General features: G+C 65.8%; 67 protein-coding genes and 3 tRNA genes (1 of these 70 cut by a window edge). 32 read left to right on the forward strand and 38 right to left on the reverse strand.

Annotation, left to right across the window (positions count from 1 at the left end; translation table 11 throughout):
* Window positions 1-167: 167 nt before the first annotated feature.
* From ACFO5X_RS06270 to ACFO5X_RS06325, 12 genes are all read right to left on the reverse strand, one after another.
* The gene (locus ACFO5X_RS06270; RefSeq protein ID WP_380716422.1) at window positions 168-1076 is read right to left on the reverse strand and encodes a hypothetical protein; all 909 of its coding nucleotides are present in this window, start codon (window positions 1074-1076) and stop codon (window positions 168-170) included.
* A gap of 13 nt (window positions 1077-1089) precedes the next feature.
* Complete coding sequence (locus tag ACFO5X_RS06275) at window positions 1090-1734, reverse strand: hypothetical protein (protein WP_380716423.1); 645 nt, start codon at window positions 1732-1734, stop codon at window positions 1090-1092.
* A gap of 320 nt (window positions 1735-2054) precedes the next feature.
* A tRNA-Met gene (locus ACFO5X_RS06280) sits at window positions 2055-2130 on the reverse strand.
* A 200-nt stretch (window positions 2131-2330) separates the two neighbouring features.
* Window positions 2331-2972: a transcription termination/antitermination protein NusG gene (gene nusG, locus ACFO5X_RS06285; protein ID WP_380716424.1), complete on the reverse strand. Its 642-nt coding sequence runs from the start codon at window positions 2970-2972 to the stop codon at window positions 2331-2333.
* On the reverse strand, window positions 2969-3544 hold the full coding sequence (locus tag ACFO5X_RS06290; RefSeq protein WP_380716425.1) for a hypothetical protein: 576 nt from the start codon (window positions 3542-3544) through the stop codon (window positions 2969-2971). Before ACFO5X_RS06290 ends, nusG begins: the two co-directional genes overlap by 4 nt.
* A gap of 12 nt (window positions 3545-3556) precedes the next feature.
* On the reverse strand, window positions 3557-4264 hold the full coding sequence (locus ACFO5X_RS06295; RefSeq protein WP_380716426.1) for a helix-turn-helix domain-containing protein: 708 nt from the start codon (window positions 4262-4264) through the stop codon (window positions 3557-3559).
* Between the two features lie 110 nt (window positions 4265-4374).
* Window positions 4375-4614 carry a hypothetical protein gene (locus ACFO5X_RS06300; protein WP_380716427.1) on the reverse strand — a complete coding sequence of 80 codons (240 nt, stop codon included), beginning with the start codon at window positions 4612-4614 and terminating at the stop codon, window positions 4375-4377.
* Window positions 4615-4766: 152 nt separating this feature from the next.
* Complete coding sequence (locus ACFO5X_RS06305; RefSeq protein ID WP_380716428.1) at window positions 4767-5174, reverse strand: hypothetical protein; 408 nt, start codon at window positions 5172-5174, stop codon at window positions 4767-4769.
* Window positions 5174-5932 carry a hypothetical protein gene (locus tag ACFO5X_RS06310; RefSeq protein ID WP_380716429.1) on the reverse strand — a complete coding sequence of 253 codons (759 nt, stop codon included), beginning with the start codon at window positions 5930-5932 and terminating at the stop codon, window positions 5174-5176. Before ACFO5X_RS06310 ends, ACFO5X_RS06305 begins: the two co-directional genes overlap by 1 nt.
* Window positions 5932-6210: a hypothetical protein gene (locus ACFO5X_RS06315; RefSeq protein WP_380716430.1), complete on the reverse strand. Its 279-nt coding sequence runs from the start codon at window positions 6208-6210 to the stop codon at window positions 5932-5934. The genes ACFO5X_RS06310 and ACFO5X_RS06315 overlap by 1 nt, the downstream gene beginning before the upstream one ends.
* Window positions 6210-6491 (reverse strand): hypothetical protein, encoded by a 282-nt coding sequence (locus tag ACFO5X_RS06320; protein WP_380716431.1) that lies wholly within the window; start codon window positions 6489-6491, stop codon window positions 6210-6212. The genes ACFO5X_RS06315 and ACFO5X_RS06320 overlap by 1 nt, the downstream gene beginning before the upstream one ends.
* Before the next feature lie 394 nt (window positions 6492-6885).
* Window positions 6886-7347 carry a hypothetical protein gene (locus tag ACFO5X_RS06325; protein ID WP_380716432.1) on the reverse strand — a complete coding sequence of 154 codons (462 nt, stop codon included), beginning with the start codon at window positions 7345-7347 and terminating at the stop codon, window positions 6886-6888.
* Window positions 7348-7625: 278 nt separating this feature from the next.
* On the opposite strand from ACFO5X_RS06325, the gene ACFO5X_RS06330 reads away from it, so the two are divergent.
* Window positions 7626-8465: a WYL domain-containing protein gene (locus ACFO5X_RS06330; protein ID WP_380716433.1), complete on the forward strand. Its 840-nt coding sequence runs from the start codon at window positions 7626-7628 to the stop codon at window positions 8463-8465.
* Between the two features lie 11 nt (window positions 8466-8476).
* Here the strand turns inward: ACFO5X_RS06330 and ACFO5X_RS06335 are convergent, their stop codons facing one another.
* Window positions 8477-8707: a helix-turn-helix transcriptional regulator gene (locus ACFO5X_RS06335; RefSeq protein WP_380716434.1), complete on the reverse strand. Its 231-nt coding sequence runs from the start codon at window positions 8705-8707 to the stop codon at window positions 8477-8479.
* A 104-nt stretch (window positions 8708-8811) separates the two neighbouring features.
* Between ACFO5X_RS06335 and ACFO5X_RS06340 the strand changes: the two genes are divergently transcribed.
* From ACFO5X_RS06340 to ACFO5X_RS06395, 12 genes are all read left to right on the forward strand, one after another.
* The gene (locus tag ACFO5X_RS06340; RefSeq protein WP_380716435.1) at window positions 8812-9090 is read left to right on the forward strand and encodes a helix-turn-helix transcriptional regulator; all 279 of its coding nucleotides are present in this window, start codon (window positions 8812-8814) and stop codon (window positions 9088-9090) included.
* 218 nt (window positions 9091-9308) lie between these two features.
* Window positions 9309-9563: a hypothetical protein gene (locus ACFO5X_RS06345; RefSeq protein ID WP_380716436.1), complete on the forward strand. Its 255-nt coding sequence runs from the start codon at window positions 9309-9311 to the stop codon at window positions 9561-9563.
* On the forward strand, window positions 9560-9919 hold the full coding sequence (locus tag ACFO5X_RS06350; protein WP_380716437.1) for a hypothetical protein: 360 nt from the start codon (window positions 9560-9562) through the stop codon (window positions 9917-9919). Before ACFO5X_RS06345 ends, ACFO5X_RS06350 begins: the two co-directional genes overlap by 4 nt.
* Window positions 9916-10179, forward strand: a complete 264-nt coding sequence (locus ACFO5X_RS06355; RefSeq protein WP_380716438.1) for a hypothetical protein — start codon at window positions 9916-9918, stop codon at window positions 10177-10179. The genes ACFO5X_RS06350 and ACFO5X_RS06355 overlap by 4 nt, the downstream gene beginning before the upstream one ends.
* On the forward strand, window positions 10176-10466 hold the full coding sequence (locus ACFO5X_RS06360) for a hypothetical protein (protein ID WP_380716439.1): 291 nt from the start codon (window positions 10176-10178) through the stop codon (window positions 10464-10466). Before ACFO5X_RS06355 ends, ACFO5X_RS06360 begins: the two co-directional genes overlap by 4 nt.
* Entirely contained in the window at window positions 10463-10675 is a 213-nt protein-coding gene (locus ACFO5X_RS06365; RefSeq protein WP_380716440.1) for a hypothetical protein, read from the forward strand. The genes ACFO5X_RS06360 and ACFO5X_RS06365 overlap by 4 nt, the downstream gene beginning before the upstream one ends.
* A gap of 129 nt (window positions 10676-10804) precedes the next feature.
* Window positions 10805-11176: a hypothetical protein gene (locus ACFO5X_RS06370; RefSeq protein ID WP_380716441.1), complete on the forward strand. Its 372-nt coding sequence runs from the start codon at window positions 10805-10807 to the stop codon at window positions 11174-11176.
* A gap of 32 nt (window positions 11177-11208) precedes the next feature.
* Complete coding sequence (locus ACFO5X_RS06375; protein ID WP_380716442.1) at window positions 11209-12204, forward strand: DUF2303 family protein; 996 nt, start codon at window positions 11209-11211, stop codon at window positions 12202-12204.
* Window positions 12205-12307: 103 nt separating this feature from the next.
* Window positions 12308-12628 carry a hypothetical protein gene (locus ACFO5X_RS06380; protein WP_380716443.1) on the forward strand — a complete coding sequence of 107 codons (321 nt, stop codon included), beginning with the start codon at window positions 12308-12310 and terminating at the stop codon, window positions 12626-12628.
* Window positions 12625-12885, forward strand: coding sequence for a hypothetical protein (locus ACFO5X_RS06385; protein ID WP_380716444.1), 261 nt, complete (start codon window positions 12625-12627; stop codon window positions 12883-12885). Before ACFO5X_RS06380 ends, ACFO5X_RS06385 begins: the two co-directional genes overlap by 4 nt.
* A complete protein-coding gene (locus ACFO5X_RS06390; protein WP_380716445.1) occupies window positions 12882-13124 on the forward strand; it encodes a hypothetical protein in 243 nt (80 codons plus the stop codon). Before ACFO5X_RS06385 ends, ACFO5X_RS06390 begins: the two co-directional genes overlap by 4 nt.
* Window positions 13121-15163, forward strand: coding sequence for a DNA cytosine methyltransferase (locus tag ACFO5X_RS06395; RefSeq protein WP_380716446.1), 2043 nt, complete (start codon window positions 13121-13123; stop codon window positions 15161-15163). Before ACFO5X_RS06390 ends, ACFO5X_RS06395 begins: the two co-directional genes overlap by 4 nt.
* 16 nt (window positions 15164-15179) lie before the next feature.
* Here the strand turns inward: ACFO5X_RS06395 and ACFO5X_RS06400 are convergent, their stop codons facing one another.
* Window positions 15180-15413, reverse strand: a complete 234-nt coding sequence (locus ACFO5X_RS06400) for a hypothetical protein (protein ID WP_380716447.1) — start codon at window positions 15411-15413, stop codon at window positions 15180-15182.
* A gap of 202 nt (window positions 15414-15615) precedes the next feature.
* On the opposite strand from ACFO5X_RS06400, the gene ACFO5X_RS06405 reads away from it, so the two are divergent.
* From ACFO5X_RS06405 to ACFO5X_RS06425, 4 genes are all read left to right on the forward strand, one after another.
* Window positions 15616-16080, forward strand: coding sequence for a hypothetical protein (locus ACFO5X_RS06405; RefSeq protein WP_380716448.1), 465 nt, complete (start codon window positions 15616-15618; stop codon window positions 16078-16080).
* Window positions 16077-16340, forward strand: coding sequence for a DUF4031 domain-containing protein (locus ACFO5X_RS06410; protein WP_380716449.1), 264 nt, complete (start codon window positions 16077-16079; stop codon window positions 16338-16340). Before ACFO5X_RS06405 ends, ACFO5X_RS06410 begins: the two co-directional genes overlap by 4 nt.
* Window positions 16337-16771, forward strand: a complete 435-nt coding sequence (locus tag ACFO5X_RS06415) for an HNH endonuclease (protein ID WP_380716450.1) — start codon at window positions 16337-16339, stop codon at window positions 16769-16771. The genes ACFO5X_RS06410 and ACFO5X_RS06415 overlap by 4 nt, the downstream gene beginning before the upstream one ends.
* 139 nt (window positions 16772-16910) lie before the next feature.
* Entirely contained in the window at window positions 16911-17912 is a 1002-nt protein-coding gene (locus tag ACFO5X_RS06425; protein WP_465269462.1) for a tyrosine-type recombinase/integrase, read from the forward strand.
* Window positions 17913-18007: 95 nt separating this feature from the next.
* Here the strand turns inward: ACFO5X_RS06425 and ACFO5X_RS06430 are convergent.
* The 3 genes from ACFO5X_RS06430 to ACFO5X_RS06440 all read right to left on the reverse strand — a co-directional run bounded on the left by ACFO5X_RS06430 (window position 18008) and on the right by ACFO5X_RS06440 (window position 19551).
* A tRNA-Val gene (locus ACFO5X_RS06430) sits at window positions 18008-18083 on the reverse strand.
* A 50-nt stretch (window positions 18084-18133) separates the two neighbouring features.
* Window positions 18134-18745, reverse strand: coding sequence for a histidine phosphatase family protein (locus ACFO5X_RS06435; RefSeq protein WP_380716452.1), 612 nt, complete (start codon window positions 18743-18745; stop codon window positions 18134-18136).
* Entirely contained in the window at window positions 18742-19551 is an 810-nt protein-coding gene (locus ACFO5X_RS06440; protein ID WP_380716453.1) for a LysR family transcriptional regulator, read from the reverse strand. Before ACFO5X_RS06440 ends, ACFO5X_RS06435 begins: the two co-directional genes overlap by 4 nt.
* A gap of 94 nt (window positions 19552-19645) precedes the next feature.
* Here ACFO5X_RS06440 and ACFO5X_RS06445 point away from each other — a divergent pair, with 94 nt between their 5' ends.
* Window positions 19646-19939: a YciI family protein gene (locus ACFO5X_RS06445; RefSeq protein WP_380716454.1), complete on the forward strand. Its 294-nt coding sequence runs from the start codon at window positions 19646-19648 to the stop codon at window positions 19937-19939.
* Here the strand turns inward: ACFO5X_RS06445 and ACFO5X_RS06450 are convergent.
* The 4 genes from ACFO5X_RS06450 to lon form a co-directional block, all read right to left on the reverse strand.
* A tRNA-Val gene (locus tag ACFO5X_RS06450) sits at window positions 19930-20004 on the reverse strand. The two genes, ACFO5X_RS06445 and ACFO5X_RS06450, sit on opposite strands and share 10 nt — an antisense overlap.
* A 19-nt stretch (window positions 20005-20023) precedes the next feature.
* A complete protein-coding gene (locus ACFO5X_RS06455) occupies window positions 20024-20386 on the reverse strand; it encodes an HU family DNA-binding protein (protein WP_380716455.1) in 363 nt (120 codons plus the stop codon).
* Between the two features lie 69 nt (window positions 20387-20455).
* Window positions 20456-21091 carry a type B chloramphenicol O-acetyltransferase gene (catB, locus tag ACFO5X_RS06460; RefSeq protein WP_380716456.1) on the reverse strand — a complete coding sequence of 212 codons (636 nt, stop codon included), beginning with the start codon at window positions 21089-21091 and terminating at the stop codon, window positions 20456-20458.
* A 238-nt stretch (window positions 21092-21329) separates the two neighbouring features.
* Complete coding sequence (gene lon / locus ACFO5X_RS06465) at window positions 21330-23738, reverse strand: endopeptidase La (RefSeq protein WP_380716457.1); 2409 nt, start codon at window positions 23736-23738, stop codon at window positions 21330-21332.
* A gap of 380 nt (window positions 23739-24118) precedes the next feature.
* On the opposite strand from lon, the gene ACFO5X_RS06470 reads away from it, so the two are divergent.
* Both ACFO5X_RS06470 and ACFO5X_RS06475 read left to right on the forward strand, forming a co-directional pair.
* Window positions 24119-25507, forward strand: coding sequence for a VPLPA-CTERM sorting domain-containing protein (locus tag ACFO5X_RS06470; protein WP_380716458.1), 1389 nt, complete (start codon window positions 24119-24121; stop codon window positions 25505-25507).
* 106 nt (window positions 25508-25613) lie between these two features.
* Window positions 25614-25778 carry a hypothetical protein gene (locus ACFO5X_RS06475; RefSeq protein WP_380716459.1) on the forward strand — a complete coding sequence of 55 codons (165 nt, stop codon included), beginning with the start codon at window positions 25614-25616 and terminating at the stop codon, window positions 25776-25778.
* An 11-nt stretch (window positions 25779-25789) separates the two neighbouring features.
* On the opposite strand, the gene ACFO5X_RS06480 is transcribed toward ACFO5X_RS06475, so the two are convergent.
* The 3 genes from ACFO5X_RS06480 to ACFO5X_RS06490 all read right to left on the reverse strand — a co-directional run bounded on the left by ACFO5X_RS06480 (window position 25790) and on the right by ACFO5X_RS06490 (window position 28264).
* Complete coding sequence (locus tag ACFO5X_RS06480; protein ID WP_380716460.1) at window positions 25790-26506, reverse strand: DUF1444 domain-containing protein; 717 nt, start codon at window positions 26504-26506, stop codon at window positions 25790-25792.
* A gap of 101 nt (window positions 26507-26607) precedes the next feature.
* Window positions 26608-27738, reverse strand: coding sequence for a tRNA guanosine(34) transglycosylase Tgt (tgt, locus tag ACFO5X_RS06485; RefSeq protein WP_380716461.1), 1131 nt, complete (start codon window positions 27736-27738; stop codon window positions 26608-26610).
* A gap of 43 nt (window positions 27739-27781) precedes the next feature.
* Entirely contained in the window at window positions 27782-28264 is a 483-nt protein-coding gene (locus tag ACFO5X_RS06490; RefSeq protein ID WP_380716462.1) for a YciE/YciF ferroxidase family protein, read from the reverse strand.
* A gap of 212 nt (window positions 28265-28476) precedes the next feature.
* Here ACFO5X_RS06490 and ACFO5X_RS06495 point away from each other — a divergent pair, with 212 nt between their 5' ends.
* Complete coding sequence (locus tag ACFO5X_RS06495) at window positions 28477-29367, forward strand: SPFH domain-containing protein (protein WP_380716463.1); 891 nt, start codon at window positions 28477-28479, stop codon at window positions 29365-29367.
* Complete coding sequence (locus ACFO5X_RS06500; protein WP_380716464.1) at window positions 29367-29633, forward strand: NfeD family protein; 267 nt, start codon at window positions 29367-29369, stop codon at window positions 29631-29633. Before ACFO5X_RS06495 ends, ACFO5X_RS06500 begins: the two co-directional genes overlap by 1 nt.
* 59 nt (window positions 29634-29692) lie before the next feature.
* Here ACFO5X_RS06500 and ACFO5X_RS06505 read toward each other — a convergent pair whose 3' ends face one another.
* On the reverse strand, window positions 29693-30160 hold the full coding sequence (locus ACFO5X_RS06505; RefSeq protein WP_380716465.1) for a hypothetical protein: 468 nt from the start codon (window positions 30158-30160) through the stop codon (window positions 29693-29695).
* Between the two features lie 307 nt (window positions 30161-30467).
* On the opposite strand from ACFO5X_RS06505, the gene ACFO5X_RS06510 reads away from it, so the two are divergent.
* Window positions 30468-30830, forward strand: a complete 363-nt coding sequence (locus ACFO5X_RS06510; RefSeq protein ID WP_380716466.1) for an SUF system Fe-S cluster assembly protein — start codon at window positions 30468-30470, stop codon at window positions 30828-30830.
* 76 nt (window positions 30831-30906) lie between these two features.
* Complete coding sequence (locus ACFO5X_RS06515) at window positions 30907-31263, forward strand: HesB/IscA family protein (protein WP_380716467.1); 357 nt, start codon at window positions 30907-30909, stop codon at window positions 31261-31263.
* Here ACFO5X_RS06515 and ACFO5X_RS06520 read toward each other — a convergent pair.
* On the reverse strand, window positions 31260-31751 hold the full coding sequence (locus ACFO5X_RS06520) for a MarR family winged helix-turn-helix transcriptional regulator (protein WP_380716468.1): 492 nt from the start codon (window positions 31749-31751) through the stop codon (window positions 31260-31262). The genes ACFO5X_RS06515 and ACFO5X_RS06520 overlap by 4 nt on opposite strands.
* 111 nt (window positions 31752-31862) lie before the next feature.
* Here ACFO5X_RS06520 and ACFO5X_RS06525 point away from each other — a divergent pair, with 111 nt between their 5' ends.
* Window positions 31863-33017, forward strand: coding sequence for a cytochrome P450 (locus tag ACFO5X_RS06525; RefSeq protein WP_380716469.1), 1155 nt, complete (start codon window positions 31863-31865; stop codon window positions 33015-33017).
* A gap of 39 nt (window positions 33018-33056) precedes the next feature.
* Window positions 33057-33749 carry a M48 family metalloprotease gene (locus tag ACFO5X_RS06530; protein ID WP_380716470.1) on the forward strand — a complete coding sequence of 231 codons (693 nt, stop codon included), beginning with the start codon at window positions 33057-33059 and terminating at the stop codon, window positions 33747-33749.
* Here the strand turns inward: ACFO5X_RS06530 and ACFO5X_RS06535 are convergent.
* The 4 genes from ACFO5X_RS06535 to ACFO5X_RS06550 are packed head-to-tail and all read right to left on the reverse strand — an operon-like array spanning window position 33746 to window position 38607.
* Complete coding sequence (locus ACFO5X_RS06535; RefSeq protein WP_380716472.1) at window positions 33746-34285, reverse strand: RSP_2648 family PIN domain-containing protein; 540 nt, start codon at window positions 34283-34285, stop codon at window positions 33746-33748. The genes ACFO5X_RS06530 and ACFO5X_RS06535 overlap by 4 nt on opposite strands.
* On the reverse strand, window positions 34282-35490 hold the full coding sequence (locus ACFO5X_RS06540) for an RSP_2647 family RNA methyltransferase (RefSeq protein ID WP_380716473.1): 1209 nt from the start codon (window positions 35488-35490) through the stop codon (window positions 34282-34284). The genes ACFO5X_RS06535 and ACFO5X_RS06540 overlap by 4 nt, the downstream gene beginning before the upstream one ends.
* A 55-nt stretch (window positions 35491-35545) precedes the next feature.
* Window positions 35546-35827, reverse strand: coding sequence for a hypothetical protein (locus tag ACFO5X_RS06545; RefSeq protein ID WP_380716474.1), 282 nt, complete (start codon window positions 35825-35827; stop codon window positions 35546-35548).
* Window positions 35824-38607, reverse strand: a complete 2784-nt coding sequence (locus ACFO5X_RS06550) for a [protein-PII] uridylyltransferase family protein (protein WP_380716475.1) — start codon at window positions 38605-38607, stop codon at window positions 35824-35826. The genes ACFO5X_RS06545 and ACFO5X_RS06550 overlap by 4 nt, the downstream gene beginning before the upstream one ends.
* A gap of 82 nt (window positions 38608-38689) precedes the next feature.
* Here ACFO5X_RS06550 and ACFO5X_RS06555 point away from each other — a divergent pair, with 82 nt between their 5' ends.
* Window positions 38690-39157 carry a YbaK/EbsC family protein gene (locus tag ACFO5X_RS06555; protein WP_380716476.1) on the forward strand — a complete coding sequence of 156 codons (468 nt, stop codon included), beginning with the start codon at window positions 38690-38692 and terminating at the stop codon, window positions 39155-39157.
* A gap of 14 nt (window positions 39158-39171) precedes the next feature.
* On the opposite strand, the gene hutU is transcribed toward ACFO5X_RS06555, so the two are convergent.
* Genes hutU through hutI form a run of 4 tightly spaced genes read right to left on the reverse strand, consistent with a single transcriptional unit; the run spans window position 39172 to window position 44370 of the window.
* The gene (hutU, locus tag ACFO5X_RS06560; RefSeq protein WP_380716477.1) at window positions 39172-40857 is read right to left on the reverse strand and encodes a urocanate hydratase; all 1686 of its coding nucleotides are present in this window, start codon (window positions 40855-40857) and stop codon (window positions 39172-39174) included.
* Window positions 40854-41654, reverse strand: a complete 801-nt coding sequence (gene hutG / locus ACFO5X_RS06565; protein ID WP_380716478.1) for an N-formylglutamate deformylase — start codon at window positions 41652-41654, stop codon at window positions 40854-40856. Before hutG ends, hutU begins: the two co-directional genes overlap by 4 nt.
* Entirely contained in the window at window positions 41651-43183 is a 1533-nt protein-coding gene (gene hutH, locus ACFO5X_RS06570; RefSeq protein ID WP_380716479.1) for a histidine ammonia-lyase, read from the reverse strand. Before hutH ends, hutG begins: the two co-directional genes overlap by 4 nt.
* Window positions 43180-44370: an imidazolonepropionase gene (hutI, locus tag ACFO5X_RS06575; RefSeq protein ID WP_380716480.1), complete on the reverse strand. Its 1191-nt coding sequence runs from the start codon at window positions 44368-44370 to the stop codon at window positions 43180-43182. The genes hutH and hutI overlap by 4 nt, the downstream gene beginning before the upstream one ends.
* Window positions 44371-44436: 66 nt before the next feature.
* Here hutI and ACFO5X_RS06580 point away from each other — a divergent pair, with 66 nt between their 5' ends.
* Both ACFO5X_RS06580 and ACFO5X_RS06585 read left to right on the forward strand, forming a co-directional pair.
* Window positions 44437-45792, forward strand: a complete 1356-nt coding sequence (locus tag ACFO5X_RS06580) for a formimidoylglutamate deiminase (protein ID WP_380716481.1) — start codon at window positions 44437-44439, stop codon at window positions 45790-45792.
* Window positions 45789-46484, forward strand: a complete 696-nt coding sequence (locus ACFO5X_RS06585) for a GntR family transcriptional regulator (RefSeq protein ID WP_380716482.1) — start codon at window positions 45789-45791, stop codon at window positions 46482-46484. The genes ACFO5X_RS06580 and ACFO5X_RS06585 overlap by 4 nt, the downstream gene beginning before the upstream one ends.
* 3 nt (window positions 46485-46487) lie before the next feature.
* On the opposite strand, the gene ACFO5X_RS06590 is transcribed toward ACFO5X_RS06585, so the two are convergent.
* The 4 genes from ACFO5X_RS06590 to ACFO5X_RS06605 all read right to left on the reverse strand — a co-directional run bounded on the left by ACFO5X_RS06590 (window position 46488) and on the right by ACFO5X_RS06605 (window position 49919).
* Window positions 46488-47801, reverse strand: coding sequence for a TRAP transporter large permease (locus ACFO5X_RS06590; protein ID WP_380716483.1), 1314 nt, complete (start codon window positions 47799-47801; stop codon window positions 46488-46490).
* Window positions 47798-48325 carry a TRAP transporter small permease subunit gene (locus ACFO5X_RS06595; protein ID WP_380716484.1) on the reverse strand — a complete coding sequence of 176 codons (528 nt, stop codon included), beginning with the start codon at window positions 48323-48325 and terminating at the stop codon, window positions 47798-47800. Before ACFO5X_RS06595 ends, ACFO5X_RS06590 begins: the two co-directional genes overlap by 4 nt.
* A gap of 10 nt (window positions 48326-48335) precedes the next feature.
* Entirely contained in the window at window positions 48336-49409 is a 1074-nt protein-coding gene (locus tag ACFO5X_RS06600; RefSeq protein WP_380716485.1) for a C4-dicarboxylate TRAP transporter substrate-binding protein, read from the reverse strand.
* A gap of 78 nt (window positions 49410-49487) precedes the next feature.
* A complete protein-coding gene (locus tag ACFO5X_RS06605) occupies window positions 49488-49919 on the reverse strand; it encodes an Lrp/AsnC family transcriptional regulator (RefSeq protein ID WP_380716486.1) in 432 nt (143 codons plus the stop codon).
* A gap of 106 nt (window positions 49920-50025) precedes the next feature.
* On the opposite strand from ACFO5X_RS06605, the gene rocF reads away from it, so the two are divergent.
* The 3 genes from rocF to ACFO5X_RS06620 form a co-directional block, all read left to right on the forward strand.
* Window positions 50026-50952 (forward strand): arginase, encoded by a 927-nt coding sequence (gene rocF, locus ACFO5X_RS06610; protein ID WP_380716488.1) that lies wholly within the window; start codon window positions 50026-50028, stop codon window positions 50950-50952.
* 11 nt (window positions 50953-50963) lie between these two features.
* Window positions 50964-52007: an ornithine cyclodeaminase gene (locus tag ACFO5X_RS06615; protein ID WP_380716489.1), complete on the forward strand. Its 1044-nt coding sequence runs from the start codon at window positions 50964-50966 to the stop codon at window positions 52005-52007.
* A gap of 122 nt (window positions 52008-52129) precedes the next feature.
* Window positions 52130-52363: the beginning of a caspase family protein gene (locus ACFO5X_RS06620; RefSeq protein ID WP_380716490.1), read on the forward strand. 1359 nt of this gene lie beyond the right edge of the window; only the first 234 of its 1593 coding nucleotides appear in the window; its start codon is at window positions 52130-52132; its stop codon lies beyond the right edge, outside the window.

Here is a 52363-nt window from a genome sequence, read left to right on the forward strand (position 1 = left end):
ACGGGAACCGGTCGATCCGAAACGGCCCCGGCATCGGCGACCGTTCGTCGAAGACGATGTTTTCCTCACACCACCGGGTGATGTCCGGCTTTGGCGGCGGCGCCATCGCCTCGGCGATCGCCAGCGCGACGACGCGTTCCGCCGAGGTCAGGAAGCCCATGTCGCGGTCAGGCGAATCCGGCGGCCATCAAAGCCGACCTGCACGCGGCGTCCGTCATGGCCTTTCGGGCGGCAGAAGCGGCGGATGGAAGTTCTCGCCCAACAATGGGTTTCTCGCCATTCAACAGCGGCTCCAGGTGATGGAGCTTCACACCGAAGTCCGGATGTCCCTTCCAGCAGTCCGAAACGCGCTCATACCAATACCAGCTCCCACTTCCCTGCTGCTGAAGCCAGACAGCGTTTTCATGCGGCTTCGTCTGATTTTTGATGCGCCGCCAGTGGCCACGACACCAGTGCAACGGCATGCGGTCACCCGTCGCATCTCCTCCATGTGCGGACTCTGCCACAGAGCCCGGTCGCCAACTTACCCTCGTCCATCCCGCCGACGGCCGGTTCATGGCGCGCTCAAACCGGCGGCGGACTGATCCTGATCCCTGCTGCGACCCTTTTCGGATCAGCCTCGGCTCATTGAGCAGCGACAAAATAAAAGCCATCTTCCAAACCGTTTGCCCGAGACGAATTGTTTTGTCGTCGCTGGTGTCAGCCACCTTGACCGAACTAAAGCTTTCCCCTGCCCGAAAACAGCCGATGAAAGACCGGCAACCCCTTTTAAAGTGGTTAACCTCAACGCCATTTTTCTGGGTAATTCGGATCGGCCACACCCCCAAGCTGCCGGTGGCGAATTCAGTAACAAGTATGACCTCTTCTGCCGGCGGGGTCGCCAAAACGGGAAAATACCAGTCCGATCCGTCCGGCATACCTTTGCCCGCGACCGACAGAGCGAGCTGTTCAGCCGCCGCGACAATTTCCTTTGAGACAAGAATTGTCTGCGCTGAACGATGGAAAAAGCCAATCCAGGCAGAGCCCGGGAACCGCGCCTTGTGCGCCAAATACTCTTCGAATGCGGCTGGATGCATGCCAACACCTCCCTCAGATATCCGCGACGCGTTCTTCGGCTGTCAGTTGCGCGGCGTCGCCCAGCTCGGTCAGCTTTTCGGTGCGCACCTTCCGATGATCCCGCCAGGTCTCGATCATGATCTGCCGGGCGGTGCGGTAATCTACCCCCATGCGGTCGGCGATCTTGCGCGCCGCATCCCGCAGCACTGTCTCGAACTCGGCAACTTCCTGCCCGATCAGCTGCGCGACCTGCCGGTGAACGGCCGAGGCCAAGACAACCGTGCCCTCCGCCTCGGCGTTCGCCCGACGCAGCCTGCGGGCCTCTTCTTCGACTTTCTGGATCCGGGCCAGCTCATACCGGCCCGGGTCGGTTGATGGAAGCAGATCGCTCTTGCGCTCCTCGCGCGCCGGCGGCGCGTCATCGTCGCTATCTTCATCGATCGACGATTGCAGTGCGGCGATACGCTGTTTGGTTTCGGCCCCGTTCCCCAGCAACTGGCCGGGGTCCAGCTTCCGGTTCAGCGCTTGGGCGCAAGCCTTAAGGTCAAACCGCCGGGCCCGGCCCTCGCCAGAATAGCAGCCGTCGAGCCGACCATCTGCGACAAGCTGGCTGATCCGTCCGCGCGTCAGGTTCAGCTTTGCCGCCATCTCGCTTGCGGTCAGTCCCGACATCGCCATTCAGCCCTTGTTTACCCTCAACGTTTGTTTAGGCCCCGCCTTGTTTAGGCTTTCCCGAATGTTTAGCGCCACGAAACCCACGCGCTCAGCGCCACCGTATACAAAACCCGGCCGGAAGGACCCGAGGGGGTGGGGGTGGTCGCCGATGGGTCGGGGTGGCCCTCCGCCCCGCCGCTGCAGAGGGCCGTTGTGCTCGCGCCTGTCGGCGGGCGCGCTCCAGGTATTCGAATGATGGCGGGCGGGACTTGCTGCCACTTGCCCCGCCGCACCACAGGTCCGAGCCACCGATGGGGTGTCTGCTCGCCCGGCTTGATGGAAGATGGTTGCCGGGGCGGGGATTGAACCCGCGACCTCCAGCTTATGAGGCTGGCGAGCTACCGCTGCTCTACCCGGACAGAAGGCCGCGTCGCGCGGCACGTAACCAAATGAAAACGCCCGGCCGGGATGATCCCGCCGGGCGTAATGAAGGCCTGCATGTTCGGGCGTTTGGAACCCGAAGTCGCCGCCCACCCGCCGGGGCGCTGCTGCGTCTGACGCAGGGGCTGGCCGGCATGAGGCTCTTGGGATGCGAAACTAGGCGAGCGATTCGCAGCTTGTCAAGGTGTCTTCTGAACGGCGGTCAAACTGGTCTGCTCGGCCTCCACGACGATCTCATGCCCGAAGAGGTGCAGCTTGACCTTAGCGCCACCGTGCGCATTCAGTTCCTCGACCCGGCCTTGTTGGCCCTCGAACATGCCAGCGTCGAACATCGCGCCACCACCGATCCGTAGCAACGGGTTGCACCGTCGAGCTGCCTCAGCTGCCTCGTCCAGGCTGCGCATGGCGTGCAACGCGCGCAGGTCTGTCGGCTTCACCACACCCCATCTGATCCCGTAAACGGTATCGGAACAGAGCGCCCCAATCACGAATGGCGAAGTCACAACGAGATGCTCAACCGGATCGCCAGGGAAGCGCGCAAAGACATATCCGGGCAGGTATCGCGTCTTGCGCACCTCTTCCACGCCGTAGCGGACGACCCGCCGTTTAAGCACCGGGTGGAAGGCATATACACCCCGCCGCTTGAGCCAGGCCTCGGCTTGATCCTCGCGCTGAGGCGGGACGCGCAGCGCATACCAGCGCATGACGCTCGGTCGGAATATGACCCGATTTCCGGTGTCCGGCCCGTTGCAATAGCGGGCTTCCAGATCCGACACGAGATCGGCGTCGAAGGCCTTTGCGGCGGGCAGTTTTGCCATCATGCCTGCACCTGCCCCACCAGAGCCTCGACCCGCGCAAAGGTGCGCTCATACCAATCGATCCACGCCGCCTCATCGCCGCGCAGCGGGATTTCGCGCCGGCGACGATCGAGGATCAGCTCCCGGCGTTCATGGTGTTCACGGGCCCGCACAGCCACCAGCTCCTTGTCGCGCGGCGTCACCGGCGGCCGCTTTTTGGTCTCCCAGAACTGGAATTCGGCCACCAGTCGCCCGGCCGCCAGCGCCTCGCGCCCTGCCGCCGAGGCGAACCAGCGGAGCAGCTCCGGCACCTCCTCGAGCGGGCGCGGATGAAACGCCTCGGCCAGGCCGATGATTGTGACATAGGCCGGCCAGAAACACCGTGCGCTGCCCTCGCCCTTGGTCAGCAGCGCCGACTTCAGCACGGTCAGAGCATCGTCGCCGAGATAGGCCAGCCCATCCGCCAGCCGCGTCAGCGCCCGCTTGGCCTCATCCTCGCTGGTCGCCTTCGGAAAGCGAAACCCGGCCTCGGTCAGCGGATCGATCAGCAGGCGGCGCACCCGGTCGCGCTTGGTTTCGTCAGCTTCTGCGCTCATTTCGGCCCCCTCTCAGCTCAAGCCGTTTCGGTGGATTTCGTCCTCGGAGATCAGCTTTTCCGAGACCAGGCACTCGCAAACCCGCTTCGGAACCTGGTCGAAATTCACGGCTCCACCGGACCGGATGTGCCGGGCAACGTCGGTTGCCATGCCCCGCTCTTCAGCCGTGAAAAACGGCCCTCGCGTGTGCGCGCGCGGGTTAGTTACTGGTTTATTACAGGTTCTCTCTCCAGCCGGCTGGAGACGGCTCACCCCTGAAATTGGAGACGGCTCACCCCCTAAATTGGAGTCGGCTCCGTCTCCAATATTTGGAGTCGGCTCTTGCCGCGTTCCGGCTCCAATATTTGGAGTCGGCTTGGCCCGATTTCCGACTCCATTTCTTGGAGACGGCTTTCGGGGTTTTCCGGCTCCAATATGTGGAGACGGCTTTTGCGGTTCGTCCAGTTCAAACCCCAGGATGTATCGGGTCGGCCGCTGCCGATGCGTATTTCCGTCGCGCTCCCGATGCCGCCGAATAATCCCCTTCGTTTCCAGCGCGTTGAGAGCGTTATTTAAAGTGCCATTTGAAACTCCGCACACCTTCAGAAGATAGGCCTGCGTAGGGAAACAGCCCTGCGACGGGTTGTGGCAATCGCACAGGTGAAACAGCACGCGAAACTCGCTGGCCCCGAGCAGGTGCGCGTCGAGATCGGCGAGCCAAGTGGTGGCGCGATGGCTCATGCCGTCACCCCACGCGGGCCACAAATGGATATCCGGGCGTATCGCCTGCTCATAGTCCCTCCTTCTTCGCCCGTCTTCGGGGCGATTGTCTTACCGAGCCGCAGCTCGTGTCAGCGGTCCGATACCGCAGCCACCCGCGCGCGCCTGTCGCGCAACCAGCCGGCCGCAAGCGTCGAATAGTAGTTGCGCCCTGCCCGGCTCAGATCGCCCAGCGGTGAGCCCTTGGGGGCATAGCGCCCCATCTGCCAGGCCAGCAGCGCCGGCGCGGCGCGATGGCCGATCGAGCGGAACTCGCGATCGCCCACCGCACGGCAGGCGTCGCTGCAATAGAGCTGCCACGGCCGACGCATATCGAAACGCGCCGAACAGCCGGGGTTCAGGCACATACCCGGCGCAATTAGCGGGTGTGCTGCCAGAGCTGTCTGCGCGACGGTCTGGAACGGCTCCGGAGAAAAATGCACTGCCAGTGCATTCGCAACTCCGACCTGTCCGGGGCGAGCGCTCATGACGCCCCCGGATCGGCCGTCTCTGGGCCGCTCAGCGCCTGTGCTGGATCCCAGACGATCTGGGTCATATCGCACACGGGAAGCCCATATCGGCGATCGAACCAGGCCTGCAGGTTCCCGAAATTGGCAAAGCCCTCGATCTGGGCCAGCGTGGTGTAATAGGCTGGGTTCGTCTTGAAGACACCATCCGCCCAGACACCCTTCGCGTGTATCTCGATCGGCACGGACCGCTCGCAGGGCACCCGCAGCAGAAGCCGCGAGCTGCGCGTGCGCAGCCCGGTGTAGAGCTGAAGCTCTTCCCCCGCCCTCGCGTGGCGACGCTTGCCGTTCGGCCGGATCGTCGAGCGCTTGAGGCCCGCCTCGATCGGGCCCGCAAATTCCGGCTGGAAGTTATAGGCGACCATCAATCGCCCTCCGCCAGATCGAGCAGTCCGCCCGCAGGCGGCAGCAAGTGATCGGGAACCGGAGGATAGTCCCCAGGCCGCGTCAGGGCGCGACGGCAGGGCGGGATGCGGACCAGCTCAGAGAAACCGGCGCTCTCGCGATAGAAGACCAGCCAGCAGTAGGCCGTCGCGCTCGAAGGCTTCTTGATCTCGACCGTGACGTCGCCTGTGACCTTGTCGACCCTCTCGTGCCGGATCGGAATATCCGGATCCAGCAGGACGCCCTGCCAGATGACCACCCGCTCCACGAACGGCAGGAACACATCCTCCGGCCGGTCGCGGAACAGGGTCTCATAGCGCTCCAGGCCTTCGACAAAGGCCACGCGAACGAAGACAGCGACACCGCGCCGGGCATATTTCAGGCCTTGTCGGATGAAGTCGTCGGCCAGGCGGAAGGGCGGATTAGTGATCACCCAATCGACGTCCGGAGCATCCTGCGACCAATCGACCAGAAAGTCTGAAACAGCGCCCTGCCCCGAATATCCGTAGTCGTGGACATCCGTCGCATGCACGCGATCGAAATATTCGCCGAGCGGCTGCGCCATATAGCCCCGGTTGCAGGCAGGCTCCCAGACTTCCTGAAGGTGCAGCAACTCGCCACGACTCCGCAGGAACTCGCAGAGCGCCCGCGTCGCCCATGGCGCGGTTGGGAAGTCGTCGAGGCTGTCGTGCGCCTCGGCACGCTGCTGCATCACGGCGCTGGAACGGTTCTGGGCCATCAGATCAGCCCATCCCGACGAGCCAGCACGCGCAGGTGCTGGACCTGGTTGTCCGTCAAGTTCAGCCGAGCGGCGATGGCGCCAGCGGTGCAGCCATTTCGGTACATCTCAACGAAGCGGGCGAGATTGTTGACGGTCTCGGCCGTGCGCGGGGGACCCGTCCGTGTCGAAAGGTCCACCATATCCGCGCGCCGCCACCGGCGCTTCACCAGATCGGCATCGGCGATCATCTGGTCGCGCAGCGCGGCCTGCGGGTCTGTATGCGTCGCCCCGGCCATCAGATCAGCCCGTTCCGACGCAGCACATAGCGCAGCCGCGCGGCCTGACTGTCGGTGATGTTCAGGCGCCGGGTGATATCGCCCCGCTTCACCCCCGCGCGCAGAAGCGAGAGGTAGGGCGCAAGATTGGCCACAGTCTCGGGCGCCTTCTGGCGCATGTGCCGGGGCGGCTTGCCGTCGACCATCTGCGCCTTGTCCCAGCGGCGCTTGATCAGCTCCGCATCGGCGATCATCTGGTCGCGCAGCGCGGCCTGCGGGTCGAGAGCGGCGGGGACTGTCATCAGATCACCCCCCTTGGTTGCCGGGCCAGCGACTGCGAAACGCTGACCCGGCCAGTAAAGCCGCGACACTGAAAATCGCGGCCCTCCTTGGCAGCGGGCTCATCGGTGTCCAAACCCCACGCTGCCGACATCGCCATTAGGAGATTGGTCCCATGGCAATTCAAACTCGCCCCGAAAAGCGGGCGCGGGACAAACCCGCGCCCGGAGTTGACAGGGAGGTGGGGGCGACATCCTGCGCGACCGCGCGCCCCCCGGTCACGGCTACCCGCGGCATCAGATGATGCCCCCGCGCGGACGTTGGAAAAGGGGCGCGGCGATGGACCACCGCGCCCAAGGTTCCCGCCCGTGCGCATAGGGGCGCACGGGTCGAGGCAGTATGTCGGGCGGGTGGCCATCACGCCGCCCCGCTCTGCAGCGCGGTCAGAACCGAGCGGGATTTCGTCAGGGCGGCAATGGCCTCCTCGATCTCGCGCTCGGCCTCCGCAATATCCTTCGGCCGCTGTGTCGTCGCCGCCAGGATCGTCGCCGCCTGCGCCTCGCCGCATTCCTTCGCCATCAGGCCGCAGCCGGAAAACAGGCTGATCACCTCGGCCACACCGCCGACCGGCTGATAAACCCCGCCGGCCAGCGCTGCGAAGAACTCGGCCAGCGGCAGCGCGCAATCCGGATCGGTCATCGCCAGCCGGGCGAGGTGGTTGACCCCGATCCCGCCGGGCCGCGCCTCATTGATCTCGGTGCCGTAGGAGACGGTGCTATTGGCGAGGCCGAGCTGCTCTGCGACAGCTTCGACCCCGCCTGCCGCCCGATAGCACCGCGCCACCGCATCCTGTATTGTTCCTGCGCGAGTCGGTCTCATGTGAAAACCCCGCTTGCCATTTCGCTTGCCGGGTCAGGGACTTGCACCCATGGTCCCGGCATGACGGTTGTGTTGTTAACGAGTGTCGGGCGGGCCACCCCTTGGAGGATACGAGGGGCGCCCGCCCTGTTCCGCCGCGCGGACGGGGGGTCTGCGGCCGGAATGGAAAGGGATTGAAGATGGCTCCGCGGCTCACGCTGGAAAAGCTGACTCGACTTAGCGTCAGGTCGCCGACTATCCTCGCAGCGTTTCGATGCGCTGCTGGAGGAGATGGCGCCATGAATTTTATGGATTGGCTTTTCGAGAAGACCCCGGACGAAACCGTACCGCCGCCACCCGTGCAGGTGCCTATCGCGGCGCTTCCTGATGGCGCGACGGACGACCGCCATCCCTTTGGGTCGCCGTCTCACACTGTGCAGCTCGACAACGTGCTTTGTGTGATCGATTATCGAGACGCGAATGCCAACGTGACACGCCGAAGAGTCACGCTGCTGTCCGTCGCCGAAGTCGGACACTGGAAATATGTGAAGGCGGTTTGTCACGAACGCCAAGCGTTCCGAACCTTCCGAGCAGATCGCATCCTTCATTTCATCGATCCGAAAACCGGCGAAGTGTCTGAGGTCGATACCTATTTCAGGGACTTCCTTGGCGTCGATCTGAACGGCCTTGCCGACCTCGCAGGCCTGTCCTTCGATCCCTTGCTCCCTGCCCGGGATGAAGCTGGAAAAATCCGCGCCGCGCTTCGACCAGATATCTCGCTTCTGGTGGCAGTGGCGCGAGCAGATGAACATCTCGACCACCGCGAGCTCGACGAAATATGCCGATACGCAGTAGAAGAAACCCGACAGCTTCAGGCTGAGACGGGGCTCAATCCGAAAATCCCGAACGATGTTATCAAGACCCTTCCCCGCGTAATCGCGGCGATGCGACCTCAGGTAAGCGCCTTGCCGAAGTATTTTCGGATCATCGCCAGTTACCAGACCGAACGAATGAACCGGTTTTTTGAGGCTCTGGAAAATGTCATCCACGCTGATGGGGTTGTTGTGCCTGCGGAGATTGAGCTTCTTCAAGGCATCGGCTTCGAGGTCTTCGAAAAGACGGAGGGCGCCGAGAAGTGACCGCAGGCGCGTCATGCCGCCTCACCCCTGCCAGAACCGGCCTGCTCTTCGGCCTGACTGACCCAGGCCGAAACCGGTACGGCGCCCCCGGTCGCATGTGCGATCTTCTCTGCCACACGCCAACTCGGACGGGCATCCCCTTTAAGCCAACGATGGACCGTTGGCTGTTTAACGCCAACCATCGCCGCGAAGGCGGCCTGAGTGAGCTCTACGGAGCGTAGATATGCGGAGAGACGCAACATGCAGCAGATATACGCAGCACGTATTTATTCAGTCAATACGTCTCGCGAATAATTATACGCGGACGGGGCTACTCCCCCAAGCCCAGCCCGCGCATAACCCGCCCATGAAACACCTCCACCGCATTCGAAAAGCTAGGGGCATGTCGCAAGACGAGCTGGCCCACAAGGTGGGTGTAAAGCAGGCGACAATTTCGAGGATTGAAAAGGGGGTGAACAACCCCTCCCTTGATGTGGCTAAGAGGATAGCTGAGGCTCTGGAAGTCAGCCCGGTCGAGCTTTTTGGTCTTCCTGAATTGGAGCAAAGGCTGCTTCAGGCGTTTCGAGAAGCATCCCCCGAACGGCAAGCCGCGCTCCTGACGCTTCTGGGCGACGATCCCAAATAGTTGATTCCAAGCATCCATACTCAAGATATTGAAGAGCGGCCCAAATCTGCCGCTTAAGCTCACTCACTATACCACCCTCCCAAAATTTGTTCCTCTTAGGTTCTATCACGGGCATCCGTCTTGGTGCGCCGGATTTTTAGTGAATATACGTTTCGCGTATTGACACAAATATACATTGAACGGATATTCCGCCCCATCGCAACCCGATGGAGGCACCCATGGCTGACCGAACGCCCACCACCGCCCAGTTCATCGCCGCCAATCCGGCCCACTACTCCGACAGACCATGGCTCTATGCCACCGCCTGGGGCATCCTGCTCGCAGCGCGCGGCCGGACGCTCAACCCCGAGACAGCAGGACCGGCCGCGCACCTGATCGCGCGCCCTGACCTTTCGGACCGCATCCGCGCCCACGCCAGCAGCATCGGCTGGCCCGAGCGCCGCACACTGCGCTGCCCCGGTGCGCGGACATGAGCGCGCCGAAGGATCGCGGGACAATCAGGGTTCCGCTGGGCGCTTCCAATTACAGCCCCGAGACGGCCAAGAAGCGATATCGGATCGAACGCTTGGAGGGCGATATCCTCAACGTGTTCCAGCGCCTCGAAGACCTCGAAAAGGACATGGCCCACGCGCAGACCCTTCTGCACCAGCGCGACAACGACGGCGCAGAGGACGAGCCGGGCGACATCGATCGGCTGATCGCTAGGCATGGGATAAATACCATCCTTCGCCGCTACGTGGACAGGAACTGCGACCCTGGGAAAATTCAGGTGTTCGCCGTCACGCCGGCCTTCAACCGGGTCGATCACTCCGAGGAGGTCGCGTTTTGAGCGTGCAGGAAGAGCGCATCAGGGCGTCCGAACGGTTTGCGGAGCTAGATGCAGTCAGGGCGCGAGCACAATACAGTTTTCGGGTCTCTGCCCTTCTCGTCTTTTTGGTCTTCGCTTTCATGTGCTTCATTTACGGCAGCATGAAATGGCGCTGGCACTATGAGGCCATGACCGCCTGCGTTCAGGCCGGCGGATCGTGGGTGCCGGGGTATGCAATGGACGCCGGCTGCTCCCTTGGCGGAAAGGCGGTCGACCAATGACCGCCCTCCCCCTGTCGTCGCACATGAACCGCCAGCGCGCCGAGCTCGCCGCCGCGCTGGAACTGGCGCCGACCAGCCTCCGCATCGAGATCATGCGCGCCGCCATTGTCCTCTACGGCGGCACCACGACCCCGCTGCGCGACAACACCGATGGCGGGCTGACCTTCCCCAACTTCACCGTGCTGGGCGTCACCGGCGACGGCGCGACCGAGGTCGAGGCCATCGCGGAATGGACCAAGGCCGCGACCCGCATGACCCTTGCCGCGGAAGAAGAGGTGGCAGCATGACAGACGCTCAGATCGCCATGGTTGTGGTGACCTCGCTGGCCGTCGCAGTCTCGGCCTTCGGCATCCGCCAGGCCATATCTGACGCCGAGGACGCACGAGACTACGGCTTCACCGCCCCCGCCCGCCGCTGGCACGCGCCAGTGTGGATCGTCACGGCGGGACTGATGATCGCCCTGCCACTGGTGTTCTGGCTGGAGCGGGCAGCATGACCTCCACCCCGTTCGGCGCCCCGCGCGCCGCCCCGCCAGCGCCGCATGCCACCACTCACGAAAGACCGGCGGCGCTGGCGCAGGGGGCCGCGGGCACCCAGCAGCAACCAATCCCTGAAAGGACAACCGATGGCCAACGACGCTCCCTTTGAAATTCGATCACTCGACCAACTGGTCGCGCTGCTCGATGGCGGGAACTTCCTGACGGAGGTGATGACGGCAAATGCCTCCCTGCAGACCACGCTTCTGGACTTTCGCGCCGACCATGGCGGCAAGCCCAAGGGCTCGCTGACACTCAAGCTCAGCTACCAGCTGAACAAATCCGGCGATGTCACCATCAGCGGCGAATACGAGGTCAAGCGTCCGAAGGTGCCGCCGGCGGCAGGCGTCGCCTACGTGGGCGAAGACGGCCAGCTGACGCTGCACTCGCCCATGCTCACGCGAATGACCATCCGCGATGCGACCGCGCCCGAGCGCGCGGTGCGCCCCGCCGCCGAGTAACCAAACCGCAACATAAAGAGGGAAGACCCCAAATGAACGATCACGAGCAGACCCCCGAGAACGTCGCGCAGACGATGCGCGATGTGATGAAAACCATGGGCGATGTAGAGCTGCGGGCCGTTCCCGCAGTCGGTGAGAATGAAGCGCTTCTGATGCTGGCCTCGATACCTCAGGGCCGGACAGTCCAGGACTTCACCGACAAGCTCCGCGCGGCCGAGCAGCTGTTCAAACCGCATCGGCGCACCGGCACCGCCAAGCACAAGACGCTGGAAAGCCTCATCGATTGGGCGAACCGGTTCAAGAGCGGGAACAGCGTCATCTACGCCAACCCCGATCCCGCCAACCCGAGCCTGACCTGCATCGCGAACTATCACGCCGAAGGTGGCGCCAGCGAAACCGGCCCCGACGCCACCGCCCGGCATCTGGATCACGTCGGCCGCTATGACTTCCCGCTGTCGCGCGAATGGAAAGCCTGGCAGGCAATCACGAAGGAGGCGATTACAAAGGACCGCTTCTGCGAGTTCATCGAGGCGAACGCCAAAGACCTGATCGACCCGACGCCCGCCCTGCTGCAGCAGGACAAGGTCAAGCCGACCGAGGAATGGGAAAAACGGCTGATCGCCGTCGCGGCCAAGATCATGGGCCGGTTCGGCCAGGTCCGTCAGCTGATCGAGCTGGGCCGACAATTCCAGGTCCACGAGAACAGCTCGCTGGAAGTCTCGCGGGATCCGGACAGCGGTGCATCGCGCTTCCAGTTCACCGCCGAGCATCAGGACGCGGCAGGCCGGCCGCTCAGCATTCCGAACCTGTTCCTGATCGCCATCCCGATCTTCCAGGGCGGCGATCTCTACCGGCTGCCCTTGCGCTTCAGCTACCGCAAGTCCGGCGCCGAGCTGAAGTTCATCTTGAACCTCTATGACGCCGAAACCGCCTTCGAGACCGCCTGCGACGAGGCGGCACAGAAGGCCGCAGAGGAAACCGGTCTCCCGCTGTTCATCGGCGAGCCCGAGGTGCGCCGCAACCAGTAACCCCCGGATGCGCGACGCGGTGTCGCGCGCCCCTCGCCGCGGGCATGTCGCCCAAACCCTGCCGGGGCGGCGAGGGGACCATACCCCAGAAGGAACCCCGGACATGGTCAAGGTCTTTGAAAACGACGACGCCCCACCGGCGCTGATCGCGGCGCAGCGCGAGTTCATCACCGGCACCGTCTGCACCGCCACCCGCGCGGCGCGCGGCAGCTTCGGCATGGAAGCCCACGCGACGCTGGCAGCGCTGGTCAGCAAGTCTGTGAACTTCCTCGAAGCCTACGATGCCAGCGCCACGGCCGACTATCTCGAGGCCATCGCGCAATCCCTGCGCGGCGAAGACACAGACGCGGCGCTGGAGGCAGCTTTCAGGCGCATCGCAGCCGCGGCCCATCTGACCCATTCGCGCATGATGGGGGCGGCATGAGCGACGTGGAACATAAGATGGCCATGGATGCCATCGGCTTTGCCGCTCAGGTGCTGACCCCGCAAGCTGACCACCTCAGGAAGCTCATCGACGCCGAGCGGTCAATGCACAACCATCTGCATATCACCGATCCGACTCTGTATGGGAAGGCCATCCACAGTGACAGTCTGCGGCAGCAGGTCGACCTCGCAAAGGCAGCGTTGGCGTTCGTCCTGGCCGTTCAGAAGGTCAAGACAGAGATCGGGGGTAAATCATGACCCTCATTCGCCCCAGCACGATCAGTTTCTTTGCCGAGATCACCGAGGAAGAACTACGAAAGCGGATCGCCGACGAGGTGCTGACCGCTGTCGGCGCCATGGGCGAAGACGGCAAGCCGCTGCCCGGCGTCAAAGCTGAGGTCAGGCGCGGCGAGAGCCGAAAGGGCGGTTACAAGATCACGATCACCGGACCCGCTCCTGCGCGCCTGTTGCTGCCGGCGAAAGGTGATGGTCGGTGACCTCCCTGCCCCTGATCATCGACAGCTTCGCTGGCGGCGGCGGTGCCAGCACCGGGATCGAGATGGCTCTCGGCCGCAGCCCCGATGTGGCGATCAACCACAACGCCGCAGCGCTGGCCCTGCATGCCGCGAACCATCCGGACACACTGCACCTCGATTCGAATATCTGGGAGGTCGACCCCTATGAGGTCGCCGCCGGACGGCATGTCGGGCTGTTCTGGGCCTCGCCGGACTGCAAACACTTCTCCAAGGCCAAGGGTGGCGCGCCGAAGGACCGGAATATCCGGGACCTCGCGTGGGTCGTGGTCGATTGGGCCGAGAAGGTGAAGCCCGACGTCATCTGCATGGAGAACGTCGAGGAATTCCGCACATGGGGCCCGGTCGGCGAAGACGGCCAGCCGATCAAGGAATTTCAGGGGCAGACCTTTGAATTGTGGATCAAGCGCCTGCGCAAGGCCGGATACCGCGTCCAGTTCCGCGAGCTGCGCGGCTGCGACTATGGCGCGGCGACGATCCGCAAGCGGTTCTTCATGGTCGCGCGCCGCGACGGCCGGCCTATCGTCTGGCCGAAGCCGACGCATGGCGATCCCAACGGCTCGGCCGTTCAGCGCGGCAAGCTGCTACCTTGGCGCACAGCGGCTGAGTGCATCGACTGGTCGCTGCCATGCCCGTCGATCTTCGAAACGAGGGAAGAAATCCTCAAAGAGCATGGTCTGCGCGCGAACCGGCCACTGGCCAATAATTCGATGGCCAGGATCGCGCGGGGGACAGGACGTTACGTGCTGCGCGAAGCAAAACCGTTCGTCGTGTCGGTCGCTCATGGCTACAGCGGCGGCCGGCGCGAATATTCGCCCGACGAGCCGCTCGGCACCGCCACCACGCGCGGCGTCCAGCATGCCGTTGTTGCGCCCTCGATCACCAGGTTCAACGGCGGCGCGACCGGGCAAGACATGCGTGACCCGCTCGCGACGATCACGGCAAACAGCTGGATCAAGAAACCGGGCGGCGCGATGCCGCTGGGGATGATTGCCCCGAGCCTGATGAGCATCAAAGGCACCGATAGACGCGCCAGCCAAGCTGACGCGCCGCACCCGACCATCCTGGCGGGCGGAGGGCATTCGTCGCTGATCGCCCCGAGCCTCATGCGCCAGTTCGGCAGATCGACCGGTCAGCGCACAGACGCCCCAGCGCCAACGACAGTAGCCGGCGGCGGAGGCAAGACAGCCATTGTCGCCCCGGTCCTGACCTATGCCCAGCAGGGCGGCCGGAACCGTAGCGCAGAGGATCCACTGCACACGGTCACCGCCAGCAACAAGGATCAGAACGCGCTGATCGCGCCGTTGCTGGTCCAGACAGGATATGGCGAGCGGCACGGCCAAGCCCCGCGCAGCCTCGACCCCTTCGCGCCGCTCGGCACGGTTGTCGCCGGCGGCGTCAAACATGCGGCTGCGGCCGTCTTCCTCGCCCAGCACAACACCGGCGTCACCGGGCACGACGCCCGTGATCCCCTCAGCACTGTCGCCCAGACCGGAAGCCATCAGACACCGGTCGCCGCCTTCCTCGCAAAATACTATGGCGCGCCCCAGGACCCTCGCCTTGATGAACCGCTGCACACGATCACCACCTTGCCCCGCTTCGGCTTGATGAACGTCGCCACCGCCGCGCCACCCTTCACCCCAGACCAGGCAGATCGGGCGCGCCAGGTGGCCAACTTCCTGCGCGCCCATGGCGAGTGGGATGATCGGGAGTTCGTGACGATCGAGATCAAGGGCGACACCTTCGTCATAGTCGATATCGGGATGCGGATGCTCACCCCGCGCGAGTTGTTCAACGCGCAGGGTTTCCCCGCCGATTATGTGATCGAGGGAGTCTGGGATGAGCGCGGCGGCGACTGGTCGTTCCGTGAGTTCCCGAAGCATGTCCAGATTTCATGCTGCGGGAACAGCGTTTGCCCGGACGTGGCAGCGGCGCTGGTCGGCGCGAATTGCGGGCACCTGGCCTCAGCAGCTGGACCTGAGAGGGAGACGGCCGATGCCTGACCGCCCCGCACTTTCCCTACCCGTGCCGGCCGACCCAGCTGCAGGTCACGCCCTGCACCGCCGCCTTCACGCCGCAGGCCGTGCATCGGGTCCGGACCAACAGGTCGCACAAGGTCTCCAGATGCGGATGCGTCACCAGGACATCCCGCACGTAGACCGGCGCGCTGTATCCGCACGCGCAGTAAATCCAGACCATGTCGTCTTTCATGAGGGCCAGGCGCATGGCGTAGCCCGGCTTATAGCGGAACATGTCGTGAACATACGCCGCCCAAAGGCGACAGCAAGAGCAGGAGAAGCACTATGACCGAACCAACGTCCAACTCACCCGAAGCGACGCAGCCCAAGTGGACACCCGGACCACACGAAGCTGATGGCATGAACGTCTTCGCCGGAAACGGGTGCCAAAACAGTCCGGACCGAACGACACTACGCGACAGGTCGAGGCAGCAGCCATGAACCAAACGAGCCAGCGCGAACCCTATTGCCCGACAAACGAGGAAGAGTGGCGGGATACATGGGAAATGCTCTGCGGCCACTGCGCCCATCACCTCAACTGCCCCATCGTTGACGCGATGATAGAACACACGGCAGGCGGTTCATGGCCAGAAGGCGGATGGACCAGCGATCCCGGTGGTGGCGTCACTTGCCTCAGCTACGCGCCGCACCAGCAGCAGCCGCAACTTACCCGACAGCAGCTGCGCCGGCTTTCCAGAATGAACCCGGCCACCCTGCCCCCGGTCTGCGGCGGATGCGCCGCGACGAAAGGCACCGAGGCCAGCCAATGCCTGCACACCCGGCGTGACTTCGAGGTGTCCGTCAGGGACCGCCGTCAGTTCCTTTGCCACGAGCGACCAGGCTATTGCGGCGGTTGGGTCCGGGCTGTTCTCGCCAGAGCCGGAAAGCGAGTGCAGGAATGACCGTCTACGTCGACAACATGCAGGCTCCGTTCGGCCGGATGAAGATGTGCCACATGGTGGCAGACACCACGGCCGAGCTGCTGGAGATGGCCGACAGGATCGGCGTGGCCAGCCGCTGGATCCAGAAGGCCGGCACCGCCCATGAACACTTCGACATTGCAATGAGCAAGCGTCGTCTGGCCGTCGCCGCCGGCGCGGTGGAGATCGATCGCCGCCAGCTGGCGCAGCTGCTGCGCGCGAAGCAGGAGGAACTCACATGACCGGAAACACCGCTGATGAGGTCTGGACCGGATCGAAGCGACAGAAAGACGAGTTGCGCGCCAAGTTCAACGGCCGTTGCGGATACTGCGGGGAGGTCATGGATAAGATGCATGCTGACCACATCCAGCCCGTTATCAGGCTCACTACAGACCCGTGGGGAACGCCTTTACCGGCCACTGAGCAGAGGATGCTTAAGCCGGAGCGCAACTCCGTAGCGAACATGATGCCCGCCTGCGCCTCATGCAACCTGAGCAAAGGCGGCCACACACTTGAAGGCTGGCGCGACCTTCTACAGCGTTCGGCTCAGATAGTCGCCCGCGAGAAGTCCATCTTCCGGGCCGGAGTCCGCTTCGGCATCATCAAGGTAGAGGAGCAACCGGTTGTGTTCCACTTTGAGCGCACAGAAGCAAGTGGGGGACCGCGCACATGACCTATTCCCCCGAAACCTTGGCATTGCGCTGGGGCTGCTCTCCGGCCACGATCCGGAATCGGTGCGCGGCCGGGGATATCCAGCACTTCCGCCTCGGCAAGCTCTACCGGATCACGGAAAAGACTGTGGAGGATATCGAATGCCAGACATCACTATCGGCCGACTGCGAGGCGGCTTCTGCGTCATCTGGCGCGACGGCGGAAAGCGACACCGTCATCAGCTTAAGGCACGCACCCGAAAGGAAGCAGAGGCGGAAGGGCTAGACCTCTACCGCCGCGAGAACTACCGCCCGATCGACGCGACCGTGCAGGGCCTCTGGACGGCCTATGTTGAGACACTCGCCGGCAGGCCAACGGCCGAGACCATGCGACACACCGGAAAGGCGATCCTGCCGCACTTCGGGCACCTGCGACACGATCAGATCGAAATGACCACCTGCAAGGAATACGAGCGCCTGCGCTGCGCTGCAGGCATTTCCCAGGGGTCAATCCACACCGAGCTGGGCCACCTGCGATCGACGCTGCGGTTTGCGGAAGACGCCCGGATGATCCCGAAGGCGCCGCGAATCTGGCGCCCGGCTAAGCCGATCTACGACAAGCGCATCCTGAATGCCGGCGAGGCCCGCGCGCTGATCGAGGCCGCGAATGCGCCCCACATCAGCCTGGCGCTGATCCTGCTTCTAGGAACGGCCGGCCGGGTTGGCGCAGTGCTCGAGCTGGAATGGGATCGAATCGACTTCGACCGCGGCGAAATCCGCCTGCGCACAGATGACGCTCAGACGCGCAAGGGCCGGGCCAACGTGCCGATGAACGCCATGACTCGAGCTGCGCTGCAGACGGCCCAGAGCGCAGCCCTCAGTGACTATGTGATCGAATACGCCGGGGGGCCGGTGAAGAGCGTGAAGACGGGCATCAGCGCCGCCGTACGGCGCGCTAAGATCGGTCACGTCCGCATCCATGACCTGCGCCACACGGCCGCCGTGACGATGCTGTCAAACGGGGTGCCGCTGGAGATGGTCTCGCAGATGCTGGGTCACTCGAACACCCAGATCACCTACAGCACCTATGCCCGATACCTGCCCCAGCACATGCAGAAGGCGGCGGACGTGCTGAATTTCACCGCCATCAGAAGCGCCAGCTGATGGCGATTCACACCCTCAAAGGTTCACAGAACCGGCAAGCACTTCGCAAAACGAAAGGAGTAATGATTAAAATGACGATACATCAATGGGTTAAATGGTGGGTGATGAGGGACTCGAACCCCCGACATCTTCGGTGTAAACGAAGCGCTCTACCAACTGAGCTAATCACCCGGCACGCGCCATGTAGCCAAGCCGGACGCGCGACGCAAGCCGCTCCGCGCTCAGATCGCGTCGTCCTGCGGCTCCGCGCCGCTTTCGCTCAGCTTCTCGTACCGCCCCTGCGCCAGACGGTAGACCACCCCCTGTCCGCCCCCCAGCCGGTCGAACAGATCGCCCGGCAGCCCCAGCGCGATGCAGCGCAGCAGCCGGCTCGCCACGCCGTGGGTCACGATCACCGCCGGACGGCGCAAGTCCGCCAGAAAGGCCGCCAGCCGCGCCTCCATCGCCTCCAGCGTCTCGCCCCCGGGAATCGCGCGGTAGAAAGCCAGCTCCGACGCCTCTTCATGGAACAGATGCGGCGCCTCGGCGGCGATCTCGTCGCGCAGCCGTCCGGTCCAGTCGCCCATGTCGATCTCGACCAGCCGGGGATCCTCGCGTAACGTCACCCCCAGCCCCTCCGAGGCGATGCGCGCCGTCTCCATCGTCCGCCCGCGCGGCGAGACGAACCAGTCCAAGGCCCCGGCTCCTTCGCGCGACAGAATCCGGCCCTGCGCAGCCGCCTGCTCGCGCCCCCGCGCCGTCAGCGTCGAATCGAGCCGGCCCTGCATCCGCCCCGCAAGGTTCCACTCGGTCTCGCCATGGCGCAGGATCAGCAGGTCGGGACAGGATGTCATGGGCGTACTCCACTCAGCCGCGGCGCGACGCATTGATCCAGCCAGCCGATCACCGCCTCCATCGCCGGATCGCCCCTCCGCGCCGGATGGCGCAGCAGCCAGAACTCGCGCGACCAGTCGCCCGCCTCGGACGGAACCCCGACAGGCGCGATGCAGACCGGCAGATGCGCCCGGCCCAGCCCCGCGCGCACCGCCGCCAGCGCGCCCGACAGGTCATCGACCCGCAGCGCGACCGGCTGACCGCTCCACGCCGCCTGCGGCAGCTGCGCCCCGCCGCCGCCATAGCCGACCCAGCCCTCGCCCGTCCCGCACAGGACAAAGGGCACCGTCGCCAGCCGCCGCGCCAGCGTCGCCGTCCCCTCCTGCGGCCGGGCAAAGCGCAGCGCGAGATCCGCCTCGCCCAGGGCCGGCTCGGTCCGGTCCGGCGCCGACAGCAGCGTCAGCTCCACCTCGGGCGCCCGCGCCCGCAGCGCCGCGACCTGCGGCATCAACACCTCGACAACGATCCAGTGCACCGCGGCCAGCCGCACCGGCCCGCTGGCCCCCGCGCCCCGCGCGGCCAGCGCCGCCGCGCCCGCCATCGCCGGTTCGACCCCGGCCAGCACATCGCGCAGCGCCGCTCCGAAGGGAGTCAGCACCAGCCGCGGCCGCAGGAACAGCGCACGGCCCATCTGCCGCTCCAGCCGGGTGATCGACCGCGCCACCGTCGTCTCGTGCAGCCCCAGCGCCTGCCCCGCGCCGACAAAGCTGCCCGCCCGGACGACGCCCAGAAAGGCGCGCAGATCGTTCCAGTCCGGGTCCTGCACCTCTGCAACCTCTCCCTGCGTCCCTGCGCATGGCAGCCGCGCGCCGCCGCCGCTAGCCTTGGCGCATAGCAACCGCATCGGGAGCATTGCAACAATGGACTATATCGTTCTGTTCGAAGACGCCGAGGGCAAGGGCGACCTGCGCGCCGCCCACATGCAGGATCACCTCGCCTTCCTGAAGGCCCACCCGCAGATCCTGCGCGCCGGCCCGCTCAGCGACAGGGACACCCCAACCGGTGGCCTCTGGCATCTGCGCGCCGACTCCACTGCCGAGGTCGAAAAACTGGTCCGCGCGGATCCGTTCTGGCCGACCGGCCTGCGCAAATCGCATCGCATCCTGGACTGGAGCCTGGTGCACCCGAAACCAGAGGGGAAGAATGGTGGGTGATAAGGGATTTGAACCCCTGACATCTTCGATGTGAACGAAGCGCTCTACCACTGAGCTAATCACCCGTGGGGCCGGGTATTAGCGTCACTCTTCCGGCTCTGCAAGGGGGTCTTTGCCCTTCCCCGCGGTCCGCAGCTTGAGCACGCTGACACTGCCGTTGGGCTTCTCCTCCGTGCGCGCCACGCGCAGGCGGCCCAGCGGCGGCAGGTTCAGCGCCCGTCCCGCCGCGACGCTCTCACCCAGCACAGCCAGCACCGCCTCGACCGCCGCCTTTGCCTCGGTCTTCTTCAGCCCGGCCCGCTCCGCCACCTGATCGACCAGCGCGGCCTTCTTCAGTTCCTTGCCGCCCGTGTCGGCCGCCTCGGCACGCGCCTTGCGCCGCGCCTTGGCGGCCGGTTTCGCCGCCCTTGCGGCTACAGAATCTGCGGGGGGTTTGACGTTGGTCATGATCTGGACGCCTTCCTGCGTTGGGGGTGCGATCACGCTAGCCCAACGCAGGCGATGGCGCCAGATGCCCTAGGCGTCCCGCACCTCCCGCCGCCAGTAGCCATACAGCGCCTCGATCTCCCCGCCGGTCAGGATCGGCATGACCGCCCGCAGATGCGCCTCGGGCCAGTCCCACCAGCCCATCTCCAGCAGCAGCCCGATCTGCCGGTCGTCGAACCGCTGGCGGATCACCCGCGCCGGATTGCCGCCCACCACCGCATAGGGCGCCACATCCCGCGTCACCAGCGCCCGGGCGCCGATCACCGCGCCGTGGCCGATCCGGACCCCCGGCATGACAATCGCCTCGGAACCGATCCAGACATCGTGGCCAACCACCGTATCGCCCGCCGCCTGATAGCCGTTGGCCGCGCCACCAAAGGCCTCGACCTCCGGCATCCAGTAGAACGGAAAGGTGCTGATCCAGTCGTTCCGGTGCCCCTGATTGCCCGCCATGACAAAGGCCGCGCCCGAACCGATGGAGCAGAAACTGCCGATCACCAGCCGGTCCGCACCGTCCTCCTGCGACAGATACCGCGCGCAGTCGTCAAAGCTGTGACCGTGGTAATAGCCCGAGTAATAGCTGTAGCGCCCGACCACGATGTTCGGGTTGGTGACCTGACGGTCGAGAGTCATGCCCTTGAAGGGGCTGTCAAAGAAATTGTCCATGTGTCCGTGTCCTGAAGAGGGAAAGACCTGCGCACAGGTCCAGAAGGCGCGACTGCCGGCGGCAGCGCGTCGTCGCCCCGGCCGCTGGCGCGGGGCCGTCTTCAGGTGGTTCGGTCTGCTGACTTCGTACACATGATGCGCGGTAAACCACGGATCGCCCCCGCCGCCAAGGCCGCCCCGCAAACGAAAACGCCCCCGCGGTCTCCCGCGGGGGCGCTCAACTCTCAGGCGATACGGCTCAGTGTGCCGTCGCGCCGGTGCCCGCACCGCGGGCCAGGGCTGCCTGCGCCGCTGCGGCCTCTTCCGCGGCCTCGTCCCACTCGATGGGCTCGGGCTCGCGCGTCAGCGCCAGTTTCAGCACTTCAGAGACATGCTTGACCGGCACGATCTCGAGCCCCGACTTCACATTGTCGGGGATGTCCGGCAGGTCCTTCTCGTTCTCTTCCGGGATCAGCACTGTCTTGATACCGCCCCGAAGCGCCGCGAGAAGTTTCTCCTTCAGCCCGCCGATCGGCATGGCGTTGCCGCGCAGACTGACCTCGCCGGTCATGGCGATGTCCTTGCGCACCGGGATCTGAGTCAGCACCGAGACGATGGACGTCACCATCGCCAGACCGGCCGACGGCCCGTCCTTGGGCGTCGCCCCGTCCGGGACGTGGACGTGAATGTCGAGCGTGTCGAACTTCGGCGGTTTTACCCCGATCTTCGGGCTGATCGAGCGCACATAGCTCGAGGCCGCGTCGATGCTCTCCTTCATCACGTCGCCCAGTTTCCCGGTCGTCTTCATCCGGCCCTTGCCCGGCAGGCGCAGCGCCTCGATCTGCAACAGCTCGCCACCCACCGAGGTATAGGCCAGCCCGGTGACGACACCGATCTGATCCTCCTTCTCGGCCAGCCCGTGCCGGTATTTCGGCACACCCAGGAAATCGTCCAGGTTCTCGGGCGTGACGGTCACGCTGTCGGTCTGCTTGCGCACGATCTGGGTCAGCGCCTTGCGCGCCACTTTGGCGATCTCGCGCTCCAGGTTCCGCACGCCCGCCTCGCGGGTGTAGGTCTGGATGATCGCGGTCAGCGCCTCGTCCGTCAGCTTGAACTCCTTGGCCTTCAGGCCGTGGTTCTTCACCTGCTTCGGGATAAGGTGCTGGATCGCGATCTCGCGCTTCTCGTCCTCGGTATAGCCGGCCAGCGGGATGATCTCCATCCGGTCCAGCAGCGGCCCAGGCATGTTGTAGCTGTTCGACGTGGTGAGGAACATCACGTTGCTCAGGTCGTATTCCACTTCCATGTAGTGGTCCACGAAGGTGCTGTTCTGTTCCGGGTCGAGCACTTCCAGCATCGCCGAAGCCGGGTCGCCACGGAAATCCTGGCCCATCTTGTCGATCTCGTCGAGCAGGATCAGCGGGTTCGTGGTCTTCGCCTTCTTCAGCGCCTGGATGATCTTGCCGGGCATCGAGCCGATATAGGTCCGCCGGTGGCCCCGGATCTCGCTCTCATCGCGCACCCCGCCCAGCGAGATGCGGATGAATTCGCGCCCCGTGGCCTTGGCGACCGACTTGCCGAGAGACGTCTTGCCGACGCCCGGAGGGCCGACAAGGCACATGATCGGGCCTTTCATCTTCTTGCTGCGCTGCTGCACGGCCAGATACTCGACGATCCGCTCCTTGACCTTCTCCAGGCCATAGTGGTCGTCGTCCAGCACCTTCTGCGCCGCGTTCAGATCCTTCTTGACGCGCGACTTCACGCCCCACGGGATCGACAGCATCCAGTCGAGATAGTTGCGAACGACGGTCGCCTCGGCGCTCATCGGGCTCATCGACTTCAGCTTCTTCAGCTCGGCATCGGCCTTTTCGCGCGCTTCCTTGCTCAGCTTGGTCTCGGCGATGCGGGCTTCCAGTTCGGCCACCTCGTTGGCGCCGTCCTCGCCGTCGCCCAGCTCGCGCTGGATCGCCTTCATCTGTTCGTTCAGGTAATACTCGCGCTGGGTCTTCTCCATCTGCGACTTGACGCGGGTCTTGATCTTCTTCTCGACCTGGAGAACCGACAGCTCTCCCTGCATCAGGCCATAGACCTTCTCCAGCCGGTCGCTGATCGACAGCGTCTCCAGCAGCTCCTGCTTCTGCTGCACCTCGATGCCCAGATGCCCGGCCACGAGGTCGGCAAGCTTCGCCGGCTCGGTCGATTCACTGACCGCGGTCAGCGCTTCCTCGGGGATGTTCTTGCGCACCTTGGCATAGCGCGCGAACTCTTCCCCCACGGCGCGCTGCAGCGCCAGGGTGGTGTCGGCGTCGCCCGGCATCTCGGTCAGATACTCGGCCTTCGCCTCGAAATACGAGTCGTTCTCGATATACTCGACGATGCGCACCCGCGCCTGCCCCTCGACCAGAACCTTCACGGTCCCATCGGGCAGCTTCAGCAGTTGCAGCACATTGGCCAGCACCCCGGCCTTGTAGATGCCATCCGGCGTCGGATCGTCCACCGACGGATCAATCTGGCTCGACAGCAGGATCTGCTTGTCGTCGGCCATCACCTCTTCCAGCGCCCGCACCGATTTCTCGCGCCCCACGAACAGCGGAACGATCATATGCGGAAACACGACGATGTCGCGCAGCGGCAGGACGGGGTAAGAGGAATTCAGGGGTTCTTGCATGCTCGGTCCTTTTGTTGGCAAGACGGCGCCGGCCCCGACTATCGGCAGCTCCCGGCCATCTCCACGCTCGGATTGATTAGGTGGGGCCTTCCCACATCTTTTTCAACAGGCCCCGCCGATGCGCTGACCGAGAATGGATCCCGCCGCGCCCGAGAACAAGGTCAGATCCGGCGTAACCCGGTCAAAACTGCCTGCAAGTCTCCTTAGTTCGCAGATCTTCGCGCAATACGGGTGTTTCCGGGCCATTCGACCGCGTTCCGGCATCATTTCACACGGCTGTCACATGCGCCCTCCATCAGTCCCCCAGGCCTTTGCCACCCGCCCTGAGTCGGCGGCCCACGCCGCACGACCGGCCCAATCGAACCGAAGAAGAGGACACCATGCGCCGCCTTTCCCTGCTCTCCACCACCGCCGTCGCGCTCTGCGCCGCCGCTCCGGCCCTTGCGGCCACCTGCGCGCTCGACCTCGGCGGCAACGTCACCTGCGCCGCGCTCAACAGCGATCCGGTCGCCTCGGCCGCCGATAACGTCACCGTCACCGTGCAATCCGGCGCCTCGGTCGTCAGTTCGAACAAGAACGCCACCCCCGTCGCCATGACCGGCAACGCCGCCACCGTCGCCAACGACGGCCTGATCGAGCAGACCGCCAGCAGCGGCTATGCCATCACCGGCACCGCCAACGGCCTCACCGTCACCAACACCGGCCAGATCGCCAGCGGCGATCGCGGCATCGCCATGCTCTCGGGCAGCAACCTCTCGGTCACCAATGCCGCCGGCGCCACCATCGAAAGCCGCCGCCAGGGCATCCGCGCCGAAGAGAACGTGACCACCACCTATGTCGAGAACCACGGCACCATCCGCGCCACCGAGGGCCGCGCCCTCCAGCTGCGCGCCCAGGACACCACCGTCATCAACCACGGCACCCTGATCGGCGGCGAGGAAGTGGTCGAGGCGCGCGGCGGCTTCCGTCTCGAAAACTACGGCACCATCCGCCTCTATGACGAAACCGTGCTGGACGAGGACGGCGTGCAGTTCGCCGGCGGCTCGGTCCTGAACGCGGGCACCATCCGCGGCACCGACGACGGCATCGACCTGGACGAGGGCCTGGTCGAGAACACCGCCACCGGGATCATCAGGTCGCTCGCCGCCGATGACGCCGACAACAGCGGCATCGACATCGACAACGTCTACGAGGACGGCGTCAACCTGAACCGCCAGAACACCACCGTCACCATCCGCAACGCCGGGCTGATCGAAGGCCCCAGCGCCATCGGCGCCGACGATGCCGCCACCAACTCGGTCGTGATCGAGAACAGCGGCACCCTCACGGGCCGTGGCGACTATGCCATCCGCCTCGCCCCGGTGCAGGGCGACAGCGCGCTGAAACTGCTCGCCGGCAGCATCATCAACGGCGGCGTTCGCTTCGGCGCGGGCGATGACACGGTCAGCATCGACGCGCTCTTCACCGGCTCTGCCGCCAGCGACGTGATCGACGGCGGCCTCGGCACCGACATCGCCCTCTTCGACGGCTTCGCGCTGACCGATCTGCTCAGCTTCGACATCGCCGGCGATCTCGTCACCCTCGCGCTCTCGGACGGCACCCGCGCGGTCTCGGGCGCCTTCCGCAGCTTCGAGGTCTGGGACTTCGGCGGCACCCGCTACAGCACGCAGGACATCGCCGCCGCCACCAGCCCGGTGCCGCTCCCGGCCGGCCTGCCGCTGCTGCTGGCCGGCATGGGCGCCCTCGCCCTCCTGCGCCGCCGCGCCTGACACCCCCCGGGGCCGCGCCACACCGCGCGGCCCCGACCGTGAGCTGTTTCACAGCCGGCCGGGGGTCCTTTCCCTAAAGTCACCTGACATTCACCAGGCAACGACTGTGAGAGGACCCCGCTCGTATCTGACCGGCGGCGACGACACGATCACCCTGCGCGACAATACACTCGATATTGTCTATGACGTCGCCGGAGATACCTACCGGACCTACGCCACCGTCTACGGCGGCGACGGCGCCGACACGCTGAATGGCGGCCCTGCCCGCTAGTTCAGGACCGACTAGCCGTCGGGGCCAAGGACGAACAGATTGCGGGTCAGCGGGTAATCCATCCGGTCCCAGTGCCTCTCTCCCAACGCGCGCAGCTCCGCCACCATCTCGGGCCGAGCGCCATCGACCACCAGCAGCACATCCCGCGCGAGCGGCGAGACGACAACGCGGCTGAACCGGATCTGATACGGCACCCAGAACGACGGCAAGGCCATCAGGCTCGACACATAGGACGCGTCGGGAAGGGTCAGCATGAGGATGTCCTCCCCTTCCTGCCCGGCCTCCACGGCCATTCGCGCAAGATGCGCCGCGCCAAGATCATAGGCCTGATCTTCCGTCAGGTTCAGCTCCGCCAGCGCTTCGTCCGAAGCGACCGCAAGCGAGCGCGCGTTATCGACCATCACGAATACCACCAGATCGCCCGCCAGCGCCCAGACCGGCGCCGGGGTCGGCACGAAAGCTGCATAGTCCCTGTGCCGAACCGCAATCATCAGATTGTCCCGCCGGGCGTCATGCGACTCGCTGTAACCGGCCAGGAAGTCATCCAGTATCTGGTCCCGCTCGGCGCCGGTTTCCGCGCGCTGCAACATGCCGTGCAGGTTCTGTGCAAAGAAAACCGTTTCCTCCTGACCCTCTCGCGTCACCACGATCGCCTCGGCCGCCTCGTCCAGGCGCACCGCGCCAAAGGGCGCGAATGCCTCGGCCATGATCCGCAACGTATCCGCCATGCTCTCCGGCCTCGGCGTCTCCCCCGGCGCGGCACTCGCGCTCACCACCAGGAGACAGACTGCCACAAACCGCTGCAAAACCCTCATGGCACCCTCCCTGCCTAAAACGGCTCGATGTCTCCCTCGGCCCGCCCGGCGTGAAACGCCGCCTGCCAGGCCGCGAACCGCCCCTCGGCGATGGCCGCCCGCATGCCGCCCATGATCTCCTGAAAGTAATGCAGGTTGTGCCAGGTCAGCAACATCGAGCTGATGATCTCCTGCGCCCGGAACACATGGTGCAGATAGGCGCGCGAATAGTTGCGGCAGGCCGGACACGTGCAGTCCTCGTCCAGCGGGCGCGGATCGTTGGCATGGCGCGCGTTCTTGATGTTGACCGTGCCGCGCCGCGTGAAGGCCTGCCCCGTCCGCCCCGAGCGGGACGGCAGCACGCAGTCCATCATGTCCACCCCCCGCGCCACCGCGCCCACGATGTCGTCGGGCTTGCCCACGCCCATCAAGTAGCGCGGCTTGTCCTCCGGCAGCATCCCCGGCGCATAGTCCAGCACGCCGAACATCGCCTCCTGCCCCTCGCCCACGGCCAGCCCGCCGATGGCATAGCCGTCGAACCCGATGGCCCTCAGCGCCTCGGCGCTCTCGGCCCGCAACTCCTGCGTGACGCCGCCCTGCTGGATCCCGAACAGCGCATGGCCCGGCCGGTCGCCAAAGGCCTCCTTCGACCGCGCCGCCCACCGCATCGACAACCGCATCGACTCCGCCACCCGCTTGTCGTCCGCAGGCAAGGCGGGGCACTCGTCGAAACACATCACGATGTCCGACCCCAGCAGCTTCTGGATCTCCATCGACCGCTCCGGCGTCAGGCGATGACGTGACCCGTCGATATGACTGCGGAAGGTCACCCCCTCCTCGGTCAGCTTCCTCAGCTCCGCCAGGCTCATCACCTGGAACCCGCCCGAATCCGTCAGGATCGGCCGCTCCCAGTTCATGAACCGGTGCAGCCCGCCCAGCCGCGCGATCCGTTCGGCCGTCGGGCGCAGCATCAGGTGATAGGTATTGCCCAGCAGGATATCCGCCCCGGTCGCGCGCACGCTCTCGGGCATCATCGCCTTCACCGTCGCGGCCGTGCCCACCGGCATGAAGGCGGGCGTGCGGATCTCTCCGCGCGGGGTGGAGATGACACCGCTGCGGGCGGCGCCATCGGTGGCGGTCAGGGCAAAGGAAAAGGCGGCGCTCATGGGCGCCGCCTTACGCGCTTTTCAGGCGCGCTTCAATCGCCGCTCAGGCAGCTTTCCGGTTCAGCGAGGCCGCCGCCAGCGAAGACAGCTTCTTGTCCGCCGCCTTCTCCTGATCCAGGTTCGCCTGCAGCAACTGCGCCGCCTCGGTCATCCCCAGCGACTTGGCCCAGGCCACCAGGGTGCCATAGCGGGTGATCTCGTAATGCTCGACCCCCTGCGCCGCGGCGATCATGCCGGCGTCGCGCGTCGCACCTTCCTCGGTCTCCTCCATGATCTCCTTGCCTTCCTCGAGGATGCCCTCGATCGCCTCGCAGGTCACACCGCGCGGCTTCAGCCCCAGAAGGTCGAACACCTTCTCCAGGTTCTCGACCTGCTGCTCGGTCTCCTCGCGGTGATGCTCGAAGGCCTCGCGCAGATCCTCCGACGTGGCCTTGCGCGCCATCTTCGGCAGGGTCTTCAGAACCTGCTTCTCGGCGTAATAGATGTCCTTCACGAAATGCTTGAACAGCGCTTGCAGATCTTTCATTTCACTCTCCCAGAGAAGGCAAACCGGGCACACCGCCCGATTGTCGCCAGATCATCAACAACCGCCACGCCCGCCGGTTCCCGCCCGGCCCGGGGCCGACACTTTTCCCGCGACCCGCGCGAAATTCTGTCGCCTCCAGGCGCGGGGTGTGGCAGGAAGTGACTTGCATTCAACACCGCATTTCGGGCCTTTTCCGGCAAGGACATATACCCATGGGCGAAGACGAAGTTATCAACCTGCTGACCGGCAACATCATCTATGTTCTCGCCGCCGTCGTCCTGATCATCATCATCGTCAAGGGCGTGCGCATCGTGCCGCAGTCCGAGAAACACGTGGTCGAACGCTTCGGCCGGCTGCATTCGGTGCTCGCGCCCGGCATCAACTTCGTCGTGCCCCTGCTCGACAACATCGCGCACAAGATCTCGGTGCTCGAACGCCAGCTGCCCACTGCCAGCCAGGACGCGATCACCAAGGACAACGTGCTGGTGCAGGTCGACACCTCGGTCTTCTACCGCATCATCGAACCCGAAAAGACCGTCTACCGCATCCGCGACGTGGACGCCGCCATCGCCACCACCGTCGCCGGCATCGTGCGCGCCGAGATCGGCAAGATGGATCTGGACGAGGTGCAGTCGAACCGCGCCCAGCTCATCAACACCATCAAGACCAGCGTCGAGGACGCCGTGGACGACTGGGGCATCCAGGTCACCCGGGCCGAGATTCTCGACGTCAATCTCGACCAGGCCACCCGCGACGCCATGCTGCAACAGCTGAACGCCGAACGCGAACGCCGTGCCCAGGTCACCCGCGCCGAGGGCCAGAAACGCGCGGTGGAGCTGGCGGCCGACGCCGAACTCTACGCCTCCAAGCAGATCGCCGAGGCCCGCCGCATCCAGGCCGACGCCGAGGCCTATGCCACCGGCGTCGTCGCCGAGGCCATCGCCCGCAACGGCATCGAGGCCGCGCAATATCAGGTCGCCCTGAAACAGGTCGAGGCGCTGAACGCCCTCGGCAAGGGCGACGGCAAACAGACCATCATCCTGCCCGCCAACATGATCGAGGCCTTCGGCGACGCCTTCAAGATGCTGAAGGGGCGCGGCTGATGCTCTGGACGATCTGGTGGATCTGGATGGGCGGCGCGCTGGTGCTGGCCATCCTCGAAATGCTCCTCCCCGGCTTCGTCCTGCTGGGCTTCGCCATCGGCGCGCTCGGCATCGCGCTGCTCCTGCTGGTCGGCGTGGCGCTCAGCCTGCCCGTCCTGCTCTTCATCTTCGCCGGTCTGTCGCTGATCGCCTGGCTGGTCCTGCGCCGAGTGTTCATGCTGCCGCGGGGCCAGGTGAAGCGGTTCACGACGGATATCAATGACTGAGGGGGGAAGGTCACGCCCCTACGAGCATTTTGTCCCGTTCGCCTTCTGATCGATGAACATCAAAATAAGGAAAGAACAAACTTTACTAAGAAAGTTATCAAAATAAGATATACAAACAACAATCCGTAGCCGCTACTCTTCCTACGTCTATAACTTTTGAATGCCACTTGTAGCTTCGACTTAACGTTCTTTTCATGCAGCTGACGATATAAATCATCGTGCATCATGAAATCATGGTGAGTCGGCTTGATAAGATGATAAGGCCTTATTTCATTGGACACTTGCTCAGTAGATTGCGTGGCTCCCTTTTTGTTTGCTTTTGAAGCTCGCTTGCCTAAGAGGTGTTTCCAAAGTGCAAAAAACCCTGAAGCAACAAAAATCCCGATACCACTAAAAAGCCACTCGCGATTATCTGAAAGCCAGCGACCCACCTGGTTTAAAACTTCACCAACGCCCCCGAAATCCATCAAGAATAGACCTCGATCAGAGTGATATTGCGTCGTCGGAAGTTCATTCGGATAAGCCAAGTTGCTATTTTTAATGATCTCATAAAAGACAAAGGCGGGGCAGACACAAGATATAGCATTCAGCTCTATTATAATCGCTGATTTCTTCAGAATATCAATAGTCCTTGAGTGCCGTATGCACAGCTAGTTCGCAACAAACCTAAGGGAATCAGGACCACGCCGCACTGCGTTGGTGCACACCTCGTGCACGCCCTGTGCACGGCAATCACCCCCTCGGTGTCGCTGCACCTGCGCACCCCCGGCCCCACTTTACGCCACCCCTCCCATTCCCTATATAATCCCTCAGGAAACCGAGCCCGAGGCCCAGATGACCCATCAACCGGAACCGTTGGAAGGCGCGCCGCTGATTGCGCCCTCGACCGTCGATCACCCGCTCTACGATCAGGTCGTGGATGCGTGCCGCACGGTCTACGACCCGGAAATCCCGGTCAACATCTACGAGCTGGGCCTTGTCTACACCATTGATATCACACCGGAAAACGAAGTGACCGTGGTGATGTCCCTGACCGCGCCGGGCTGCCCGGTGGCCGGCGAGATGCCCGGCTGGGTGGCCGAGGCGATCGAACCCATCGCCGGGGTCAAGCAGGTCGACGTCAAGCTGACCTGGGAACCGCCCTGGGGGATGGAGATGATGAGCGACGAGGCCCGCCTCGAACTCGGCTTCATGTGAACGCACCGGACGGTGCCCGGTAGCGCCTTGAAATAGATGCATTTCTCACCTACCTTGTGAGCGAAGGAGAAAGCAGATGTTTTCCATTCCCGGCAAGCAGGCCGTCACCATGACCCCGGCCGCCACCGCCCAGATCGCGAAACTGATGACCAGGGGCGGCCACTCCGGCCTGCGCATCGGCGTCAAGAAGGGCGGCTGCGCCGGCATGGAATACACCATGGAATATGTGGATTCGGTCGATCCCATGGACGAGGTCGTCGAACAGGACGGCGCCCGCGTGATGATCGCGCCGATGGCTCAGATGTTCCTCTTCGGGACCGAGATCGACTATGCGACCGGCCTGCTCGAATCGGGCTTTCGCTTCAACAACCCCAACGTGGCCGAGGCCTGCGGCTGCGGCGAGTCGATCAAGTTCAACGAGGTCGCCCGTTAACCCTGCGGCGGGTCCATATCGCTCAGGTTAACAAGAAATTGACCAAGGCAGCGCGTCAGCGTCTCCACGTCTGATTTGCTCAACCCTTTCAACAACTTGCGCTGCCGCTCCAGTGCCACCTCCAGGATCTCGGCGTGCAGCGCCTGCCCTTCGGGAGTCAGCACCCAGTCGCTGCGGTTCCCCCCGGCCGGCGCCGCCAGTCCCTTCGTTTCCAGCCGCTTCAGACTGCGGCTCACCGCCCCCTTGTCGATCCCGATGGTGCGCCCCGCATGGCTCACACTGCTCCCCGGTTCGCGGGTCAGCATCACCAGCATCCGCCAGTCCATCGCGCCGATCCCGTAGCGGTCCTGATAGAACCGCGCCGCCGCCCGGGTGAACCGGTTCGCCGCGAAGGTCAGCAGCACGGTCGGCGAGCGGTCGAAACTCAGCGTCTGCGCGCCCGTCTCGCCCACCGTTACCAGAAACTCCAGGTCGTCCGTCTTGTGCAAGTCCATGCCTCCGTGGGTCTTTTCCAAAGTAGATCACTTCGCCGTTGACATGACAACAGTTCCGGCGTTGTCATGACAACGACACGCCCGAGTCTGGGAGGAACCCGCGCCATGTCCGATGCCCCCGTCGCCCATATCGACCTTGCCGCCTTCACCGCCGATCCCTATCCGGCGCTGCAGAAGATGCGGGCCGAAACACCCATTGCCTTCGTCCCGGAACTGGGCGCCACCCTGATCACCCGGCGCGACGACGTGCACCGCGAAGAGAAACGCGTGCAGGTGTTTTCCTCGCTCCAGCCGCAGGGTCTCATGACCCGGCTGATGGGCGAGAACATGATGCGCAAGGACGGCGAAGCCCATCAGAACGAACGCAAAATCCTGTTTCCCGCCGTCAGCCCGCGCACCGTGCAGGACCACTGGCGCGCGATCTTCGCGGCCAAGACCGCCGAAATCCTCGACCGTCTCGCGCCGACCGGGGCCTGCGATCTGGTCACCGATTACGCCATGCCGGTCTCGGCCGAGGCGCTGAAGGCGATCACCGGGCTGACCAACATGGCCACCGCGCATATGGATCACGTGAGCCAGGCGATGATCGACGGCTGCGCCAATTATGCCGGAAACCCCGAGATCGAGGCCCGTTGCAACAGCGCCACCCAATCCATCGACGATCATATCTCGGGCATGTGGTCCGACCCGCCGCCGCGCTCGGCGCTGGCGGTGATGATCGCGGGCGGGATGAACGAGACCTCCGTGCGCGCCAATATCAAATTGATCATCTCCGGCGGGCAGAATGAACCCCGTGACGCCATCGCCGGCACCATCTGGGCGCTGCTTTCGCATCCGCAGCAACTGGAGATGATCCTGAAAGGAGAGCGCAGCTGGCACGACGCCTTCAGCGAATACGCCCGCTGGCAGTCGCCCATCGGAATGTCGCCGCGCCGGGTGGCACAGCGCGACACGGTGAACGGCGTCACCTTCGAACCCGAAGACCGGGTGTTCCTCATGTTCGCCTCGGCCTGCCGGGACGAGGCGCATTTCGCCGAGCCGGACCGCTTCGACATCACCCGCGACACCCAGCCCGCCATCAGCTTTGGCGCGGGCCCGCATTTCTGCGCCGGGGCCGCCGCCTCGCGCTGCATGATCGCCGATGTGGCGCTGCCGATGATCTTCGACCGCCTGCCGGGCCTGAGGCTCGATGGCGAGGTGCGCTTTACCGGCTGGGCCTTCCGCGGTCCGGTCTCGGTCCCGGTGCGCTGGGACGGCTGACCCCTTGCCCCAGGGCCTTGCCCGCGCCATATCGGTCCTATGCTTCGCGTCGTCCCGATCCTGCTGGCCGTCCTTTATGCCTATGTCTGGTATCGTCTCTCTGTCTGGCGCACCCACAAGGAACTCGACGCGAAGTCGACCGAACTGGCCGACCCGCGCCTGCGCGCACTGACCGACCGGCTGGCCGCCAGTCTCGACCTGCCCCGCGTCAAGGTCTTCATCTACGAAATCGCCCCCGTGAACGGCTTGGCCGCGCCCGACGGGCGGATCTTCATCACCCGGGGCTTCTACCAGAAATTCCTGAGCGGCGAGGTCAGCGGCGAGGAACTGGCTGGCGTGATCGCCCACGAACTGGGCCATGTCGCGCTCGGCCACACGCGGCGGCGGATGATCGACTTTTCCGGTCAGAACGCCCTGCGTACCGTTCTGATCATGATCTTGGGGCGCTTCCTGCCCGGCATCGGCATCTGGATCGCCAACATGCTGACCTCCCTGCTCGCCGCCCGTCTCAGCCGGCAGGACGAATACGAGGCCGACGCCTATGCCGCCGCCCTTCTCACCAAGGCCGGCATCGGCATCGCCCCGCAGAAATCGCTGTTCCGCAAGCTCGAGGCGCTGACCCAGAGCAATGCTGGCATGGCGCCCGCCTGGCTGATGAGCCACCCCAAGGTGGAAGAGCGGATCGCCGCGCTGGAAACGCTGGAACGCCGCTGGGACCGGCTCGAAACCTAGGCCAGCGCCTTGCCAAGGCGCGGCAGCCGCGCCTTCTTCATCAGCGCGCGCATCTCCCAGGGCTCCCCCGACAGGCGGCGCGCCTCGTCCAGCACTGCCTGCGCCACGCCCCGCATCCCCTCGGGATCGGCCTGCCAGAATCCGAACAGGAAGGCATCCGGATCGGCGCGCGACAGCCCTTCCTCGGCCAGCACGTTGCGCGGAAAGTCCACGGCGTTCAGCGTCACGATCACATCCGCATGGCCCGCCACGGCGGCGGCCAGCACATGTACATCCGCCGGATCCGGCAGCCACAGCCGCGCCTCGACCCCCGGCGCCGGTGGCACCTCGGCGTCCGGCCACTGGCTGCGCACCACGGCGATCTCGGCCCGCGCCTGCGCCTCGCCCCCCGGCCCCAGCTTGCGGGCCGCCCGCGCCCACTCCTCGAGGATGCGCGCCGACCAGAGGGGGGTGAAATGCCCGATCCGCGCCGCGCCCAGCAGCACCTCGCGCATCACCGTGGGATACAGCACGCAGGTATCCAGCAGGACCTTCACAGCCGGAAGAACACGGCCTTGAGATACCCGCTCTCCGCCAGCTGCGGCAGTTGCGGATGATCCGCCCCGGCAAAGCCGGTGTGCAGCAGCTGCGGCCACCGCCCGGCCCGGCCGATGCCGCGCAGGCTTGCCTCGCGGAACCGCGCGATATCGGCGGCGTGCGAGCAGGAACACAGCCCGAGATAGCCGCCCTCGGCCACCAGCGGCGCGGCCAGCCGCGCGATCCGCTCGTAGGCGCGCAGCCCCGCGTCCAGCGCCGCCTTCGACGGCGCAAAGGCCGGCGGGTCGCAGATCACCAGATCGAACCGGGCGTTCTCCTCCGCCAGCGCCGCCAGCACCTCGAAGGCATCGCCCTGCCGGATCGCGAATTTGCCCGCGACCCCGGTGGCCTCTGCCCCCGCCTCGGCCAGCGCCAGCGCCGGGGCAGATCCATCCACCGCCAGCGCACTCTCGGCGCCCGCGGCCAGCGCGGCCAGGGCAAACCCGCCCACATGGCTGAACACGTCCAGCACCCGCGCGCCCTTGGCAAGCCGGGCCGCAAAGGCGTGGTTGTCGCGCTGGTCGAAATACAGCCCGGTCTTCTGCCCGCCGGTCAAGTCGGCCATATAGGTCGCGCCGTTCATCGGCACCGGCACCGGCGCCTCGGGCGCGCTGCCCAGCAGCACGCCCGACACATCGTCCAGCCCCTCCAGCGCCCGCGTCCGCCCGCCGGCGTTCTTGAGGATGCAGCGCGCGCCCGTCACCTCGGCCAGCGCGGCGGCGAGGTCATCCAGATGCGCCTCGGCCCAGGCCGCGTTCGGCTGGATCACGCAGACATCGCCGAACCGGTCGATCACCACCCCGGGCAGCCCGTCCGCCTCGGCATGGACCAGCCGGTAGAAGGGCGCATCGAACAGCCGCGACCGCATCTCCAGCGCGCGCGCCAGCCGCGCCGCGAACCAGTCGCGGTCGATCGCCGCCTCGGGGTCGCGGTCCAGCATCCGGCAGAGGATCTTCGACTCCGGGTTCACCGCCACCAGCCCCAGAGGCGTGCGGTTCTCGTCCTCCAGCACCGCCAGCGCGCCGGGCATCAGCGCCCGGGTGCGCCGGTCGGTCACGATGTCATTGGCATAGACCCAGGGAAACCCGCGCCGGATCGCCCGGGCGTCGGATTTCGGTTTCATGCGGACGCGCGGGCGCTCAAAGACGGCGGAAGGGGATGTCATGGCGCTCTCATACTGGCTCTGACAGCGCTGCGAAAGGCCGGGAATGGTGCGCCGCTCAGCTCGTTCCGCGCGGCCGGCTGCGCCAGCCGCCCCGCCGCCGCGGCGGCCCCGCGCTCTCCAGCCCCGCGCGCAGGACCGAAGTCATCGGATGCCCGGCCTCCCCGGCGTAATGGTCCAGCAACCGGTTCAGCGCCCCGGCCACATCCGCGCCCTGCGGCAGGCTCAGCGCCCAGTCAAGGAAGATGCTCCGGCATTCCGGTTCGGTTATCCCCTCGATCCGATAGGCCTCGCGCACCAGGTTCTTCGGATCGTCCGACTGCAACCGATCGCCGGTCATTGCTCCGTCTCCTCACCCAAGACGCGGTCGATGCGCTCGGCGGCGTCGCCATAGCCGTCCGCCAGCGCGCCGCGCAGCACCTCGATCGACTCGAACCCCGCGCTGCGGCACAGGAAATCGCGCCCGCCCTCGCCCAGCTTCGTGTCCTCCGCCGGGTCCTCCGACAGCAGCCGCCGCGCGGTCTGCACCTGCCAGAACAGCCGGTAATGCCCCGCCAGCGCGTCGCCATCGGCCGGCGGGAGCCAGCCGCAGTTGATCCCGCCGGCCAGCCCCGCCAGCACGTCGCGCTCGGGTGTGCCCGACAGCAGCGCGCCCGCCTGCGCCACCAGCTCGATATCCTGCAACCGCCCCGGCCCGGTCTTGATATCCCACAGCCCGCGCGGGCTCTTGGCCTCGGCGATCCGTGCCCGCATGTCGCGCACCTCCTTCAGCACGTGGTCCCGGTCGCGCGGCTGCGACAGCAGCTCGCGCCGGAACGCCTCGATATCCGCCGCCAGCCCCTCGGCGCCTCCGGCCACCACCCGCGCGCGGGTCAGGGCCAGATGCTCCCAGACCCAGGCGCTGGTCTGCTGATAGTCGCGGAAACTGGCCCAGCTGGTCGCCACCGGCCCCTGCGTGCCCGAGGGGCGCAGCCGCATGTCCACCTCGTAAAGCCGCCCCTGCGCCATCGGCGCGGTCAGCGCGGTGATCAGCGCCTGGGTCAGCCGCGCGTAATAGGGCCGCGTGGCCAACGGGCGCGGCCCGTCCGAGGACTCGACCTCGCCCGGATCGTAGATCACGATGAGGTCCAGATCGCTCTCGGTGTTCAGCCGCCGCGCGCCCAGCGATCCCATACCCAGCACCGCCGCGCCCCGGCCCGGCGGCGCACCATGTTTCGCCGCGAACTGCTTCTGCACCACCGGGAAGACCGTGGCGATCACCGCATCGGCCAGATCGGCATACTGCCGCCCGGCCTCATTGCCGTCGATCAGCCCGCGCAGCAGGTGAACGCCGATGCGGAAATGCCATTCTTTCATCCAGCGCCGCGCGCCGTCCAGCTGGGTCTCGTAATCCTCTTCCCGCGCCAGCTGATCGCCCAGCTCGCGCGTCAGCGCATCGCGCCCCGGCCAGACGGCAAAGAAATCCCCGGCGATCACAGCATCGAAAACGCCGGAATTGCGCGACAGATACCCCGCCAGCGCCGGCGAGGTTCCGACGATATCGACCAGCAGGTCGATCAGCTGCGCGTTCGCCTCGAACAGCGAGAACAGCTGCACCCCCGCCGGCAGCCCCTGCAGGAACCCGTCCAGCGCGATCAGCGCCTCGTCCGGCTTCGACGTGCGCGACAGCCGCGCCAGCATCTCGGGGCGCAGCCGGTCGAAGATCTGCCGCGCCCGCTGCGAGCGCAGGGCCGCATAGGTCGGCCAGCGCTTGCAGATCGAGGTGTCGAAGGCCTCGGGAATATCCACCTGACGCCGCGCGTCGGGCGCGAAGAAATCCTCGGTCAGCGCATGCACTTCCGTCAGCCGCCGCACGACCTCGGCCCCCACGCTGCGGATATCGCTGCCCATCAGGCAGGCCAGCCGCTCGAACTCTTCCTCGCTGGTGGGCAGCTTGTGGGTCTGCGCATCGTGCAGCATCTGAATCCGGTGTTCGACCTCGCGATGTGCGCGATAATGCCCGGTCAGTTGCTGGGCCACTTCCGGCGGAACCCAGCCCTTGGCGGCCAGCGCCGCCAGCCCCTCGACCGTGCCGCGCACCCGCAGGCTCTCATCCCGCCCGCCCGCGATCAGCTGCCGTGTCTGGGTAAAGAACTCGATCTCGCGGATGCCCCCGCGCCCCAGCTTCATGTCATGCCCCATGACGGTGAGAGGCCCGCCCAGGCGCTTGCTCTCGCGGATGCGCAGACGCATGTCATGGGCGTCCTGGATCGCCGCGAAATCCAGATGCCGCCGCCAGATGAAGGGCCGCAGCGATGCGATGAACCTTTCGCCCGCCGCGATATCGCCGGCACAGGGCCGCGCCTTGATATAGGCCGCGCGCTCCCAGGTCCGCCCCAGGCTCTCGTAATAGCTCTCGGCCGCCCCGATCGACAGGCAGACCGGCGTCACCGAAGGATCGGGGCGCAGCCGCAGGTCGGTGCGAAAGACATAGCCCTCGGCCGTCCGGTCGCCCAGCGTCGCGGTAAAGGCGCGGGTCGCCTTCACCATCGCCTGCCGCGCCTCGTGGAAATCGTCGGCGCCATAGCGGGTCTCGTCGAACAGGCAGATCAGGTCGATGTCGGACGAATAGTTCAGCTCGCCCGCGCCCATCTTGCCCATCGCCAGCACGACCATCCCGGCGGCGGTTGCCACGTCGCCCTCGCCCTGCCCCGGCAGCTTGCCCCGCCGAACCAGCGCCGCGATCTCGGCCCGCAGCGCCGCCTCGCAGGCCGCCGCCGCGAAATCCGACAGCGCGCCGGTCACCTTCTCCAGCGGCCAGGCTCCCGCCAGATCGGCCAGCGCCAGAATCAGCGCCACCCGTCGCTTGGCCTGCCGCAGATCGCCGCTCAGCCGGTCGCGCGGGATCTCGGGCAGCGCACCCATGATCGCCGCCAGCGCCGCATCGGGATCGTCCAGCGCTCCGGGCAGCCAGTCGGCCTCGGCCTCGATCAGGCTCTTCAGATAGGGGCTCGACCCGGCGGTGCCGCGCAGCAGGTCGGCATGATCGCGGTTCAGCCCCGGCACGGCGGCAAGCGCCTCGTCTCCGAGGTCGGTCTGGAAGGGGCGCGGCAGGCGGGAGATGACAAGGCGGTTCGACATGGCGCCACCCTGCTGCGGCGCGCGGAAATGGTCAATCGCACCCGCTTGATCTTGTCGCCCAAAGACCGCAAGACTGCGCGCCATGAGCAAGAGCATGAAACGTGTGAAGGCCGCGCTGGACACCGCCGGCATCCCTGCAGAAATCCGCGAGACCGCGCTGGCGCGCACCGCCGCCGATGCGGCGGCCGCGGTCGGCTGCGAGGTCGACCAGATCGCCAAGTCGATCATTTTCCGCGGCGAAACCAGCGGCCGGGCGGTGCTGTTCCTGACCGCCGGCGGCAATCAGGTCGATCCGGCCAAGGCGGCCCTTGTGGCCGGCGAACCGCTGGGGAAGGCCGATGCCGCGCTGGTGCGCGAACAGACCGGCTTTGCCATCGGCGGGGTGGCCCCGGTCGGGCATCTTTCGCCCATCCGCGCCTTTCTCGACCCGCGCCTGACCGAGTTCCCGCTGGTCTGGGCCGCGGCCGGCACCCCGCATCACGTCTTCTCGGCCACCGCCGAGCAGCTGCGCGCGGCCTCCGGCGCGGAACTGGCCGACTTCACGGCCTGACCGCGCCCGAGGGTTCAGTTGCCGAGGATTCCCGGCAGCCGCAGCCCGTGATCTTTGGCGCATTGAATCGCGCTCTCATATCCCGCATCCGCATGGCGCCAGACGCCCGAGGCCGGGTCGTTCCACAGCACCCGCTCCAGCCGCTTGGCCGCCTCCGGCGTGCCGTCGGCCAGGATGACAACGCCCGCGTGCTGTGAAAAGCCCATGCCGACCCCGCCGCCGTGGTGCAGCGACACCCAGGTCGCGCCGCTGGCCGTGTTCACCAGCGCGTTCAGCAGCGGCCAGTCGCTCACCGCGTCCGACCCGTCCTTCATCGCCTCGGTCTCGCGGTTGGGGCTGGCAACCGAGCCGGAATCGAGGTGATCGCGGCCGATCACCACCGGTGCCTTCAGCTCGCCGCTCGCCACCATCTCGTTGAACATCAGCCCCGCGCGGTGCCGGTCGCCCAGCCCGATCCAGCAGATCCGCGCGGGCAGTCCCTGAAACGCGATCCGTTCGCGCGCCATGTCCAGCCAGCGGTGCAGGTGCTCGTTCTCGGGGAACAGCTTCTTCATCGCGGCGTCGGTCTTGTAGATATCCTCGGGATCGCCCGACAACGCGCACCAGCGGAACGGACCGATCCCCTTGCAGAACAGCGGACGGATATAGGCAGGCACAAACCCCGGAAAGGCGAATGCGTTCTCCAGCCCCTCGTCCTTGGCGACCTGCCGGATGTTGTTGCCGTAATCCAGAGTCGGCACGCCCGCGTTCCAGAACTCCACCATCGCCGCGACATGAGCCTTCATCGAGGCCCGTGCCGCCGATTCCACCGCCTTCGGATCGCTCTCCTGCTTCGCGCGCCAATCGGCCACCGTCCAGCCCAGCGGCAGGTAGCCGTGCAGCGGATCATGCGCACTGGTCTGGTCGGTCACGATGTCGGGGCGCGGCCCGCCGGCCTTCATGCGGCGCAACATCTCGGGGAAGACCTCGGCCGCGTTGCCGATCAGGCCCACCGACTTGGCCTCGCCCTTGGCAGTCCAGTCGGCAATCAACGCCAAGGCTTCATCCAGCGTGTGAACCTTGGCGTCCAGGTATTTGGTGCGCAAACGGAAATCCGCGCGCGTCTCGTCGCATTCGACCGCCAGACAGCAGGCCCCGGCCATCACCGCCGCCAGCGGCTGCGCGCCGCCCATGCCGCCCAGCCCCGCGGTCAGGATCCACCTGCCCTTCAGCGAGCCGTCATAGTGCTGCCGCCCGGCCTCGGCAAAGGTCTCGTAGGTGCCCTGAACGATGCCCTGCGTGCCGATGTAGATCCAGGACCCGGCGGTCATCTGGCCGTACATCATCAGGCCCTTCTTATCCAACTCGTTGAAATGGTCCCAGTTGGCCCAGTGCGGCACCAGGTTCGAATTGGCGATCAGCACCCGCGGCGCGTCCGTATGGGTGCGCACGATGGCCACCGGCTTGCCCGACTGCACCACCAGCGTCTCGTCCGCCTCCAGGTCCTTCAGCCCGGCGACGATCCGATCGAAATCCGACCAGGTGCGCGCGGCCCGCCCTATCCCGCCATAGACCACCAGCTCGTGCGGGTTCTCGGCCACGTCGGGGTGCAGGTTGTTCATCAGCATCCGCATCGCCGCCTCGCCCGCCCAGGTCTTGGCGGTCTTTTCCGGGCCGGTCGGCGGGTAGACGTCACGCATGTTGTGGCGGGGATTGGTCATCGGGTGCCTCCAAGGGTCAGGGCTAGGGTCTCGATCCGCTCGAGCGCGGTTTGCAGGATCGGCCGCAGCCGCGCGGCGCGGGTCTCGTCATAGGCGAAAGGCAGGGTTTCGGACGCCAGATGCGAGGCCTGCGCCAGTTCCATCTGGATCGCGTGCCAGCCCTTGTCGGGCTGGCCGTAATGCCGCGTCGTCCAGCCGCCCTTGAAGCGGCCATTCAGGATGCTGGTATAGCCCTCGGCGGCGGCGCAGGTCTCCTGCACGGCGGCTTCGATCCGCGCATCGCAGGTCGCGCCATTGTTGGTGCCGATGTTGAAATCGGGCAGCGTGCCTTCGAAGAGGAACGGAATGACCGACCGGATCGAATGGCAGTCATACAGCACCGCCACCCCGTGGCGCGCGCGCACCCGCTCCATCTCGGCACTCAGCGCCGCGTGGTAGGGTGCGTGGTATTCCACGCACCGCGCCGCGACCTCCGCCTCGTCCGGCGGCGTCTCCCAGATCAGTTCTCCGTCGAAATCGGTCAGCGGCACCAGCCCCGTCGTGTTCTGCCCGGGATAGAGCGAGGCGCCCGAGGGATCGCGGTTCGCGTCGATCACATAGCGGTGGAACGTCGCCCGTACCACGGTCGCGCCAGGCAAGAGCCCCGAATACAGCCGGTCGATGTGCCAGTCGGTATCGGTCAGCTGCCGGCCCCGGTCGTTCAGCCGGGCTCGGATGTCGTCGGGCACGAAGGTCCCGGTATGCGGCATCCCCAGAACAACCGGGCCATCGCCGCGCAGGATCTCGACAGGGGTCATGCATTTCCCTCCAGTTCGGGAAGGCCCAGGTCCGCCACCAGCCGCCCGTCACGCACCATTTCGGTCGCCTTCACCAGATCGGGCGCCAGATAGCGGTCGGCGACCAGTTCGGCGACCTCTTCGCGGATGCGCGCGATCACCTGCTGCAACGGCCTCGACGTCTTCAGGGGCGCGCGAAAGGCGATGCCCTGCGCCGCGGCCAGGGCCTCGACCCCGACGATCACGTCCAGATTGTCCGCCATCCGCCACAGGCGGCGCGCAGCATGGGCGGCCATGCTGACATGATCTTCCTGATTCGCGCTGGTCGGCGTGGAATCGGTCGAACAGGGCGTCGCGAGATGCTTGTTCTCGCTCATCAGCGCGGCGGTCGTCACCTCGGCAATCATGAAGCCCGAATTCAGCCCCGGTTCGGGCGTCAGGAACGGCGGCAAATCGTGCGAGAGCGTCGGATCCACCATCAACGCCACCCGCCGCTGCGCGATGGCGCCGATCTCGGCCAGCGCCAGCGCGATCTGGTCGGCGGCAAAGGCCACCGGCTCGGCATGGAAATTGCCACCCGAAACGATCTCGCCCGTCTCGACCAGCACCAGCGGGTTGTCCGTCACCGCGTTGGCCTCGGTCTCCAGCGTCCCGGCCGCAAAGCGCAGCAGATCCATCGCCGCGCCCATGACCTGCGGCTGGCAGCGGATGCAATAGGGATCCTGCACGCGGGTATCGCCCTCGCGGTGGCTCTCGCGGATCTCCGACCCCTCCAGCAGCGCGGTCTGTGCCGCCGCGAACTCGATCTGCCCCCGGTGCCCCCGCAGCGCATGAATCGCCGGATTCAGCGGCGCGGTCGAGCCCATGATCGCGTCGGTCGACAGCGCGCCGCTGACCGTCGCCGCCTGCGCCGTATCCCAGGCGCGCCACAGCCCGACCAGCGCGCAGGCGGTCGAGAACTGGGTGCCGTTGATCAGCGCCAGCCCCTCCTTCGGCCCCAGCGTCACCGGCTCCAGCCCGGCCCGCGCCAGCGCCTCGGCCCCGCTCAGCCGGTTGCCGCCGAACATCGCCTCGCCCGCGCCGATCATCACCGCGGCCATATGCGCCAGCGGCGCGAGATCGCCCGAGGCGCCGACCGACCCCTGCGAGGGGATCACCGGGATCACCCCGGCATTCGACATCGCCTCGATCAGCGCGACCGTGCGCCATTTCGTCCCGCTTGCGCCGCGCCCGAGCGACAGCAGCTTCAGCGCCATCATCAGCCGGGTCGTGGCAATATCCAGCGGCTCGCCCACGCCGCAGCAATGGCTGAGGATCAGGTTGCGCTGCAGCGTCTCGGTGTCCCCGGCCGGGATGCGCACGCTGGCCAGCTTGCCGAAACCGGTGTTGACGCCATAGACGCCGACATCGCCAGAGGCGGCCGCCGCCACCAGATCGGCCGCCGCCTCGACCTGCGGGCGCGCCACGGGGTCAAGCGCAATCGGCTCCCCCTCATAGACACGGCGAAGGTCGGTCAGGCTGGTCCGGCCCGGCGTTAACTGAATGGTCATGCAACACCCTGATAGTAGCGGCGGTAAAGCGGGTTGAAACCGACGCGATAGGAAAGTTCCGCCGGGTGGCCAGCATCCCAGACTGCAAGATCGGCGCGTTTCCCGGCCTCGATGGTGCCCGCATCGCTCAGCCCAAGCGCCCGCGCGGCGTTGCGCGTCGCCCCGGCCAGCGCCTCTTCCGGCGTCATGCGGAACAGCGTGCAGGCCATGTTCATCGCCAGCAGCAGCGAATTCATCGGCGAGGATCCGGGGTTGAGGTCGGTCGCCACCGCCATCGCCACTCCCGCCGCGCGGAAGGCGTCGATCGGCGGGCGCTGCGTCTCACGCAGGGTGTAGAAGGCTCCGGGCAGAACCACCGCCACCGTGCCGGCCGCCGCCATCGCCGCTGCATCCGCAGCATCGGCATATTCCAGGTGATCGGCCGACAGCGCCCCCCGCGCCGCCGCCATCCGCGCGCCGCCCAGGTTCGACAGTTGTTCCGCGTGCAGCTTGATTGGCAGCTTCAGCCGCCGCGCCTCGTCGAACACGCGCTCCATCTCGGCGACGGAAAAGGCGATCCCCTCGCAGAACCCGTCCACCGCGTCGACCAGCCCCTCTTCCGCCGCGGCGCGCAGGGCCGGCAGGCAGACCTCGGACAGATAGTCGCCCGCCCGGCCCTTGAACTCCGGCGGCACCGCATGGGCACCCAGAAAGCTGGTCTTCACCCGGATCGGCCGCACCTCGGCGATCCGCCGCGCGGCGCGCAGCATGGCCAGCTCGGTCTCGATATCCAGCCCATAGCCCGACTTGATCTCGATCGTTGTCACGCCTTCGCGGATCAGTGCATCGACCCGTGGCAGAGCCGCCGCCAGCAGCCCGTCCTCGCCCGCCTTGCGCGTGTCGCCCACCGTCGACAGGATCCCGCCCCCGGCGCGCGCGATCTCTTCGTAACTCGCGCCCTGCAGGCGCAGCTCGAACTCGCGCGCCCGGTTGCCGCCATGGACCAGATGGGTGTGGCAGTCGATCAGCGCCGGCGTGACCAGCCGGCCGCCGACATCCACTTCCTCGCCCCGGCGCAGGTCGGCGGGCATCGCATCGCGCGGCCCCGCCCAGACGATCCGGCCCGTCTCGACCGCGACGGCGCCATCAGGCGTCAGGCCGTAACCCTTTCCCGCCAGGGTCGCCAGATTTGCATTGAGAAGTAGCATGGTGCGCCTTGTCATGTGCTTTGTTTATGGTAATATGTATGAACATATTTGGGAGTCAATCAGAAAATGGCGAAGGTTTGGGCCAGGACCGCCTTGCTGCCCGACGGCTGGGCAAACGACGTTGTGGTCACGTTCGACGGCGCACGGATCACCTCCGTAACTGCCAACGCGCAGCCCGAGGGACAGCGTGTCGACATCCTGCTTCCGGCCCCCGCCAACGCGCATTCCCACGCCTTCCAGCGCGCCATGGCCGGTCTGACCGAACGGCGCGGCCCCGACCCGCACGACAGCTTCTGGACCTGGCGCCAGCTCATGTTCCGCTTTCTCGACCGGCTCGACCCCGACCGCATCCAGGCCATCGCCGCCTTCGTGCAGATGGAGATGCTCGAGGCCGGATATGGCTGCAATGTCGAGTTCCACTATCTTCACCACGCCCCCGGGGGCACGCCCTACGACAACCTGGCCGAGACCAGCGCGCGCATCGCCGCCGCGGCCGAGATCACGGGCATCGGCCTCACCCTGCTGCCGGTCCATTACCAATACGGCGGGCTGGACAAGCGCCCTCTGGGTGCCGGCCAAATTCGCTTCGGCACCGATTTCGACCAGTTCACACGGCTCCACGACGCCGCCGGCGCCGCGCTGAAATCCCTGCCCGACGATGCCCGCCTCGGGGTGGCGCCCCATTCGCTGCGCGCGGTGTCGCCCGACACCCTGCCCCGCCTTCGCGCGCTGGCCGGGCATAACCCTTTCCACATGCACCTCGCCGAACAGGTCGCCGAGGTGACCGAAGTTCAGGCCGCGCTTGGCGTGCGCCCGGTGGAATGGGTGTTGGATAACATCGGCCCCGACAACGGTTGCACCTTCATCCACTGCACCCAGATGCTGCCCCATGAAACCGAGCGGCTGGCCCGGTCGGGCGCCATCGCCGGGCTGTGCCCGATCACGGAATCGAGCCTGGGCGACGGCATCTTCGACGGCGTCACCTGGACCGGCGCGGGCGGCGCCATCGCCATCGGGTCCGACAGCAACATCCGCATCGCGCTGGCCGAGGAACTGCGCACGCTTGACTATTCCCAGCGCCTGCGCGACCTCTCGCGCGCGGCGCTTGCCACACCCGACCGCTCGACCGGGCGGGTGCTGTTCGATGCCGCCTGCGCCGGCGGCGCGCTGGCCGCCGGGCGGGACTGCGGCGCGATTGCGGAGGGGCACCTGGCCGACCTGCTCGCGCTGGACGGAAGCCATGTCGATCTCGACGGGCGCGCGGGCGACACGCTGCTCGACAGCTGGATCTTCGCCGGGGACGATCACATGGTCCGCGACGTCTGGTCCGCCGGCCGGCATCTGGTGAACGAGGGACGGCATATCCATCGCGCCGCGATTGTGGACGGCTACCGCAAGGCCGTCGCGGGGCTGACCGCATGAGCGGCGTAAACTCCTGGCAATCCGTCCGCGCCGAGGTGCTGCACCGGATCCGCTCGCGCGAATGGGCGCCGGGCGATGCCATTCCGCATGAAGCCGACCTTGCGCAGGAACTCGGCTGCGCCCGCGCGACCGTTAACCGCGCCCTGCGCGACCTCGCCGAAAGCGGGCTGATCGAACGCCGACGCCGCGCCGGCAGCCGCGTCGCCCTGCACCCGGTGCGCAAGGCGACGCTGGAGATCCCGGTGATCCGGATGGAGATTGAAAGCCGCGGCGAAGCCTATGATTTCTCGCTGATTTCATGCGCCGAGCGCAAACCGCCCCCCACGATCCGCGCCCGGTTCAAGGCCGAGGCCGACGTCACCTTGCTGCATGTCGTCGGGCTGCACATGGCCAACGGCCAGGCCCACGCGCTGGAAGACCGCTGGATCGACGCCCGCGCCGTGCCCTTCGCCGCGACCACGGATTTCAGCAAGATCAGCCCGAACGAATGGCTGGTCCTCACCGTGCCCTTCGAGGGCGGCGACATCGCCTTTTCGGCCGCTGTCGCATCGCCCGACGAGGCCGAGACGCTGAACTGCCCCCCCGGCGCGCCTCTCTTCGTGACCGAACGGACCACCTGGCGGAACGAGATCACGCTGACCTCGGTCCGCCTGCTCTTCGCGCCGGGATACAGGCTGCACACGCGGCTCTGACCGTTAGAGCCGCGCCAGCCAGGTGGCGATCGACGGGAAGACGATCAGGATTGCAAGGCACAGCAGCATCGCCCCCACGAAGGGCAGCGCGCCGCGGAACACGTCGCCCACCCGCAGGTCGGGATCGTCCATCGCCGATTTGATCGTATAGACTGACAGCCCGAAAGGCGGCGTCAGCAGCCCCATTTCCACCGCGACCACGGTGAGGACACCGAACCATATCCTGTCGAACCCGGCCGCCTCGGCGACCGGCACCGCGATGGGCAGCAGGATCAGCATGATCGAGATCGAATCGATCAGACAGCCCAGCAGGATGATCAGTCCGAGGTAGATCAGCAGAAAGCCCCAGTGCCCCACCGGCCCTTCGAGAAAGAACTCGGCCAGCTCGCGCGGGACGCCTGACAGAGCCAGCATCCGGCTGAAAAAGGTGGCGGCGAGGATCAGGAACAGGACCGAGACGGTGATCTGCCCGGTCTCGACCAGCAGCCGCCAGAAGGTACCCCGATCCAGCGTCCGGCGCAGCAGGGCAATGACCAGCGCGCCAAAGGCGCCTGCGGCCCCTGCCTCGGTCGGGTTGAAGAAACCGCCATAGAGGCCGCCCAGAACCAGCCCCATCAGGGCAATGACCGGCACCGATTTGCGCAGCAGATCACCCCCGGTAAAGTTGGTGTAATCGGCTGCGTCGCTGCCCGGTTCAAAGACGAACCCCCACCGCGTGCGCGCCAGCAGGACGATGGTCAGCGAAAAGATCAGCGAGAGCAGCAGCCCCGGCCCGATCCCGGCCAGGAACATGCGCCCGACCGATTCCTCGGCCAGCACCGCATAGACGATCATCAGCAGCGAGGGGGGTATCAGCATTCCCAGCACCGAGGAGCCCGCGACCACCCCGGTCGCGAAGGTCCGAGTGTAGCCGTGGCGCACCATCTCGGGCACCGCCACCCGGCTGAACACGGTGGCCGAGGCGATGGAGATCCCGGTGATCGAGGCGAAGACGGCATTGGCGAAAACGGTCGCGATGCCCAGCCCCGCCGTCACCCGCCTGAGCAGGCGTTCGAAGACGTCAAAGGTATCCCGTCCGACGCCCGAGATGGTGACCAGCAGGCCCATCAGCACGAACAGCGGCACGACCGCGAACAGATATTCCTCCAGGCTGTCATTGGCCACCTGCGTCATCATCCGCAGCGCGACGGTGTCATTGCGGATCGCCGCGACGCCGGCGAAAGAGACAAGCAGCATCCCGAAGCCAATGGGCATGCCGATGAAGATCAGCAGGATCAGCGCGCCGATGCCGTAGGCGCCTATTTCCACCGGGCTCATCGGGCGCCTCGCAGGGCGGCGCGCAGATGGCGCAGGGCCGCCAGCGCGCATTCGATGGCGGCAAAGCCGAAGCCCGTCAGGATCAGCGCGCGGAATGGCCAGGTCGGCAGGGTGCCGAGGCCGGGCGTGCCGATGAATTCCCCGGAGTCATAGTCCTTGGTGAAGACCCGGACAGAGGCCCAGGCGATCGCGCCCAGCAGGCCGGCACCGCAAACGCTGAAGACCGCCTGCAGCAGCGCCGCCGCACGGGGCGCGCCATTTTCCAGCGGGATCGAAACCAGCTCGGTCCGCGCCATCCGGTTGGCGCGGATCGTGGTCGCCAGCTGCAGCGCCACGATCATCACCAGCAACAGCGCGCCCAGTTCGGACACCAAAGGCAGCGAGGCCCCCATCAGATTGCGGGCGACGATATCGGCGCAGATGATCAGCATCAGAATGCCGATCAACAGCGTTCCCATCGCCGCCAGCCCGTCGACGGCCAGCGACCATATCCGCCGCAGGCCGCCCGTCATGCCAAGTTTCACGACCGCTCCCTCAGAGCTCGTCGTCCCAGTTGCGCACCGGCTTCTCGCCCTTGGCCCGCACCCCGTCGAGATAGGCCTTCATGAACTCGCGCGCCGGAACGCCCTTGGCTTCCAGCCCGTCGGCCCATTCCTTGGCGATATTGGGCATCGCATTGACCCAGGCCTGCCGGTCCTCCTCGCTCATCGGGGTAATCGTCACCGCCGGGTTCTGGCCCGCGCCGATCTCGACCATCTTGTTCAGCACGGCCTCATGACGCGTCACCAGATCCTCGCCGTGGCTCTTGGTGTAATATTTGCCAGCCTCGATCATCGCCACCTGCACCTCTTCGGGCAGCGAGTCCCAGGTGTCGCGGTTGATCGCCACCGCCCCGGAATAGGCGACGCCCATGTCGACGCGGGTGATATAGGGCGCGACCTCATAGATCTTGGCGGGCAGCACCCCCAGCGCCAGCGACAGCACCCCGTCCGACACGCCGGTCTGGATGTCGGTGTAGAAGGTCGTCAGCGCGCCATCGACCGCATTGGCCCCAGTGCCGCGCAGCCAGTTGCCCAATACGCCCGGCGCCGACAGCTTCATCCCGTTTAGCGCGGCAAAACCGTTCAGCGGCGCCTTGGTATAAAGGTCGTAGCCATCGGTTCCGGTAAAGCCCAGAACCTTCAGGTTGTGGCTTTCCCACTCGTTGCGGAAGGCTTCGTTGGTCTCGAACAGCTCGCTCATCACTTCAAGCTGCACCGCCGGGTTGTTGGTCGAGAAGGGCGCGTAGCTCGACGCCTGGCTCAGCGGCAGCTTGGCCGCCTCCAGAAACGAGAACACCCAGCCGATATCGGTCACGCCCTCCTCGACCGAACTCAGCGTCGCATTCGCCTTGTAGAGCGTTCCCCCAAACGCCTCGTTCCATTCGATCTTGTAATTGCCCTTTGCGGCCAGAAGCTCATCTGTCTTCGCCATGAAATGCGACTTGATGAATCCGACCCAGGGAATGACCGTCGGATGGCTCGACGCCACCGTCAGATTTATCGTTTCCTGTGCATGAACCGGAATTGCCAAAGCGCCCGCAAAAAGCGCGCCAACCAGGTATTTCATTCTCTTCCTCCCCGTTGAGAACTTGTGCCATAGTGGCGCACTTCCACGAGTTGTCGAGTCCGAACCTCTGTGGTCCGGTCAGCCCCCCGCCGACTTGCGGGTCGACAGCAGCAGGTTGGTTTCACTCGTCGATACCCCATCCAGCAGCCGGATGCGCGCCAGCACGGCGTCCAGCGCCTCGAGCGTTTCGGCGCCGATTTCCGCAATCACGTCCCACCGCCCGTTAGTGGAATGCACGCCGCGCACCTCGGGCATTCCGGTCAGCGCACGGATGACGCGCTCGGCCCCGCGCCCTTCGATGCCGATCATCATTAGTCCCCGCACCGGATCGGCGCGCAGGTCCTGTTTCAGCACCACGCTGAAGCCCAGGATCTCGCCCCTTTGCCGCAGCCGGTCGAGCCGCGTGCGCACCGTGGTGCGCGACAAGCCCAGTTCAGCCGCCAGATCCGACAGCGCTGCGCGCGCGTCCCGTTTCAGTGCTGCGACAAGCCGTTCGTCCGTTTTGTCCATCTTGCCCTTCCGATCTGCGCAAGCGCTCCTCAATCTGGGCAAAATGGCAACTGGATTGCAACGCAAAGCGTTGGATAAAGTCGCAGAACCAGAAAAAGGATACTCCATGCCCCGCAAGACCGTGATCCTGATCGGCGCGCCCGTCGACAGCGGCAAGCGCCGCACCGGTTGCCTGATGGGCCCCGACGCCTATCGCACCGCCGGCCTTGCCAATGCGCTGAGCGATCTTGGCCACAAGGTGGAGGACATGGGCAATCTCACTCCCGCCGCGCATCAGCCCGACACCAACGAAGGCAAGCTGCACGCGCCGAACGAAACCATCGCCTGGACACACCGGCTGACCCGCACTGCCGAACTGGCGATGCAGCGCGGCCTGCCGATCTTCATGGGCGGCGATCACAGCCTGTCGCTGGGCACCGTTGCAGGTGTCGCCAATCACGCCGCGACGCTGGGACGGCCGCAATTCGTGCTCTGGCTGGATGCGCACAGCGACTTCCACACGCCCGAGACGACGGACTCGGGCAACCTGCACGGCACACCGCTGGGCTATGTCACCGGGCGCGAGGGGTTCGGCGGTTTCCCGAAGGTGGAAAATCCCATCCCGCAGGAAAATATCTGCATCATCGGCCTGCGCTCGGTGGACGCCGCCGAACGCGCCGCACTGGAAGAGACCGACATCCGGTATCACGACATGCGCGAGATCGACGAGATCGGCGTCGGCCGCCTGCTGAGCGCATTTCTCGAAGTCGTGGCGGCGGCCAACGGGATGCTGCATGTCTCGCTGGACGTCGACTTCCTCGACCCGATGGCGGCCCCGGCGGTCGGCACCACCGTGCCCGGCGGGGCGACGATCCGCGAGGGGCACCTGGCCATGGAGATCATCAACGACAGCGGCCTGCTGACCTCGTTGGATCTGGTCGAACTGAACCCTTTCCTCGACGAACGCGGCCGCACCGCGCAGGTGATGGTCGACCTCGCCGCCTCGGCAATGGGCCGCCGCGTCTTTGACCGCCCGACCCGCGCACACAGCTGATGGAGCCCTTTATGCAACCCTCGGACAAGGCCCTGGTGCCCTTCGTTTCGGTCGACAACATGATGCGGCTGATCCACTACATCGGGGCCGAGGACATGTTGCGGGGGCTGGCCGAATATATCGAGGCCGACTTTCGCCGCTGGGAGCTCTTCGACAAGACCCCGCGCGTCGCATCGCATTCGGCCGAGGGCGTGATCGAGCTGATGCCGACCTCGGATGGCGAGGTCTACGGGTTCAAATATGTCAACGGCCACCCGAAGAACACCAAGAGCGGGCTGCAGACGGTGACGGCCTTCGGCCTGCTGGCGAAGGTGGCGACGGGTTATCCCGTGCTCTTGTCCGAGATGACTGTGCTGACCGCGATGCGCACGGCCGCGACCTCGGCGATGGCCGCGCGGCATCTGGCGCCAAAGGGGGCCAGGACGATGGCGATGATCGGCAATGGTGCGCAGTCCGAATTCCAGTGCCTCGCCTTCAAGGCGATCTGCGGCATCGACAAGGTGCGACTGTATGACATCGATCCCGGCGCAACCGCCAAGGCCGCGCGCAACCTCGCCGGCCACGGATTGCAGGTCACCACCTGCAAGAGCCCGGAAGAGAGCATGGAAGGCGCGCAGATCATCACGACCTGCACCGCAGACAAGCAGTTTGCCACCATCCTCACCGACAACATGGTCGGCAGCGGAGTTCACATAAACGCCATCGGCGGCGACTGCCCCGGCAAGACGGAACTCGCACCGGGCATCCTGAAGCGTTCAGACATTTTCGTGGAATATCCGCCGCAGACCCGCGTCGAGGGCGAGATCCAGCAACTGGACCCCGACCATCCGGTGACCGAGCTCTGGCAGGTCATCGCCGGCACCGCCCCGGGGCGGCGGTCCGCGGATCAGATCACGCTGTTTGACTCCGTCGGTTTCGCCATCGAGGATTTCAGCGCGCTCCGCTATGTCCGCGACCAGTTGATCGGCACCGCCTTCCACGACGATCTGGACCTTCTCGCCGATCCCGACGACCCGCGCGACCTGTTCGGGATGCTGCAACGCGCGGGGGGCTGACCCGGGCTAACGTCCTGTCGGAGGGTATGGAATTCCACCATACGGCATCGTCCCAGCTTGACCGGATATGCAAAAGGTGTAGCGTCGCGCCAGTTTTTCCGCGCCTTTTTCTGAGGTGTCCCATGCGCATTTTAAGTTTCCTCACCACCGTTTCCCTGTTCCTTGCCACCGCCGCTCTCGCCAACGTCGAAAAGCGTGTCGCCCTGGTCATCGGCAACAGCGCCTATGCCAACGTCGAGCCGCTGACCAACCCGAAGAACGACGCTGTCGAAATGTCGCGACAGCTCAAAGATCTGGGGTTCCTGACCGTCGAAGGCACCGACCTTGACCAGAAAGGTTTCCAGGACAAGATCCGC

The sequence above is a fragment of the Seohaeicola nanhaiensis genome (assembly GCF_042654245.1).
Classification (GTDB): Bacteria; Pseudomonadota; Alphaproteobacteria; order Rhodobacterales; family Rhodobacteraceae; genus Seohaeicola_A; species Seohaeicola_A nanhaiensis.

Coding starts and splice junctions, on each gene's coding strand:
- ACFO5X_RS06270 (WP_380716422.1), bottom strand. CDS start 1,076: ATGCATCCAGCCGCATTCGAAGAGTATTTGGCGCACAAGGCGCGGTTC.
- ACFO5X_RS06275 (WP_380716423.1), bottom strand. CDS start 1,734: ATGGCGATGTCGGGACTGACCGCAAGCGAGATGGCGGCAAAGCTGAAC.
- nusG (WP_380716424.1), bottom strand. CDS start 2,972: ATGATGGCAAAACTGCCCGCCGCAAAGGCCTTCGACGCCGATCTCGTG.
- ACFO5X_RS06290 (WP_380716425.1), bottom strand. CDS start 3,544: ATGAGCGCAGAAGCTGACGAAACCAAGCGCGACCGGGTGCGCCGCCTG.
- ACFO5X_RS06295 (WP_380716426.1), bottom strand. CDS start 4,264: ATGAGCCATCGCGCCACCACTTGGCTCGCCGATCTCGACGCGCACCTG.
- ACFO5X_RS06300 (WP_380716427.1), bottom strand. CDS start 4,614: ATGCGTCGGCCGTGGCAGCTCTATTGCAGCGACGCCTGCCGTGCGGTG.
- ACFO5X_RS06305 (WP_380716428.1), bottom strand. CDS start 5,174: ATGGTCGCCTATAACTTCCAGCCGGAATTTGCGGGCCCGATCGAGGCG.
- ACFO5X_RS06310 (WP_380716429.1), bottom strand. CDS start 5,932: ATGGCCCAGAACCGTTCCAGCGCCGTGATGCAGCAGCGTGCCGAGGCG.
- ACFO5X_RS06315 (WP_380716430.1), bottom strand. CDS start 6,210: ATGGCCGGGGCGACGCATACAGACCCGCAGGCCGCGCTGCGCGACCAG.
- ACFO5X_RS06320 (WP_380716431.1), bottom strand. CDS start 6,491: ATGACAGTCCCCGCCGCTCTCGACCCGCAGGCCGCGCTGCGCGACCAG.
- ACFO5X_RS06325 (WP_380716432.1), bottom strand. CDS start 7,347: ATGAGACCGACTCGCGCAGGAACAATACAGGATGCGGTGGCGCGGTGC.
- ACFO5X_RS06330 (WP_380716433.1), top strand. CDS start 7,626: ATGAATTTTATGGATTGGCTTTTCGAGAAGACCCCGGACGAAACCGTA.
- ACFO5X_RS06335 (WP_380716434.1), bottom strand. CDS start 8,707: ATGTTGCGTCTCTCCGCATATCTACGCTCCGTAGAGCTCACTCAGGCC.
- ACFO5X_RS06340 (WP_380716435.1), top strand. CDS start 8,812: ATGAAACACCTCCACCGCATTCGAAAAGCTAGGGGCATGTCGCAAGAC.
- ACFO5X_RS06345 (WP_380716436.1), top strand. CDS start 9,309: ATGGCTGACCGAACGCCCACCACCGCCCAGTTCATCGCCGCCAATCCG.
- ACFO5X_RS06350 (WP_380716437.1), top strand. CDS start 9,560: ATGAGCGCGCCGAAGGATCGCGGGACAATCAGGGTTCCGCTGGGCGCT.
- ACFO5X_RS06360 (WP_380716439.1), top strand. CDS start 10,176: ATGACCGCCCTCCCCCTGTCGTCGCACATGAACCGCCAGCGCGCCGAG.
- ACFO5X_RS06365 (WP_380716440.1), top strand. CDS start 10,463: ATGACAGACGCTCAGATCGCCATGGTTGTGGTGACCTCGCTGGCCGTC.
- ACFO5X_RS06370 (WP_380716441.1), top strand. CDS start 10,805: ATGGCCAACGACGCTCCCTTTGAAATTCGATCACTCGACCAACTGGTC.
- ACFO5X_RS06375 (WP_380716442.1), top strand. CDS start 11,209: ATGAACGATCACGAGCAGACCCCCGAGAACGTCGCGCAGACGATGCGC.
- ACFO5X_RS06380 (WP_380716443.1), top strand. CDS start 12,308: ATGGTCAAGGTCTTTGAAAACGACGACGCCCCACCGGCGCTGATCGCG.
- ACFO5X_RS06385 (WP_380716444.1), top strand. CDS start 12,625: ATGAGCGACGTGGAACATAAGATGGCCATGGATGCCATCGGCTTTGCC.
- ACFO5X_RS06390 (WP_380716445.1), top strand. CDS start 12,882: ATGACCCTCATTCGCCCCAGCACGATCAGTTTCTTTGCCGAGATCACC.
- ACFO5X_RS06400 (WP_380716447.1), bottom strand. CDS start 15,413: ATGTTCCGCTATAAGCCGGGCTACGCCATGCGCCTGGCCCTCATGAAA.
- ACFO5X_RS06405 (WP_380716448.1), top strand. CDS start 15,616: ATGAACCAAACGAGCCAGCGCGAACCCTATTGCCCGACAAACGAGGAA.
- ACFO5X_RS06410 (WP_380716449.1), top strand. CDS start 16,077: ATGACCGTCTACGTCGACAACATGCAGGCTCCGTTCGGCCGGATGAAG.
- ACFO5X_RS06415 (WP_380716450.1), top strand. CDS start 16,337: ATGACCGGAAACACCGCTGATGAGGTCTGGACCGGATCGAAGCGACAG.
- ACFO5X_RS06425 (WP_465269462.1), top strand. CDS start 16,911: ATGCCAGACATCACTATCGGCCGACTGCGAGGCGGCTTCTGCGTCATC.
- ACFO5X_RS06435 (WP_380716452.1), bottom strand. CDS start 18,745: ATGACATCCTGTCCCGACCTGCTGATCCTGCGCCATGGCGAGACCGAG.
- ACFO5X_RS06445 (WP_380716454.1), top strand. CDS start 19,646: ATGGACTATATCGTTCTGTTCGAAGACGCCGAGGGCAAGGGCGACCTG.
- ACFO5X_RS06455 (WP_380716455.1), bottom strand. CDS start 20,386: ATGACCAACGTCAAACCCCCCGCAGATTCTGTAGCCGCAAGGGCGGCG.
- catB (WP_380716456.1), bottom strand. CDS start 21,091: ATGGACAATTTCTTTGACAGCCCCTTCAAGGGCATGACTCTCGACCGT.
- lon (WP_380716457.1), bottom strand. CDS start 23,738: ATGCAAGAACCCCTGAATTCCTCTTACCCCGTCCTGCCGCTGCGCGAC.
- ACFO5X_RS06470 (WP_380716458.1), top strand. CDS start 24,119: ATGCGCCGCCTTTCCCTGCTCTCCACCACCGCCGTCGCGCTCTGCGCC.
- ACFO5X_RS06480 (WP_380716460.1), bottom strand. CDS start 26,506: ATGGCGGATACGTTGCGGATCATGGCCGAGGCATTCGCGCCCTTTGGC.
- tgt (WP_380716461.1), bottom strand. CDS start 27,738: ATGAGCGCCGCCTTTTCCTTTGCCCTGACCGCCACCGATGGCGCCGCC.
- ACFO5X_RS06490 (WP_380716462.1), bottom strand. CDS start 28,264: ATGAAAGATCTGCAAGCGCTGTTCAAGCATTTCGTGAAGGACATCTAT.
- ACFO5X_RS06495 (WP_380716463.1), top strand. CDS start 28,477: ATGGGCGAAGACGAAGTTATCAACCTGCTGACCGGCAACATCATCTAT.
- ACFO5X_RS06500 (WP_380716464.1), top strand. CDS start 29,367: ATGCTCTGGACGATCTGGTGGATCTGGATGGGCGGCGCGCTGGTGCTG.
- ACFO5X_RS06510 (WP_380716466.1), top strand. CDS start 30,468: ATGACCCATCAACCGGAACCGTTGGAAGGCGCGCCGCTGATTGCGCCC.
- ACFO5X_RS06515 (WP_380716467.1), top strand. CDS start 30,907: ATGTTTTCCATTCCCGGCAAGCAGGCCGTCACCATGACCCCGGCCGCC.
- ACFO5X_RS06525 (WP_380716469.1), top strand. CDS start 31,863: ATGTCCGATGCCCCCGTCGCCCATATCGACCTTGCCGCCTTCACCGCC.
- ACFO5X_RS06530 (WP_380716470.1), top strand. CDS start 33,057: ATGCTTCGCGTCGTCCCGATCCTGCTGGCCGTCCTTTATGCCTATGTC.
- ACFO5X_RS06540 (WP_380716473.1), bottom strand. CDS start 35,490: ATGACATCCCCTTCCGCCGTCTTTGAGCGCCCGCGCGTCCGCATGAAA.
- ACFO5X_RS06545 (WP_380716474.1), bottom strand. CDS start 35,827: ATGACCGGCGATCGGTTGCAGTCGGACGATCCGAAGAACCTGGTGCGC.
- ACFO5X_RS06550 (WP_380716475.1), bottom strand. CDS start 38,607: ATGTCGAACCGCCTTGTCATCTCCCGCCTGCCGCGCCCCTTCCAGACC.
- ACFO5X_RS06555 (WP_380716476.1), top strand. CDS start 38,690: ATGAGCAAGAGCATGAAACGTGTGAAGGCCGCGCTGGACACCGCCGGC.
- hutU (WP_380716477.1), bottom strand. CDS start 40,857: ATGACCAATCCCCGCCACAACATGCGTGACGTCTACCCGCCGACCGGC.
- hutG (WP_380716478.1), bottom strand. CDS start 41,654: ATGACCCCTGTCGAGATCCTGCGCGGCGATGGCCCGGTTGTTCTGGGG.
- hutH (WP_380716479.1), bottom strand. CDS start 43,183: ATGACCATTCAGTTAACGCCGGGCCGGACCAGCCTGACCGACCTTCGC.
- hutI (WP_380716480.1), bottom strand. CDS start 44,370: ATGCTACTTCTCAATGCAAATCTGGCGACCCTGGCGGGAAAGGGTTAC.
- ACFO5X_RS06580 (WP_380716481.1), top strand. CDS start 44,437: ATGGCGAAGGTTTGGGCCAGGACCGCCTTGCTGCCCGACGGCTGGGCA.
- ACFO5X_RS06585 (WP_380716482.1), top strand. CDS start 45,789: ATGAGCGGCGTAAACTCCTGGCAATCCGTCCGCGCCGAGGTGCTGCAC.
- ACFO5X_RS06590 (WP_380716483.1), bottom strand. CDS start 47,801: ATGAGCCCGGTGGAAATAGGCGCCTACGGCATCGGCGCGCTGATCCTG.
- ACFO5X_RS06600 (WP_380716485.1), bottom strand. CDS start 49,409: ATGAAATACCTGGTTGGCGCGCTTTTTGCGGGCGCTTTGGCAATTCCG.
- ACFO5X_RS06605 (WP_380716486.1), bottom strand. CDS start 49,919: ATGGACAAAACGGACGAACGGCTTGTCGCAGCACTGAAACGGGACGCG.
- rocF (WP_380716488.1), top strand. CDS start 50,026: ATGCCCCGCAAGACCGTGATCCTGATCGGCGCGCCCGTCGACAGCGGC.
- ACFO5X_RS06615 (WP_380716489.1), top strand. CDS start 50,964: ATGCAACCCTCGGACAAGGCCCTGGTGCCCTTCGTTTCGGTCGACAAC.